Raw genomic sequence first — 55,967 nt, 5'->3', positions numbered from 1 at the left:
TCGGTCGAGGGATCCAGGATCAGGATGACCTCGGCAGCCCTGGAGAGCCCGCAACGGACCGCGCCATTTCATCGGCTGATAGAGGATTGTACCGGCAACCAGCTGCTCTAGATTGGATTGGAGAGTGTGCGGCAAGGGACGATCGCGATGTTCGATGGCTTCGACCCGGTGTTTCTGGCGCGCCTGCAGTTCGCCTTCACGGTCTCCTTCCACTTCATCTTTCCGGCCTTCACGATTGGGCTCGCGAGCTACCTGGCGGTCCTGGAAGGCCTTTGGCTGTGGACCGGACGGTCGGTCTATATCGACCTCTTCCGCTACTGGCTGAAGATCTTCGCGCTCACCTTCGCCATGGGCGTGGTCTCCGGCATCGTGCTTACCTATCAGTTCGGCACTAACTGGTCTGTCTTCTCCGACAGGACGGGCGCCGTAATCGGGCCGCTGCTGGCCTATGAGGTCCTGACGGCCTTCTTTCTCGAGGCCGGCTTCCTCGGCGTGATGCTGTTCGGCATGAAGCGGGTCGGCAAGGGCCTGCATTTCTTCGCTACGTTAGCGGTGGCCGTGGGCACCCTGTTCTCCGCCTTCTGGATTCTGGCCGCCAATTCCTGGATGCAGACGCCGGCAGGCCATCTCACAAATGAGGTCGGCCAGTTCGTTCCCGGCGACTGGTGGGAGGTCATCTTCAATCCCTCCTTCCCCTACCGGCTCGTCCACACCGTGCTCGGAGCCTATTTGACCACGGCGCTGGTGGTCGGGGCGGTCGGCGCTTGGCACCTCTTGCGCGACCGCACGAACCAGGGCTCGCGCGTGATGTTCGCTATGGCGATGGGCATGATCGTGGTGACCGCCCCCATTCAGATCCTCGCCGGAGACTTCCACGGGCTGAACACGCTCGAGCACCAGCCGGTTAAGATCATGGGGATGGAAGGGCACTTCCAGAGCCATCCCGAGGGTGCGCCGCTCTACCTCTTCGGCCTTCCGGACCAGGAGGCGGCAACGGTGCACTACCCAATCGCCGTACCGAGACTGGGCTCCCTGATCCTGCGCCATAGCCTCAATGCGCCAATGGACGGGCTGGAAACCGTCTCCCGCGACGAATGGCCTCCCGTCCCCGTTATCTTCTGGTCCTTCCGAATCATGGTCGGCCTTGGGCTGCTCATGTTCGCGCTCGGCCTTTGGTCGCTCATCGCCTATCTGCGCGGACAATTGTTCGACACGCAGGCACTGCACTGGTTCGCGACGCTGATGGGACCGGCCGGATTTGTGGCGGTGATCGCTGGCTGGGTGACGACGGAGGTCGGCCGGCAACCCTATACCGTTTATGGGCTGCTGCGGACGGCCGAGTCGGCCTCGCCCCTCGCAGCCCCGGCCGTCGGCTCTTCGCTGATCGCCTTCATCGTCGTCTACTTCGCCGTCTTTTCCGTGGGCACCTGGTACATCTTGCGCCTGATGTCGCATGCGCCCGCCCCGGCCGAGCCAGCTCTCGAGCAGGGCGCTGCGCCGATCCGCACCGCAGGCATCACGCCGGCCCCGGCAGTCGATCCTTCGCGCACGCTGGGCGAGCAGACGGAGGGAGCATGACCGCGTTTGACCTTCCAACGACCTGGGCCTTCATTCTCGCCTTCGTCATCTTCGCCTATGTGGTGCTCGACGGCTTCGACCTTGGTATCGGCATTCTCTTCCCGACGCTGCAGTCCGGGCAGGATCGCGACCAGGCCATGAATTCCGTCGCCCCGATCTGGGACGGCAACGAAACCTGGCTCGTTCTCGGCGGCGGCGGCCTGCTGGCTGCCTTTCCGGTCGCCTATGCGGTTGTTATGCCGGCGCTCTACGCACCGATCATTGCGATGCTGCTGGCGCTGGTCTTCCGTGGAGTCGCATTCGAGACGCGCTGGCGTGACCCGGGCCATCAGAGGTTCTGGGATGTATGCTTCGCCGGCGGTTCGATCGTGGCGGCATTTGCGCAGGGCGTGGCTCTGGGGGCCATGCTGCAGGGCATCACGGTCGAGGCGCGTGCCTATGCGGGCGGATGGTGGGACTGGCTGTCGCCCTTCAGCCTGCTCACGGGGGTCAGCCTCGTTATCGGCTATGCGCTGCTCGGCGCGACCTGGCTGATCATGAAGACGGAGGGCGTCGTCCAGGAGCACGCCTACAGCCGCGCGTTCTTGGCGGCCATCGCCACGCTGGTGTGCCTGGGCCTGGTGAGCGCGGCGACGCCCTTCCTCGAGAACGCCTACTACGAACACTGGTTCGCCTGGCCGAGGATACTCTACACCTCGCAGGTGCCGCTGCTCATCGCCATCCTCTTCGCGGCCCTCTTCGTCAGCCTGCGGCGGCGCTACGAGGTGCTGCCCTTCCTGCTCTCGCTCGGCGTGTTCGCCGTCAGCATGATCGGGCTGGGGATCAGCGTCTTCCCGGACATCGTGCCCGGCGCCTTCACCATCCATGAAGCCGCCGCGCCGCATTCCAGCCTGGTCTTCATGCTGGTCGGCGTGGTGATCCTGGTGCCGATCATCCTTGCCTACACCGGCTATGCCTACTGGATCTTCAGGGGCAAGGTCGGCCAAGAGGGCTATCATTGAGCAATGGGCCGGACCTGCCGCTCTGGCGACGTCTCCTCTGGTTCGCCGCACTCTGGGCGGCCGGCGTTGCTACGGTAGCGGCCGTGGGCTTCGCGATCCGCTGGTGGCTTTCGTAAGCCGACATCAACCAGAGCCTGAGGGGGCTCTGGCTTTACCTACAGTTGCGACTGGATCGGCAGTAGACCGATGACAGCAGCCAGAAGCCGGCGCAGGATCCCCGCTTCCGGGTCGCGGTAGAAGCGCCGCGGCTGGCCGTCGACCTCTCCTCCCCAAACGAGGCGGTCCCGATCGAGGCCCAGCCGGTACGCCGATTGCGGAGATGTCTCCTCTTCGAACAGGTCGTACATCTCGGAAATGAGCTCCGACTGCTTGAACAGGATACCCATCTCCGTATTGAGCGCCGCCGAGCGCGGATCGAAGTTGAAGGACCCGACGAAGCCGGCCTGACCGTCCACCATGAAAGCCTTAGTGTGCAGGCTGGCGCCGCTCGAGCCGAAGGGCGAGATGACCGGCCGGCGGTCGAACGGCTGCAACTCGAACAACCGCACGTCCCCCTTGACCAGCGGCTTGCGATACCAGGCGTAGGCGCCATGCACGGCCGCTACGTCGGTGGCGGCAAGCGAGTTGGTCAAGACGGAGACTTCAACTCCTTTTGCAACCTGTTCCGTAAGCCGCGACGTACCTTGGTCGCCTGGGATGAAGTAGGGCGAGATGATCTGCATCGAGGACCTGGCTCCCTCGAGCACCGGCATCAGCATGCCCATCATCCAGTTCTCGCGTTTCTTTCCGAGCGCCTTCTCCGGCGGGTCTGAGATTATCTTGGCCACGTCGGTCCAATGCAACTGGCCAAGTGCGCCCGTCAGCTGCGCGAGCGAGACCCGTTCGCGGATGCGATCGATGTAAGGCTTCGCCACTTCGCTCTCGACCAGGAGCGTCAGCCTCGTCTTCAGGTCGTCGAGATCGGTCACTGGCCGCTTCGCCAAGGCTCTGATCGGCAGGACCTCCTCGCTGTTCCAGAACACGTCGAAGATCGACTCCGTGCTCTGCACGCCCGGGCCGACCAGCAGCAGGTCCCAGTCATGGAAGTTCGAGGTGCGCGCGGCACCGAAATACTCGTCGCCGATGTTACGGCCGCCGACGATTGCGATCCTGCCGTCGGCGATCCAGGCCTTGTTGTGCATGCGCCGTGTCGCCGAGAAGGCGCGCCAGATCAGTTCCAGGGTGCGCCGGATGGCGCTCTCGCGCGCCCGCGCGGGATTGAAGAGCCGCACCTCGATGTTGTGATGGCTGTCGATCGCGAGATAGGTGTCGTCATCCCCCAATATGTTGAGGTCGTCGAGCAGCATTCGCACCCGCACGCCGCGGTCGGCGGCCGCGATCACCTCATGCGCCAGCAGCCGGCCGGTCAGATCGTTTTTCCAGATGTAGTACATGAGATCGAGGCTGCGGCCGGCATTCCGCGCCGAGAGGGCGCGGGCAGCAAAGGCGTCCAGATTGTCGGACAGGAGTTGCAACCCGTGCCGGCCTTCGTTGCCGCGCATGAGCCGCGACACCGATTGGTCGAGCACGGTCTGGTCGCCGGCAGGCATCGCGACCGAAGGCTTGCCCTTGGCCTTGGATTTGAACAAACCGTAGGAGTATGCGGATCGCAGAGCGGGTGGTCCCAACAGGCCGAAATGGTCAGGCCATTTCGCATGAACATTTCATGGCTGGCAATGTTCCCCTGCGGACCGCATGACCGGATCGCCCGTCAGTCGCTTTCGCCGTCCAGCGCCGAAACTGGAACTCCCGCCAGTTCGGCGGCAAGGAGTCTGGCCGCACCCGCCCGGGCCAGGCGCAGCATGAGTGCCTTCCGGGTGGCCGCCGCCAGCCTGTGCTCCGGCGCCTCGCGCAGGATTTCCGCGCCGTATCCATCGGAAAGGATGAACCCGCAGTCCTCCGGGAAGATCGACGCCGGCACGTCAGGATGCGTGGCGAAGAAGAAGCGGTCCGAATGCAGCCGGTATTCCGGCCATTTCCGGTCAACGCGAAAATCCTCGACGGAGGACTTGATCTCGATGATCCAGATGTCGCCTTGCCTGGTCAGCACCACCAGGTCGGCGCGGCGCCCGGTCGCGAGCGCTATCTCGGGAAGGACGTGGGCGCCCATCTGCGAAAGCAGCCGCTGCACCCCACGGCGGACGTACAGCGCACGTTCGGACTGCCGGCCGTCAGCTAGCGGGTTGTTCTGGAGCGGTGAGACGAGGGGCATGCCCCTCATAGTACAAAACCGGAACGGCAGCGCAAGCGTCTCGGAGGCACAGGGATGCAGCGCCGCCAAATATGCAATCGATGCTAGAATCAGCTCTTGCCCGCGTACGCAATCGTTGCCCAATTGCAATAGCAATGTACCCTATGCAACCTGATGGCTGCCAAGCGGGGACTCGATGCTTGGCAGTCAGGCCCAAAGCTTTTTAGTGAACCGCACGGAAACGACGCGATTCGGGCGGGTCGCGATTGGAGAGGTGGGACATCGATGCAGCTCAAGACTCTTACTCTGCTCGCAAGCCTAATGGCTGCGACGACGCTTTCCGGCTGTATGTCGATCGGTCCGTTGTCAATCGGCCCATTCTCGACCTACACGGGGGATTACAACTCTCGGGTCGATGCGGGCTACACCGTTCCGGCCATTCCGATTTCGAAGGTGCCGCGCCAGTTCCATCGCCAGATCGTCCGCTATGAGACGAGCGAGAAGCCAGGCACCATCATCGTCGAGACGGGACCGAAATTCCTCTATTTCGTCCTGCCGGAAGGCCAGGCCGTCCGCTACGGCATCGGCGTCGGCCGCGAAGGCTTCGAATGGAACGGCACGGCCCGTGTGGCCGCCAAGCGCGAGTGGCCGGTGTGGACGCCGCCCGCCGAGATGATCCGGCGCCAGCCGCAGTTGGCCAAGTACGCAGGTGGCATGCCTCCGGGACCGCAGAACGCCCTGGGCGCGCGGGCGCTCTACCTGCACAACAAGGGCGGCGACACGGGATACCGGCTGCATGGCACGCCGGAATGGTGGTCGATCGGCAAGGCGATGTCGTCCGGCTGCGTCCGGCTGCTCAACCAGGATATCATGGATCTCTATGAACGCGCCGGGGTTGGCGCCAAGGTGATCGTCAGATAGCGCGAAGGCGGACCGTCCAGGCAACAACGGGGTCCAAATGAAAGCCGGGCCGGCAGATCGCTCTGCCGGCCCGGTTTTTCATTCGAAGCTACGTCGGAAACCTTCAGGCGACCTGCTCGACCTGTTGGACCTCCGGCACGAAGTGGCGAAGCAGGTTCTGGATACCGTGCTTCAGCGTCGCGGTGGAGGACGGGCAGCCGGCGCAGGCGCCCTTCATGTTCAGGAACACCGTGCCGTTGTCGTAGCCGCGGAAGGTGATGTCGCCGCCATCCTGGGCGACCGCGGGCCGCACCCTGGTCTCGAGGAGCTCCTTGATGGTCAGCACGATTTCCTCGTCAGCCTTGTCGTAGAACTCTTCCGTGCCCTCGACCGCGTCGCGCCCCGCCTGGGCAGCCCGGCTCATAACGGGTGCGCCCGACATGAATTGCTCCATGATAGCGCCGAGGATCGCCGGCTTGAGATGCTGCCAGTCTTGATCGTCGCTCTTGGTGACGGTGACGAAGTCGTAGCCGAAGAAGACGCCTTTGATGCCCGGGACGTCGAAGAGCCGGCCGGCAAGCGGCGAAGCTTGGCGCGCCTCGTCCGGGTCTCGGAAATCGGCCGTGCCATCCGCCAGGACCTCGCGGCCAGGCAGGAATTTCAGCGTGGCAGGATTGGGGGTTGCCTCGGTCTGGATGAACATGGGCGCGCCTCTCTGCGCGTTCTTCGCGCATTTGTTTGGAATAGTTCTAATTAGGGCTTTTCCAGCCTCCGTTCAAGCGCGCGAGGGAGGTTGCGGCAATGTGGGCTGAAGTGGGTTCTAGGTGAGACTTGTAATCTCCTCATCGGAGAGGTTCTGTGGCACCACAGTCACCGGGATGGGGAAAGCGGCGCTCTTGCCTGCGATGGACGCGACGAGCGGGCCTGGACCTTCCTTCGAGGCGCCGGCCGCCAGCACAAGGATGGCGATGTCCTGGTCTTCCTCGATCAGTTGATGGATCTGCTCGGTCGGCTTACCCTCGCGAACGACTAACTCCGGCTCTATCCCGAGCGTGTTGCGCACCTTCGTGGCCTGCGCGTCGAGCATCGCCTGTGCGGTCGCCATCGCCTCCTCGCGCATGATCTTCTCGACCCCCAGCCAGTGCTGGAAATCTCCGGGCTCGATCACATAGAGCAGGACCACGCTGCCGCTGGTGGTTTTCGCGCGCATGGCTGCATAGGCCACCGCGCGCTCGCACTCAGGCGTTTCGTCGACGATCGCCAGGAATTTCCGGCGATGCCCAGCCTCGCGGCTGAGACGTTTTGAGACCATGCGCTACTCCCTCGCGAAGCTCTGGTCGTGGTACACTCTGCCACTTGGGTAAGGCCCCGGCAAGTAATCCGCCGGGGCTCGACCCTAGCCGTGCAGCAATCCGACGATGTCACGCACGCATTTCATCGTGCCCTCGGCAAGCGCGCTCGCTCGCTCGCCGCCATCCCTCAGCACGCTGTCGACATAGGCCTGGTCGGACGAAATGCGGCGCATCTCCGAAGCGATCGGCGCCAGCCTTGCGACCGCGAGATCGGCGAGAGCCGGCTTGAAATCGGAGAACTGACGGCCGCCGAAGTCCGCAAGCACCTTCTCCTTGGTGGTCCCGGAGAGCGCCGCATAGATAACCACGAGATTCTCCGCCTCCGGCCGCCCCTTCAGTCCGTCTGGCTCGGAGGGCAGCGCGTCCGGATCGGTCTTGGCCTTGCGGATCTTCTTGGAGATCGTGTCCGCGTCGTCGGTCAGGTTGATACGCGACAGGTCGGAGGGGTCCGACTTGGACATCTTCTTCAGGCCATCGCGAAGGCTCATCACCCGCGGTGCCGGGCCCTCGATCAGCGGCTCGGTCATGGGGAAGAAGCCGTTCACCTTCTCCTCTCCGACCATCATCTCCACGCCTACCCCAAGCTCGGCGATCCGGCCCGAATAGTCGTTATTGAATTTCTGAGCGACATCGCGGGTCAGTTCGAGATGCTGCTTCTGGTCGTCGCCGACCGGCACGTGCGTCGCGCGATAAAGGAGGATGTCTGCGGCCATGAGGGTCGGGTAGGCGAAGAGGCCCACGGAGGCGTTCTCGCGATCCTTGCCGGCCTTTTCCTTGAACTGCGTCATGCGGTTCAGCCAGCCCATGCGAGCAATGCAGTTGAAGATCCAGGCGAGTTCGGCGTGCTGGATCACCCGGCTCTGGTTGAAGACGATGTGCTTCTTCGGGTCGATGCCGGCGGCGAGAAACGCGGCGGTGACCTCACGGGTCGCCCGGATCAGTTCGCTCGGCTCCTGCCAGACGGTGATCGCGTGCATGTCGACCACGCAATAGATGCAGTTATGGCTCTCCTGCAGCATGACGAAGCGGCGGATGGCGCCGAGATAATTGCCGAGATGCAGGTTGCCGGTGGGCTGGACGCCCGAGAAGACGAGCGGCTGGAAGGAAGACATTTTGGATTCCCCGTGGCTTGTGGAGGGCCGTTTCGCGCGCGGCGAAAGTCGGATGCGCGCTTATGGAGGAACGATCGGGCAGTTTCAAGTGGCGGGAGCGGGCGCCCGCTGGATCGCGCGAACTCCCCGCGCGTGTTTCACGGGAAACAAACTACTTATTCCTCAAGGAAGCTCTGCAGGCGCGACAGCGATTCGTCCCATTGGGTCGAGACCCTGTCCAAGTATGATCGGGCCTCGGAAACCGGCTCAGGTCGGAAGGAGAACAGGCTCTCCCGGCCGACGCGGATGTTGGAGACCAAGCCGACCTTCGCGAGCACGTCGAGATGTTTGGTGACGGCCTGCCGGGTCAAATGCCGGTCGCCCGTCAGCTCGGAAATCGAGCGTGGCCGTCCATCACTAAGCTTCATCAAGAGTGAAAGCCGGGTCGGATCGGCCAGCGCGGCGAAGATCGGTGCTGGGCCAGAATCGATAGGCTCAGCCTTGGACATAGGCTCGGATGTTTCCTAGCTGCTCCTGCCAGCCCTGCTCATTGCCGCGGAGCGCTTCCATGCGGCGATCCTCCCGCAAGGCGGCAAAGCCGGATTCAGTGACGGTCAGCCGCGTGCCTGACGCCGTGGGTTCTAGCCGAAACTCGACCAGGGTCATGGGTTCGCCGGAATGATCCTCCGCGGTCAGATCGCCCGGATGCGGCCAGGTGAACGCGAATAGGTGTGGCGGCTCCAGGCGCGTCACATGGCAGTACCAGCGATAGTGTTCGAAGCCAGGATAGGTCATCTGCCCGGTCGTGACATGCCCGAGCACGAACGGCCCGTCCAGTCTCACCCGAAACCAGGCGCCGAATTCAGTATGTTCGGTGAGGGCGCGCCAAACACGCTCGATGGGCGCCGTGAGCTCGATCGTCCTCTCGATCCGGTCATTCGACATTTGCGCAACCTCCCGGTTGCTTATTTCTGGCACAGCGGAAGGCCAAATGCAACTACTCGGTTGCATGTTGTGCGATTAGGGGATTTCTGATGAGAGTCTACACTCGCGGAGGACTCAGTCCCCGCACGCCGCATTGCGAATTGTGGCTCAGTCGTTCCCGTCCGCCGGCATGGCTTTCCCGCTTCGCCTGATGCTCCGCCGGACCATCCCTATATCCGCTCCCCCGATCGCAAACACGACACCGAAATAGATCATCATTCCGGCGGTGATCATGCCGCCGAGCACGACGGCCTGCTCGTAAAAGGGCACGCCCGGCGCCAAGCTATCGCTGAAGTACCGCGAAGCTGCCCACAAGGCGGCGGCCATGATGGCCGACGCCACGATTAGCTTGGGAATGCGCTTCATCAGCCCGGTGTCGCGGCCCCACTGCCCGCGCCGAATGAGAACCGCGAGAAGCATGCCAGCATTGACCCACCCTGCGATTGCCGACGCCGTCGCGATGCCTGCGCCGCCCATGGTCGGAAACAGCGCCAGCGCCGTCGAAATGTTCACGGCCACTGAGATGGCCGCAAAAATCATCGGGGTGCGGGTGTCTTCGCGCGCGAAATAGCCCGGCGTGAACGCCTTGATCAGCACGAAGGCCGGCAGGCCCAGACCGAAGATCGCCAGGATGGCCGATACGGTCGGCGTGCCATTGGTGGCGGCGAAGGCGCCGCGCTCGTAGAGCAGCCGGACGATCGGCTCCGAGATCACCAGCAGGGCCGCGGCCGCCGGCAACGTCAGGAATAGCGTGAACTCGACCGAGCGGTTCTGCAGGTTGGCCGCTTCCTTGAGATCGCCAGCCCTCAGCGCGCGGGACAACTCGGGTAGAAGTACGATCGCGACCGCGATCCCGACCACGCCCAGCGGAAGCTGATAGACACGATCCGCATAGGCGAGCGACGACACAGCGCTGTCTTTGCCCGACGCGATGGCCGTCCCGATCAGCTGATTGATCTGGGTGATGCCGCCGGTGATTGCGGCCGGGAAGGCGAGGACGAGCAACCGCTTCACGTTCGGCGTGAGCCGCGGCAGCCGGAAGCTGATGCGCACGCCAGCGTGAAGGAGTGCGATCCAAACGATTGCGAGTTGCACCACACCGGCAACGAGCACGCCCCAGGCTAGCGCGTGCCCGATCTCCAACCAATCCAGTCCCTCGTGCCAGGCATAGCCGAGAACCGCGATGAGGATGATGTTGAGGAAGGCGGGCGCGATCGCCGCCGCGAAATAGCGCCGCAGCGAGTTCAGCATCCCCGCCATCATCGCCGCCAGCGACATGCACATCAGATAGGGAAACATGATCGTCGCCAGGCGGACGGTGAGATCGTATTTCTGCGGCTCGTCGGTGAAGCCGGGCGCAACGATGGTCGAGACCAGCAGCGGCATCGACAGCTCCATGGCGATCGTGAGCACCAGGAGAGTGGTGAACAGGACGCCGAACACCTCTTCCGAGAAGCGCCTCGCGCCGTCGACGCCGCCCGCCTCGATCTCCTTGGCGAACAGCGGCACGAAGGCGGCGTTGAAGGCGCCTTCGGCGAAGAGGCGGCGGAAGGTGTTCGGAAACTGGAAGGCGGCGTTGAAGGCGTCTGCGATCGGCCCCGTGCCGAGCGCCGCCGCCATCAGCATCTCGCGAACGAAGCCGAGCACGCGGCTCATCAGCGTGCCGGAAGCGACGGTGGCGAATTTTCTGGCGAGGCTCATACACCCCTCCCCCTTGAGGGGAGGGTGGCCGCGAAGCGGCCGGGAGGGGTCGTCGCGGCCATGCTCCACCCATCGTTGTGCCGAGCACGTCCTCTGCGGACCCCCTCTGTCGCCTTCGGCGACATCTCCCCCTCAAGGGGGGAGAGTTGCAGTTCGCTCGTCATTCCGCCGCGGCCTTCTCTGCCCGAGCCCGCGCTGTGTTCCCTTCAAGAGTAGCCATCAAGCCTTTCCGAATGGCCTCGATTCGCGTCGGGTTCTCGATCTTCGCGCCTGTCAGGTCGCTTACATAGAAGGTATCGATGACCTTCTCGCCGAAGGTCGTGATGTGCGCCGAGGCGATATCAAGCGACAGGTCCGACAGGGCTCCTGTGATCTCCGACAGGAGGCCCGGCCGGTCGAGTCCCGAAACTTCGATGACGGTGAAGCGGTTCGAGAGCGTGTTGCGGATGTCGACGCGCGGCTCGATGCTGAAGGCTTTTGCGCCGCGCCTGGTCTTCGCCCGCTTGGCGATGATCTCGGGCAGCCAACTCCTGCCCGACAGCACGTCCTCGATCAGCTGTCCGACGCGCTCGGCGCGACGCTGCTCGTCCTCGTCGCGATCGAACTCGCGCGAGATCATGATGGTGTCCAGCGCACGGCCGTCCGATGTGGTGCAGATCTGGGCGTCGACGATGTTGCCGCCCGCCGCGGCGCAGGCGCCCGCGATGACGGAAAGCAGGCGCGGATGGTCCGGCGCGAGCACCGTGATCTCGGTGACCGCCTCGAAGGCGTGGGCCTTCACCATGGTCGCGAGCTTGCGGCCGTCCTGGTCGGCAGCGCGGATGAACTCAGCATGCCGCAGCTGATCGTCGAGGCCCACCGTGAGCAGGTAATTGTCGTAGTGCAGTTGGATCAGGCGGTCCCGGTCTTCCGACGGCCAGGCAGCAAGCGCATCGGCGAGCTCCTCGCGCGCCGCCTCCGCCCTCTGCCCGCGCGACAGTTCCGAGAAGCCGCCGGTAAGCAGGAGCTCGGTCTCGTAATAGAGCGTGCGCAGAAGCTGGCCCTTCCAGCCGTTCCACACGCCGGGGCCGACGCCGCGTATGTCGCAGACCGTCAGGATCAGAAGCAGGTTGAGCCGCTCGACCGACTGCACGACCGCGGCGAAGTCGGAGATCGTCTTGCGGTCGTTGAGGTCGCGCGTCTGCGCGGTCATAGACATCAGCAGGTGGTTCTCCACCAGCCAGGCGATCGTCGCGGTGTCCTCGGGCGATAGGCCCATATGCGGGCAGATGCGCCGCGCAATCCTGGCGCCGGCTATCGAATGGTCCTCGGGGCGGCCCTTGGCGATGTCGTGGAGCAGCACGGTGACGTAGAGCACCTCGCGCTGATGCTTCAGCGCTGGCATCAGCGAGTGGGAGAGGGGATGGAGGCTTTCGCCGTCGCCGTGCTCCAGCTCGGACAGGATGCCGATGCAGCGGAGCAGATGCTCGTCCACCGTGTAGTGATGGTACATGCTGAACTGCATCATCGCGACGATCTTGCCGAAATCCGGGATCAGCCGGCCGAGCAGCCCCGCCTCGTTCATGCGCCGAAGGTTGAGCTCCGGATTTCGGTCGGACGTCAGTATCTCGAGGAAGAGCCGGTTGGCCTCGCGGTTGCGGCGCAGTTCCCTATCGACCAGGCCGAGCGAGCGGCGGAGCAGCTTCAGCGCATCGGGGTGGAATTCGAGGCCGTGGCGGTCAGCGAACCAGAACAGCCGGAGAAGATTGACGGGGTCGCGCGCAAACACTTCACCGTCGGCGACGTTGATGCGGTGGTTGTCGACGATGAAGTCGCTGGTGCCGGCGAGTTTTCTCTTACGCCGCGAGAAGGTGAGAAAAATCCGGTTGAAGCCCGGCACGTCCTTGGCCTGCTCCTCTTCGAGCGCGGCGCAGAAGATGCGGGTGAGGTCGCCCACCTCCTTCGCGACCAGGAAATAGTGCTTCATGAAGCGCTCGACCGGCGACAGGCCGGGGTGGGTCGTGTAGCCGAGGCGCTCGGCGATCTCGCGCTGGATGTCGAAGTGGAGGCGCTCATCGGCCTTGCCGGTGAGGAAATGCATGTGGCAGCGAACGGCCCAGAGGAAATCCTCGGCCTTCAGGAACTGGTTGTACTCTGCGCGCGTGAACACGCCGGCCTTCACCAGTTCCTCGCCGGAGCGCACGCGGTAAAAATACTTGGCGATCCAGAACAGCGTCTGCAGGTCGCGCAGGCCGCCCTTGCCGTCCTTGACGTTGGGCTCGACCAGGTAGCGGCTCTCCCCCGCCTTGGCGTGGCGTTCGTCGCGCTCGGCGAGCTTGGCCTGCACATATTCCGGGCCGGTGCCCTTCACGACCTCAAGGTCGAAGCGCTCGAGCAGTTCCTGGAACAGCTTTTCCTCGCCCCACAGGAACCGCGCCTCGAGCAGCGCAGTGCTGATCGTGGAATCGCTGCGCGACAGTTTTAGGCACTCCTCGACGGTGCGGGTGGCGTGGCCGACCTTCAGGCCGAGATCCCACAGCATGTAGAGCATGTATTCGGCGATTTTTTCGCCGCAGGGCGTCTGCTTGGCGGGCAGCAGGAACAAAAGGTCGATGTCGGAGCCGGGCGCGAGCGTGCCGCGGCCGTAGCCGCCGGTCGCCACTACCGCCATGCGTTCGGCGGCGGGATTCTCCATGTGATAGACGTGGGAGGCGGCGAAGTCGTGCAGCGCGCGGATCACCTCGTCCATCAGGTGCGACAGGCGCCGGGCGCAGGCGGTGCCGCTGCCGTCTGCCTTAAGCAGCCGCTCGGCCGCCGCACGACCGGCGGCAATGCGCTCCTTCAATATGGCGAGCGCGGCCTTGCGCACCTCCGGCTGGGAGGCATCGCCCCCTGCCGCGAGCGCCGACAGCTCGGCGTTGAGCGCGGCGGCGTCGATCATCTCGTCGAGCTTGAGCGGTATTTTTCGCATAGAACCCGCGGGCTAAGGAACGCGGGTCTATAGACCTTTTATCGCCTCCTGGGCAGGGGTCCTTTTGGCGCGCTATCGCCCCGCCTGAAGCTCCTCCTCCTGCTCCAGCTTGATCAGCACCATGTAGCGGATCAGCTCGGTGCGCTCGTGATTGTTGCAGCAGGGCGGCATCCACGGACCCGGATACACCGTCCAGTCGTCCTCGGCCCGGCGCGAGACGCATTGTTTCGCGCGCCGGCAGGCTTTTAGCGGGCAGCTGTTGTAGAGGCCGACATAGGTGGCGGCCCACTGCGCGATCCACAGCGAGATCGACAGCCCGAAATAGTAGCACTCGGCATCGTAGCGATCGACGGCATGCTGCGCGTCGGTCTTCCATTCGGCGCGGGCGTGATGCAGGACGCGGAAGCGCGGGCAATCCGCCGGCAGCTCGAAATGCTCGTACTCGTCGGTAATGAGCGGGTTCGACCAGTCGGTCGGCTCATAGGGCTCCGGCGTCCAGAATTCCTCCTCGGTCACGCCCTCCGGCAGGGTGCTCGGGCGCGGCTCGTATTCGGCGAGCCGCTCATGCAGCCTGCGCTGCGACGGCGTCATGCCCGAAAAGTCCTCCTCGGGGATCACCGGTGCCGTGTTGACGATCGCCGTCTTCTTCCTGCTGCGTCTTGGCATGGGGTGTCGTTCTCGCGTCCTCCGGCCGAGTTTTGGAATTCTTTTGGGAAGGCGGGCGGCCGCGAGGTCGCTCATCCTTTATGGTTGCGCGACCTCGCGGCCGCCCGTCCGGCGTTTTTTTGGCCGAGTCCAGTTCCGCTTCACCTTGCTCCGGCTCTGGCGGTTTCCCGCCAAAACTGGCCCGGCTTCAAGCGCCCGTCCGGCGCGCCCCGGCCGTAGTGCCGGGGGAGGAACCTTCGGACCCGGCCTCCCCGGGCGGCTGGCCACGTTAGCCCGCCGACGGAGGCGCCGTCCTCTCCCCACCTTGCGCCGTCGCGACCGGCGTTCCCGCGGGAGAAGCGAGGGGATTATGGGAGAAGGCGGAGAGGGAGGGGATAAGATCGCCGTCTGCGAAGGCCTAGCATGCGATCCCAGAGTGCTGAATGGGTTGCACTTCTTACGCCGGAATGAATCAGTTCCCTCCTTCTCCGGAAAAATTACTCCCTTTTGCATGTCCGGACGGGACAGCCACCTCAACTTCCGAGAGAGTCAGTCCAAAGATCTTAGCGCATAGTTTGCAGGGTAGCGCGTCGAGCGGTTGGTTTGGGAAAGTCTCGCCCAAGTCCGGGTACCTTCTCCATGGCGACAGAGCCCAACCGAAGTTGCAGCCGAACCCATTTGCCATTGGTAACTAGAAGCATAAGATCGGACTTCACACCCTTCAGATCGCTGACCGGCGAAGAAATATGGTCAAGCATTGCAAAATATGTTTTAGCCTCCCGGACTGCGTCCTCGCGCCGTCCATGCTTAACTAGCAGATTAACGTGCCAGTATGCTAATGTGACGATCGGATATTCATCGAATTGCACCGACTTGTCGAACATGTTACTAGAATGCATTGACAGTAGCGCCTCAACACTCTCCGATGTCATTTTTTGCTCGGCCAAGCCGAACTTCTCCGAAAAAGTCGCGACGATTAGTTTCTGCTGCGCGAGTGCGTGGACGGCAAAAGGATTCTGCGGATACGCCTCAAGCGAGCGCTCAAGCATGCGCAACGCTAGTTTCTGCTTCCTTAAACGCCTAAGCAGCAGTGCGTACTGCAGCCAGAAATGGCCATCCTGCTGAAGTGCAACCTCGAACCTTTCGTATAGCTTTGGGGCGCGATCAAGTGCTCCATGGCGATCATACGCATCATAGACGTTCCGATTGTTTAACAAAAACTTGAACAATCTCCCGTCTACCTGGCTTACAGATTTTATGACGGGCATTTTGAACTTAGAGAAGTATGATATCAACGAGACGAGTGCGTCCTCGTACTCATGTAAACCAACGTAGCTTTCTATCGCGTGTCTAGCATATAGCTCGTGCCTAGCCCGTAGCCTTCCATTGTTGTCGACCTCAACGATCCCACTTAACCGGCGTAGACCATCCGTAAGTGAGCTCGTACTCGCGGAATGCTTAAACACGCTTGTGGCTGCCGCAAAGCTGACCCCTGTCCTCGGCAAGGTGCATATAGACGCAACAACCAAAACGTGCCGCGCGGCTGTGTCCTCAATCCGGCCTAACTCATCTTCGATTATCTGATCGAATCCCGCCCCATAAGTAGCCTCCTTGAGGGCGATCAGCAGTTGCTCTTTGCTGCGTTTGAAACGCTCTCTCTTCTCCTCCAGCGGGAGCCGACTGAATCTAGGTGCAGGATAGAAGTTGTCGATTTTAACGATAAGCTTGTCGACATCCCGGTGCGAGAATCGAGGCATATCGAGGCGCCGAACCCGATCCTCCATGTCAAACCCAATTCGCGATGCCCATTCGCCGGATCGCGCTGTCGTTAAGATGTGGATCCTGCGAAACCGGGGATCCATTACGATTTCTCGCACCTCCTTAGCGTACAAGTAGAGGTCGTCCACAACGACCACTGCATCCCTATCGCCAATGTAACGCGCGAGCGCTCCAAATGCGTCAAGGAAGGACACTTGCTTGGGTAAGTATTGGTAGACGGGGATTGAATGTTTCTGCGACAGGCGCAAGGCACTCCACAAAACGAACGTGGATTTCCCGCATCCCGCCTCGCCCGATATGACAATGACGGGCTGGCGTTGAATGTCCTTAGTTATAACCGGCTCCAACACTTGGTAGGAGTCGAGCTCAGCAATTTCGCGCCTCAGAATTACGGACCAGTTTGGCCCGAACCCTTCGTAAAAAAGTGAACGATAGCGGGCCGAATCGATCTCATGGGCTGCTACGAACTTGCTTATAGCTTCAATATTTATCGGGGCGAAACTCGTAAGACGTTCAAGGTCAGCGATCGTGCGTGATCCGTCCGACGGCAAAGAGGTAGCTTTAAGGATATCCTCGGGACCAATACCATTCCCAAAGCGAGCTAAGAGAATGCGGAAGAAATCTGCCGCTGTTAGCCGTATGTGCCGAATTTGCTCTTGAGCCAATGACTCGCGATCAATCTCCGAGAGGGCTGTTGGAGTCACCATGTAGGCTTCACCAGAAAAACCGCTAAGTCTTCACCCAAACGGTCGTACCACGGTTTACCGAACGCAGCGTTCTCCGCGTAATCTCGTTCAGAGAATACTATCCCGTCTTCGAGCCTGTCAGCTTGGCCATGGAGATAGATGACTTGGAGATCGGTGAAGCTCTTCCATTCTTCTCGCCTTGAGCTCAAGCCGTTAAAGAATGAGAGAAACTGCCGGCGCTGCTTTAGCGGGACGTTTTGTACAGTGTCGTCAACGTTGAACGTATAAAGGCGCTTCCAGGTGAATCGCAGGGCGGTTTCTAGGGGAGGAGACGGAAGGCAGTTCGTGAAATTGTCACGAAAGATTTCAGAAAGGCGAATGTCTCCGATCCGAGGTCGCGCAGCATTCATTACGCGCTTAAGCTCTTCGCCTGAATACGTGAAGCCTGCGGTTTCGGCCAACAGCTTAGACAGCTGTACGGTGCTGACTATATCGTTACCGTATCTGTTTCGCGCACCGACAGACATGCCGGTGCCAGTCACCAAGACAACCTTGCCTTTCTCGAGATCCTCGATCAACTTTTCCGGCAAAGTTGCCGCTGCTTCATCATGCATTGGACAGGCCCCCTCCTGTGAAAGCTGCCACAGAGTGTTTGTTGACTGCAAGTCTGGAAAGAAGGGAAAGGAGTATAACAACCGTAGGCTTAGACGCCTGGTTATCTGGGCAGCTTAGCTCAAGCAGTGCGGACCGACTGGGCGATTCGCAGAAGAAGTGGGATCGCGTGGTCCCAATTATCTCCCTGCTGGTGCCAAGCGCCCGTGGTTCGACAGGCTCACCATGAGGGCTACTGAGGGGATCGCGCCACTCCCCAACTATGGTTGCGGCGCGGAGGCGGTTTTTCATTCGAGGGGAATACATACGCAGTTTCATTCGGCCGGCCGTTTTTGGGATCGGCATGCTTGCGGCTCTGGCGAGCGCCCAGGCGGAGGGGTTCGAGGACATCATCCTCTCGGCCACCGAGGACGCCGAGGAAGGCCAGGACGGTTTTGCCACCGACATGCCAAAAATCTACCTGTCGGCGACCATCACCAACGAGGTGGCGTCGGGCTCGAAATTGACGGTCGCCAGGTTCGCGCTCGACACGGGCGGCGTGGCGCCGCCCAACTACAAGATCGACGAGGTCAGCTTCGACGTCGGCGACAACCATGTCGATGCTTCGCTGAGCCGTCCCGACAATGGCCGGCCGGTTGGCAACTGCTAGGTGCAGCTGATCGTTGGCGGCGAGGTGATGGAGACGGTGGATTTTTGGGTGGAATGAGGGGGGCGTTTGAGGCTGCTGGTGCCAAGCGCCCGTGGTTCGACAGGCTCACCATGAGGGCTACTGGGATGCCGCGTGCTTCATGAGGGCTACCGGGGCGCCGCGTGCTTCATGAGCGAGCTGGTGCTGGCCAACGCGAAGGCCCAAGCGCGCAAACGCTGCAGAACTGGCGCAGGCGAAACCCAAATCCCTCATGGTGAGCCTGTCGAACCATGAGGGATTTGGGGTTCGCTATGGGCGAGGGCTCGGCAAGGGAGGGGTGCATGGAAGTCACCGTCTACATCGTCCGCTGCTCCGACGGGTCGTATTACACCGGCCTCACGAAGCAGGAGGTCGAGGCGCGCGTGTGGGAGCACAATGCCGGTGTCCATGACGGCTATACGCGCAAGCGGCGGCCAGTGGTGCTGGTGTTCACCGAAACCTATGACCGCATCACCGAGGCGATCGAGCGCGAGCGGCAGATCAAGGCCTGGAGCCGCGCCAAGAAGGAGGCGCTGATCGCACTGCAGTATGAACGCCTGCCGGAACTGGCGCGCAACCGGCAGAATGTGCCCTACGTCAGGAAGTGGCCGCCGCTGGAGGGGTAGACGGTGCCAAGTGCTCGCTCGACAGGCCCATGGTTCGACAGGCTCACCATGAGGGATGCTGAAGCGCCGCGCGCTTCATAAGCGAACTGGTGCTGGCCAATGTGAACGCCCAAGCGCGTCAACGCTCCAGAACTGGCGCAGGCGAAACCCAAACGCCCTCATGGTGAGCCTGTCGAACCATGAGCCTGTCGAACCATGAGCCTGTCGAAGGAGGGGATTTGGGTTCGCCTTGAGAAGCGCCAAGCGCCCGGGGTCCGACAAGCTCACCATGAGGGCTACTGGAGCGCCGCGCCTGTCGCGAAGCGCCACCCCCCTCAAGAGGAAGGGAGCCAGCATCAACCTGCCGTGATGAACGCGCTCTTTTTCGGGAACTGCGCGAAGACGGAGGCCGGGACGCCGAAGTTCGCGGCCAAAAGTTCGGGCGGGTTGCCGGCGAGCCAGGCGGTGGCGGAAATCTCCTGGTAGGTGCCGCTGTTGAGCACCAGGACGAGTACGACGTCTTCCTCGCCGACGTTCTCGATGTAGTGGCCGTAGCCGAGCGGGACATAGCCGACGTCGCCGGGCCCGTAGTCGAAGGTGCGGTTGCGGCCTTTTGCGCCGAACACCGACATGCGCGCGCGGCCTTTTAGATAATACTGCCACTCGTCGGCATTCGGGTGCCAGTGCATCTCGCGCAGGGCCCCGGGTTTCAGCCGCATGACCGCGCCGGTCATGTTGGCCGAGAGCGGGAACTCGGTCGCCGAGGCGAGATTGATCGCTCCGCCGGCGAAGGTTTGGGGCTGCTGCGCCTCCAGGCGGTAGCGGTGCGTGAGGGGTCCGCTCGCCTGCGAGCCGAAGGGCGGGTCGACGGGCAGCGGGCCCGGCTCCGTCCCCTTGCCGATAAAAACTTCCTGCTTGGGAAAGTTTTCGAAAATCGATGCCGGCACGCCAAAGTTCTTGGCCAGGATTTCCGGCGGCGTGTGGGCGAACCAGTCGGTGCTGCTGAAGGTGGAAAAGCCGGAGAAATGGCCGTTGTCGAACACCTCTATGAACTGGCATTCGCCGTCGCCGTAGGCCTGGATGCAATGCCCATGGCCGCGCGGAAAATACCAGACGTCGCCGGCGGCAAAATCCAGCACCTCGCAGTGGCCGGCCGGATCGGAGGCGGTGACCCGGCAGTGGCCGCCGATGACATAGGCCCATTCGGCCGCGTTGGCGTGCCAGTGCAACTCGCGGATGCCGCCGGGCGCCAGATTGACCAGCACGCCGGCGATGTTCTCCGAGGCGGGGAACTCCAGCACCGAGGCCTCGCGGAAATAGCCGCCGTCATGCGTGACCGGCTTCTGCTCACCGAGCGGGAAGCGGAAGGTCGGTAGTTCGTCGGCCTGGGTGAGTGGGGTTTTGGCAGGGGCGGGCGCCTGTGCCTGCGCGGGTTCTCCCGCCGCGGCCGCGGCAAGCACGCCGCCGGCTCCCGCCGCAGCTGCGCCAAGCGCGCTCCGCCTTGTCATGGTGATCATGCTGGCTCCTCCCTTTGTGAGGAACAGGCGCGGCCGCTGGTCCGGGCGTCAAGGCAGGCAGAGTGCTCGGGCGGTCGCCGAGGGCGATTCGATATGGTTGTCGCCTGAGAGAAGGGGACCAACGATCCCTCTGCCGGAAGTGACGTGCACTTCCGCGAGTTTCTGGGGTTATTTTACTAAATCTTCGGCAGGGACTCAAGGACAGCGCTGGTCGGGAGGGGCCGTTGGTGCCAAGCGCCCGTGGTTCGACAGGCTCACCATGAGGGCTACTGGGACGTCGTGTCCAGCATGAGCGAATTGGTGGCCACCAACATGAACGCCGAAGCGCGTCGACGCTCCTGAACTGGCAGTTGCGAAACCCAAATCCCCTCATCCTGAGCCTGTCGAAGGGTGGGATTTGGGTTTCGCGTTGAGATCAATCCCCCATCTTCAGCGCTTCGATGAACGCCGCCTGCGGGATTTCGACCTTGCCGAACTGGCGCATGCGCTTCTTGCCCTCCTTCTGCTTCTCGAGAAGCTTGCGCTTGCGGGTAACGTCGCCGCCGTAGCATTTTGCGGTGACGTCCTTGCGCAGGGCGGAAATGGTTTCGCGGGCGACGATGCGGCCGCCGATCGCCGCCTGGATCGGGATCTTGAACATGTGCTGCGGGATCAGCTCCTTGAGCTTCTCGCACATGGCGCGGCCGCGCTTTTCCGCCGCCGAGCGGTGGACCAGCATGGAGAGCGCGTCGACCGGCTCGTCGTTGACCAGGATCGACATCTTTACGAGGTCGCCCTCGCGGTAGTCGGTGAGGTGGTAGTCGAAGGAGGCGTAGCCCTTGGAGATCGACTTCAGCCGGTCGTAGAAGTCGAACACCACCTCGTTGAGCGGCAGGTCGTACTGCAGCATGGCGCGCTTGCCGACATAGGAGAGGTCGACCTGGATGCCGCGGCGGTCCTGGCAGAGCTTCAGGATGCCGCCGAGATAGTCGTCGGGCGTGAGGATGGTGGCGCGGATCCACGGCTCCTCGATGTGGTCGATGCGCACGACGTCCGGCATGTCGGCCGGGTTGTGCAACTCCTTCACGGTGCCGTCGGTGAGGTGCATGCGGTAGACGACGCTCGGCGCGGTGGCGATGAGGTCGAGGTCGAACTCGCGCTCCAGCCGCTCCTGGATGATCTCGAGATGCAGCAGCCCGAGGAAGCCGCAGCGGAAGCCGAAGCCGAGCGCGGCGGAGGTCTCCATCTCGAAGGAGAAGGAGGCGTCGTTGAGCCTGAGCTTGCCCATGGCGGCGCGCAGGTCCTCGAAGTCGGCCGCGTCCACCGGGAAGAGCCCGCAGAAGACGACGGGCTGCGCCGGCTTGAAGCCGGGCAGCGGCGTCTCGGTCGGGCGGCGGTCCTCGGTGATGGTATCGCCGACGCGGGTGTCGGCCACTTCCTTGATGGAGGCGGTGATGAAGCCGAACTCGCCCGGGCCGATCTCGTCGGCCTGGATCATTTTCGGCGTGAAGTAGCCGGCGCGCTCGACGGGGTACTTGGCGCCGGTGCCCATCATACGGATGGTCTGGCCCTTCTTCAGGACGCCGTCGATCACGCGCACCAGGACGATGACGCCGAGATAGGCGTCGTACCAACTGTCGACCAGCATGGCCTTGAGCGGCTTGCTCGCATCGCCTTCCTTGGGCGGCGGGAGCTGGTGGACAATGGCCTCGAGCACGCCTTCGATGTTGAGGCCGGTCTTGGCGGAGATCTCGACGGCGTTCGAGGCATCGAGCCCGATCACCTCCTCGACCTGCTCCTTGATGCGCTCGGGCTCGGCGGCGGGCAGGTCGATCTTGTTGAGGACCACGACGATCTCGTGGTTGTTGTCGATCGCCTGGTAGACGTTGGCGAGCGTCTGCGCCTCGACGCCCTGTGAGGCGTCGACTACCAAAAGCGATCCCTCGCAGGCGGCGAGGCTGCGCGACACCTCGTAAGCGAAGTCGACGTGGCCGGGGGTGTCGATAAGGTTCAGCACATAATCCTGACCGTCCTTCGCCTGATAATTGAGGCGCACGGTCTGCGCCTTGATGGTGATGCCACGCTCCTTCTCGATCTCCATATTGTCGAGAACCTGCTCCTTGCCGGCCATTTCGCGCGCGTCGAGGCCGCCGGTCATCTGGATCAGGCGATCGGCGAGCGTCGACTTGCCATGGTCGATATGGGCGACGATGGAGAAGTTGCGGATGTTCTTGAGCGGCGTGGTCATGAGCGCGCGTTTACCAGCCTGACCGACGGGCGACAAGCGCGGGGACAAGGCCTGCTGCGCCTTTCGACGCAAGGTTGCGCGGACTACTGGCAGGCCGAGGAGACAGGCGCTATGTTCTGCCGGTCGCGCCTGGGCAGAGGCGCGCGGCTTACTTTGGGGGATACCGTGTGGGCATAGCGGCACCGATTGCGCCGGAGCAGTCGAGATTTCCGGTCACGGCGACGGCGGCCCTGATCATCGGCTTCTTCGTCCTGTTCGTGGCGGTTCTTTCGACTGCGATCGTGCAGGCAAGACAGGAAGCCCAGCGCGCCGCAGCGACCCGTGCCGAGGCCGCCTCGCAGGTGGTGGCCACAAATACCAAATGGATCGTGGAACTGGCGCGCCAGGCGCTGCAGCGCATCGACGCTTCACTCGGGCCGGACATAAACCATGTCCCCGGCCAGACGGTGCAGAACATCGAGGACGCGGTGCAGGGCCTGCCAGGCACGGTCCAGGCCTATGTCTTCGATGCAAACGGCGAGACGCTTTACTCCACGAATCCGAAGATCCGGCCCATCACCGTAACGGACCGAGATTATTTCCAGGCCGCCCGATCCGGCGCGCGATGGAGTAGCTCATCGCTGCTGATCAGCAAGTTGGACGGCAAGCAGATCTTCGTCTTCGCCAAGCGGCTGGAGCGCGCCGGCAAGTTCGCCGGCATCGCCGCAGTCTCATATGACGTCGAGCTGTTCCGGGAAATCTGGGCCTCGCTTGGTTTGAGCACGAACTCGACGGTCAGCATCATCCGCAAGGACGGGCAGCTGACGGCGCGCTTTCCTCTGGCGGACGGGCCGCTCGACATGAGCGAATACGTGCTGTTCACGGAATATCTGCCGAAGAGCCCTGAGGGTGTATACCCGGCGGTCTCGCCCGCAGACGGCGTCTCCCGTTTCGTCGCCTACCGGATGGTTCCCGAGACCGACTTCATCGCCGTCGCGTCCGTCAGCGCGGGTGCCGCCTACCAGTTGTTCTGGCGCAACACGCTGTGGCTGCTCGGACTATCGGTCCCGACTGCGATCGCGCTGGCGGTCGCCTCGCTATGGATCGTGCGCCTAGTGCGCAGCGGGCTGAAGCGGCAGGCGGAATTGGAGGAGGCTCTGCGGCTCAACCAACTGCTCTTCCGCGACACGCATCATCGCGTGAAGAACAATCTGCAATCCGTGCAGTCGCTGGTCAGGATGCAGAATATCCCGCCGGAGAGCATGGCCGACCTGCAGTCGCGCATCGGGGCCATGACCGCCGTGCACGAACACATGTACAGGCTCGACCAGTACTCGGAGATCGAGGCGCACGAACTGATCCCGTCGATCGTTGAGCCGCTCACCCAGACTTTCGGGATCGAGGCGGACATCCTCACCGAGATCGAGCCGCTGGTGATCGATCGCGATTTCGCGACCCCGCTGGCGCTGCTGGTCAACGAGGTCGTCACCAATGCGCTGAAATATGCGTTTCCCGATGGCCGGCGCGGCTCGATCCGCATCAGCCTAACCCCGGCCGACAACAACATGGCGCGGCTCACCATCGCCGACGATGGCATCGGCTTCGATCCCGCCGCGGTGGTTTCGGGAATGGGCAATCGGCTGATCAAAGGCATGGTGACCCAGCTCGGCGGGACTTATTCCTACACGCACGATGGCGGCACGACGTTCGCCGCCGAGATCCAGGTCACCTCGCCCTCGCCCTCCGTCCTGTCCAAGGAGAAGGCAGCGTGAGATAAGGCGGGACCCTTCCGCTTCGTCATCCTCGGGCGGAGCAGCCACTAAGCGGCGCGCCGGAGACCCGAGGATCCATGCCGGAACCCAAATCCCTCATCCTGAGCCTGTCGAAGGACGGGATTTGAGTTTCGCCTCCGTAGTTCTGAAGCGTTGAAGCGCTTGAGCGTTCACATTGTCCAGCACCAGTTCGTTCATGAAGGGTGCGACGCTTTACCAGCCTCATGGTTCGACAGTCTCACCATGAGGGCTACTGGAGCGCGGCGCTTCGCGGCCGCTCCGCCCTAGAATGACGGAGGAAAGAATACGGCTGGCGGGCAAAGTCGCGACGAACCGTGCGCCATGATGTCTGTTAAGCCTCTACCCCTGGCGATGGCCTCCCGACCTCACCCCGACAGTGCCTGGTCTACCTCCTGGCGGAGCGGGATGGCCGGCTGGGCGCCGTTCTTCAGGCACGCCAGCGAACCGGCGGCGGCGGCGCGGCGCAGCGCCTGCTCGAGCGGCAAGCCTTCCGAGAGCGCTGCGGCGAAGTAGCCGCAAAAAGTGTCGCCCGCGCCGACCGTATCGACCGGGGTGACCGGCAGCGCCGGGACGCGGTGTAACTGGTCTCCGGTGGCCGCGACGACGCCCTGACCGCCGAGGGTGACGACCACGGTGCGGCCGGTGCTGAATGCAAAGCTCCGCATGCGGGCTTCGCGGTCGCCGCCGGAAAGGCCGAGCGCACGCGCATAGAGGTCGAACTCGGTCTCGTTGGCGACGACGTAGTCGGCCTTGGGCAGAAGCGCAGCCGCTTCCGGCCGGTAGGGAGCGGTATTGAGAATGGAGACCGCTCCCGCCGGGCGGGCCTTGTCGAGCGCGGCCTCGACCGTCTCCAGCGGCACCTCGTGCTGGAGCAGCAGCACCTCGCCCTTGCCGAGATCGAGCATGGCCAGATCACCGGGCAGCACCGTGCCGTTGGCGCCGGAGGCGATGACGATCACGTTCTCGGCGGCGGCATCGACGAAGATCAGCGCGATGCCCGTCGCCGCATGCGCCTCACGGACCTTTGAAAGGTCCACCTGGGCCTCCTTCAGAAGCGCCAGCGCCTCGGCGGCGAAGGCGTCCTTGCCGACCGCGCCGACCATGCGGACTTTGCCCCGGGCGCGCGCGGCCGCGAGCGCCTGATTGGCGCCCTTGCCGCCTGGGGAGGTTTGGAAGAGGGAACTCGGCACCGTCTCGCCCGGCGCCGGCAGGCGCTCCACATTGGCGATGAGATCAAGGTTGATCGAGCCGACGACCGTTATCAAGCGAGCCTCCTGGGTTCTTCCAGGCTCGATCTAGCCGCTCTCTGCGTTCAAGGGAACCGGGCGTGCGCCAAGGGACGGCCACTCTGTCGCCGCAGGCGGTAGCGCAATCGCCCATGGAACGTCTGCGGAACTTGAGCGGCCATGTCCCCCCCTCCTAACCCCTCCCCACAAGGGGAGGGGGACCGGTTGGCGCTCTTACCGCCACCGCTCTCTAAGATCGGACCTGGGTGGCCGCGCTGCGAATTCCCTCCCCCTTGGGGTGGGGGTAGTTGCATATGCGATAGCTCCTCCCAGCGGGGGAGAGGAAACGATGAGCTTGGCGCACGCGTACTCAGCACCGCGCCAGTTGCCCAGCCTCCCAGCCAAGGATGGCGCGCTTGCGCGTCAGGCCCCAGTGATAGCCGGTGAGTGCGCCGGATTTCCCGAGCGCACGGTGGCAGGGAACGACGAAGGACAGCGGGTTGGCACCGATCGCCGCGCCGACTGCGCGGCTGGCGCCGGGCCGGCCGATCTCGGCCGCGATCGCGGAATAGCTGCGCGCCCTGCCCATCGGGATCTTCAGCAGCGCCTGCCAGACGCTCATCTGAAAATCGGTGCCGATCATCACCACGCGCAGCGGCTGGTCCGCCCGCCAGCGCGCGGGATCGAAGATGCGCGCGGCATAGGGCGCGGTCGCGGCCATGTCCTCGACATAGGCGGCATTCGGCCAGCGCCCGCTCATGTCGGCGAAGGCGGCGCGCTCCTCGCCCGGATCGTTGAAGGACAGGCCCGCAAGGCCGCGATCGGTCACCATGATCAGGGCAATCCCGAAGGGCGAGATGTGGTAGCCGTAGCGGATGGTGAGCCCAGCGCCGCGGCTCTTGTAGTCTCCGGGTGACATCGCCTCGTGCGTGACGAAGAGGTCGTGCAGCCGGCCCGGGCCGGACATGCCGATCTCAAGCGCTGTCTCCAGCAGGGGCAGGCCGCCGTCGAGCAGCCGGCGCGCATGATTGAGCGTCACCGCCTGCAGGAAGGCTTTCGGCGACAGCCCGGCCCAGCGGGTGAAGAGCTTTTGCAGGCCGGTCGGGGTTTCGCCCACTTCGGCGGCAAGCGCCTCCAGCGAGGGCTGGTCCCGATAGTCGAGGCTGATTTTTTCGATGACGCGGCGAACGACGGAATAGTCGCCGCCGTCCGGTGTGATGTCCTTGAGAAGGACTGCGGTCTGAGCGTTCACGGCAAATCTCCTTTACCGTGACTATGGCGCTCCGAAGCGCAACTCTCCACCCGTTTCCTGCTTAGCCGCGCCGTGCGGTCGTCAAGGCCTGGCCGAAGGCTGCGGCAAAGCTCTCGCGATCGTCCGGATTGAGGAAGGAGCCGATCGCAACCTCCTCGCCGCGCGACTCCACGGCCATCCGAGTGATGCCGATCTCGTCGTGGCGGGCCACCGAAAAGCGGGTCCAGAAGGGATTGAAGCGATGCTCTTCGGCGCGCCCCGAGGGCGCGACCTTGCGGATGTCGAGGGCTGTCCGCGAGATCGACACTTCCTCGCGGGCGCGGGCCGCACGGTAGTTCAGCCGGAACGCGACGTAGACCGCAATCACATCCAGCCCGAAGAAGCCGAAGACCGGCCAGGCGCCGTTGGCAAGGAAGATCGCTCCGGTGACGATCCAGGCGAAGAGAAGCGAGCCCATGAGCAGGGCGAAGCCAGTCCGGCCGAGCGAGCGGTGCGGGGTCAGCAGCGCCCGGAAGAACGGCTCATCGGCGTCGACGCGGTTTGTCTCCGTCATGCCGGATAATTATAGAGGGCGCATGAAAAACCCCAAGCTCAAAAGCGCCGCAGCACCGGCCAAGCGCACCGGTTCGAGCGCGAAACCAAAGCCCCGCCCCCGCCGGCCGCGCTCGCTTTACAGCCCCGAGGAAATCCATGAGATTTTTCGCCGCTTCTCGGTGCAGCGGCCGGAGCCGAAGGGCGAACTGGAGCACGTGAACGTCTTTACGCTGCTGGTCGCCGTGGTGCTCTCGGCCCAGGCCACAGACGTAGGCGTGAACAAGGCGACGCGGCCGCTGTTCGCCGTCGCGGATACGCCCGAGAAGATGGTGGCGCTCGGCGAGGAGCGGCTTGGCGAATATATCCGCACCATCGGCCTCTGGCGGGGGAAAGCGAAGAACGTCATCGCGCTCTCCGAGACGCTGATCGGCGAGCATGGCGGGCAGGTGCCGGATGATCTCGAGGCGCTGACGAAGTTGCCGGGGGTAGGGCGCAAGACGGCGAACGTCGTGCTCAACATGGCCTTCGGACATCACACCCTGGCCGTCGACACGCACATCTTCCGGATCGGCACCCGGCTGCAACTGGCTCCCGGCAAGACGACCGACGAGGTGGAGAAAGCTTTCCTGCGCATTATCCCTCCGGAGTATCTGCGTCACGCCCATCATTGGCTGATCCTGCACGGCCGCTATGTCTGCAAGGCGCGCAAGCCTGACTGCATCCGCTGCGTGATTGCCGACCTGTGCAAGTCGCCGGAGAAGTGGAATTCGGTCCCCGCGCCGCTGGTTCAGCTCGGTCCGGAAGAGAACCCGGAGCTGGTGGCGGCGCAGTAGGGCTATAGGCTCACGGCCTGTTCCGCGCGAACAGATTCCACCGCACGGTGCCGAGCCGGATGCGCTCGCGCGCGAGCGTCAGCAGGCCCGAGCCGCCAATGACGGCGATCCCGGCGATCGCCCAGAGATCGGGCCGCTCGTTGAAAATCATGGCGCCGATCACCACCGCCCAGGCGAGCTGGGAATATTGCGTCGACGCCAGCGCGTTGGCGGGCGCATACTTGGTCGCCCTGAGCAGGCCGATATTGCCGCAGGCGGAAAAAACCCCGGCGATCACCAGGATGCCGGCTTCCTCCCAGGTGGGCAGCCTTGCGGTGGTCAGCGCCATCGCCACCCCATTGAAGACAAGGATGTGGATGATCACGAAGGCCAGCATCGTTGTCTGGCGCTCGTGGTTGGAGAGCGCGCGCATGAGCACGACCACGATCGACCCAAGCAGCGCTATAGCCAAGGCGGCGAAGTGACCGAACTCGATCGCGCGGAAGCCGGGCCTCACCACGAGAAGGACGCCGATGAAGCCGGCGACAACGGCGAACCATCGCCACGGGCCAACTTGCTCCTTGAGGAACAGGATGGAGAAGATCGTGATGAACAGCGGCGACAGGAAGATGATCGCATAGACCTCTGCCAGCGGAATGGTCGTGAACGCCACCACGCCGAGAACGCTGCATGCGAGGCCGAGCAGCGCACGGGTCTGGACGGCCAGTGGCCGCTTCATGCGCCAAAAATCGGCCCAGCGTTCTTCGCGGGGCTTGGCTAGGAAGATGCAGATGCCGGAGATCAGCGCCAGGAAGAAGCCGATCTCGAAGACGCTGAGTTTACCGCCCAGCGCCTTGATGGCCGCGTCGCTCCAGGAATAGGTGGCATAGGCGAATAGCGCGAGCAGGATACCGTTGTTCACGCGGAGGCAGCTTTCGAAACGGAGGCACCGCCTCGAATCGAGCGGCGACGCGACGCTTACCGGTTTCTCAGGCCCAATGCTTGGTCCAGTTCCGCGCGAAAGTGGCGGCTACCTGGACATGCAGACGGCCTCGGCCGCCCGGCCTACCCTGCATGCCTCAGGCTGACACCTGACGCCTGGTCGAACAGCGCGACCTTGCCCGGATTCCAGCCGAAGCGGACGTCCTGCTCCATTGCCAGTTCGATGCGGGCCGGGGCGGTGGCGTGCAGCAGGTGGTCGCCGACCCTGAGCGTCACGATCTTCTCGACGCCGTGGTTCTCCACGTCATGCACCTTAGCCTCGACCGGCGCTCCCGCCTCCAGCACGATGTCCTCGGGGCGGATGCCGAAGACCAGCGGCCTGCCGTCAGCCCCGCTTGGCCGGGCGGCACCGTTATAGGGCAGCTCGAAGCTCGCTGGCGCGATCACCGCCCGGCCCGAGACGAGCCGGCCCTCCAACAGGTTCATCGGCGGCGAGCCCACGGCGCGCGCCACGAAGGTATTGAGCGGGTTGTTGTAGATCTCATAGGGCGTGCCGGTTTGCACCAGGTTCCCGTGGTTGAGCACGCCGATCTTGTCGCCCATCGACATCGCCTCGATCTGGTCGTGGGTGACGAACAGGAAGGTGGCGCCGAGCCCCATCTGCAGGTTCTTGAGCTCCGTCCTGAGCGCCTCGCGCAGCTTTGCGTCTAGCGCCGAAAGCGGCTCGTCCATCAGGAAGACGCGCGGCTTGCGCACGATCGCCCGGCCGATCGAGACGCGCTGCATCTCGCCGCCCGAGAGCCGGTCGGTCTTGCGCTCCAGGAGATGCTCGATGCGCAGCGTCCTCGCCACCCGCGTTACACGCTCCTTGATCTCCGCATCCGGCACGCGCCGGATCTTCGACTTGAGCGGAAATTCCAGGTTCTCGCGCACCGTATAGCGCGGGTAGAGAGAGTACTGCTGCAGCACCAGCGCCACATCGCGCTCGGCGGCGCCCCAGTCACCGACATCCGTGCCGTCGATGAAGATTTGTCCCTCGCTGGGTTTTTCGAGGCCGGCGATGAGCCTGAGCGTCGTGGTCTTCCCCGCCCCGGTCTCTCCGAGCAGGACGAAGAACTCGCCGTCCTCGATCTCGAGGTTGAGTCCCTTCAGAGCAAAGTGATTGCCGAAGCTCTTGGTGATGTTCTGCAATTGGATGTGGGCCATCGGTCAATTCGCTCCGACACATCTCGAAACGGAGCCCGCGCAACGGGACGGTGAGAGGGTCGACCTCTTCCGGGACATCACAGCCTCACCCCCAGCGAATTCCGCTCTGCGCGTCGAAGAAGTGCGCATGTGCCGGGTCGAGCCGCGCAAACACCCGGTCGCCCGCCCTGGCGACGTAGCCGGCCTTGGTGCGGGCGCGCAGCATCTGTTCGCCGATCTTCAGATCGACGATGTCGTGCGAGCCGAGCGGCTCGATGATGTGCGCCTCGACCGGCAGGTAGCCCGCCGCCGCCTCGTGCCGCACCTCGACGCCCTCGGGCCGGATGCCGAGCGTCAGCCCATCTGATGCAGCCTTGCCGTTGAGCTTGGACAGGAGTTCGAGCGGGAAGGCAAAGCCTTCGGGCGCGCCGCTTGGCACGACTTGCGCACTGCCATTGCTCTCGCTCACCCGCACGGGCGCGACGTTCATCACCGGACTGCCGACGAACTGCGCCACGAACAGGTTCGAAGGGTATCTGTAGACTTCCTCCGGACTGCCGACCTGCTGCAGCACGCCCTCGTGCATGATGACGATGCGGTCGGCGAGCGCCATCGCCTCGATCTGGTCATGGGTGACATAGATCGTGGTCGAGCCCTGTTTCACGTGAAGCCGCTTGATCTCGGCCCGCATCTCCTCGCGGAGCTTGGCGTCGAGCGCGCCGATCGGCTCGTCCATCAGCATCGCCTTCGGCCGCCGCACCAACGCCCGACCGATGGCGACGCGCTGCATGTCGCCGCCCGACAGCGCCGAAGGTTTTCGGCCGAGCAGGTCGCTGATCCTGAGGATTTTTGCGATCTCGCGGACCGCTTTGTCGACTTCCCCCTTGCTCATGCGGGTGGCGCGCAGCGGAAAGGCGATGTTCTCGTAGACGGTCATGTGCGGGTAGAGCGAGAACGACTGGAACACCATGGCGATGTCGCGGTCGGCCGCCTTCATGTGCTGGACCGGCTTGCCGTCGATCAGGATGTCGCCTTCGTCGATCGTCTCCAAGCCCGCTATGCCGCGCAAGGTGGTGGTCTTGCCGCAGCCGGACTGGCCGAGCAGCACGATGAATTCGTTGTCCTCGATCCTGAGGTTCAGGTCCTTGATGACCTGCACCTCGCCGAACCATTTCTGGACGCCGCGAAGCTCGATCTGGGTCATGGATGACCCTCCGTGCTCGGCGCTTCGTCGTCCTCGGGCACCACCTTGGCCCCGAACCAGTTGGTGAGCAGGAAGGTGACCAGGCCGACGAGGATGATGGTGAGGCCGTAGCGGTGCAGGAAGAGGTTCCACGGCTGGCAGAGCGCCACGATGCCGAGCACCATGACGATCTCCGCTATGCGCTGCAGTTTCTCGCTGCCGATCATTTGCGGATCGCTCCGAAGGACATGCCGCGCAGCAGGTGGTTGCGGAGCAGGAAGGTGAAGATCGCCACCGGCAGCAGGAACAGGAAGGTACCCGCCGCGATCACCGTCCAGTCCGGCAGGCCGGAACCGACCTGGGAGGGAATGAAGGGCGGTGCGGTCTGGGCACGGCGGTTAGTCATGATCAGCGCGAAGGCGTATTCGTTCCAAGCGGTGATGAAGCAGAACACCGCGGTCGCGGCGATGCCGGTCGCCGCCTCGGGTAGCACCACCTTGAAGAAGGCCTGCATGCGCGTGTAGCCGTCGACGAGGGCCGCCTCCTCATACTCCTTCGGGATCTCGTCGATGAATCCCTTCATCAGCCAGACCGAGAAGGACAGGTTGAAGGCCGTGTAGAGGATGATCAGGCCCCAATGGGTGTCGTTGAGGCCGACCACCCGGTACATCAGGAACATTGGGATCGCCACCACCACCGGCGGCAGCATGCGCGTCGACAGGATGAAGAAGAGCAGGTCGGCCTCGCCCTTGATCTTGAAGCGCGAGAAGCCGTAGGCCGTAAAGGTGCCCATGCCGACGGCGAGCACCGTGGAGGTGACTGCCACGATGAGCGAGTTCATGAAGCGGTCGGGATAGGCCGACATCTGCACCTGGCCCTTGCCGTCGCGCACGACCTTCTCGCCGCCGTTCATGACGATGCGCTCCCACCAGGGTGCCGCTTCGTACTCTTCCGGCGTGGGCTGGGTGCGTAGCTGCGAGCGCTTGGCGAAGAGTTTTACGAAGGACGACACTTCCGGCTGGAACAGCACAGTCGGCGGGATGGTCGTGGCGAGGTTGCGCGGCTTGAACGCCGTCGAGGCGATCCAGTAGATCGGCGCCAGGAAGATCAGCGTGATGACAAGGACCGCGACGATGGCGAGGCGGTTCAGCGCCACTTCAGTGGAGGTCTTGACCTGAGCCATCTCAATGCGCTCCCGCCTGAATGCTTGTCAGGGGGGTATTCGTGGCCGCAGAGCGGGCGTTGTTCGTACCCCCGCCCCTCACCCCTCCCCACAAGGGCGAGGGGGACCGGAGACGCTGCCGCCCCCATAGCTGCCGGTGACGAGTCTGCCCGACGAGCACGACTCCCTCTCCCTTGTGGGGAGGGGTGAGGGTTGGGGGTGTGCCCGCCCAAACCTTGAACGGAAGCAAGAAGCGCCACCGATCCATCTCAGCGCTCCTTCACCTTGTTGAGGTACTTCACGTAGATGTTGGTGATCGCCAGGATCATGATCAGCACGATGTAGGCGAGCGCGCAGGAGCGCCCGGTCTGCCATTCCTGGAACGCCATCTTGTAGAGGCGGATGGAGATCACCTCGGTGGTCGGCTGGCTGGTCAGGATGTAGGCGAGGTCGAAGGTCTTGAACGCCTCCATGGTGCGGAAGATGATCGCGATCATCAGGATCGGCGCGACCAGCGGCAGGGTGATCCGGAAGAAGGTGTAAAGCGGACCGGCGCGGTCGATCGCGGCAGCTTCGTAGAGGTGCTTGGGCACTGCCGACAGGCCGGCCAGCGAAAGCAGCATGACGAATGGCGACCACATCCAGATGTCGGTGATGGCCACGGCGTAGAGCGCCATGTCCGGATTGGACAGCCACTCGAATTTGCCAAGACCCAGGGCATAGTTGATGATACCGAAGGAGGGGTCGTAGAGCAGCTTCCAGAACAGGCCGACCACCGCCATCGACAGCATCATCGGCAACAGCAGCAGCGTGGTGAGCAGGCCCTTCAGGGGGATGTCGCGGTTGAGCAGCATCGCCGTGCCGAAGCCGACGAGCACCTGCCCGGCGACCGAGACGATGACATATTTCGCGGTGATCGCGAAGTTCGACCATATGAACGGGTCGTTGAGCAGTTCCCGATAGTTCTGCAGGCCGATGAAATTGGCGGCCGAATTGGTCGACGCACGGAAATCCGTGAAGGAATAGCCGAGCGAATAGATCAGCGGGAAGATGTTGAAGACGATCAGGAACAGGATCGTCGGGATGATGAAGACATTGCGGATCGTGAGATCGCTCCATCCGCGGGCGGCTGCCTTTGATTGCGGATCGAGCCGGGTCAGGACGGCAGTAGCCAAGGCCGGAGTTCCCTTGATTGAAAAGAAAGGGAGGGGGCGGGGCCTGCCCCCTCCCCAAAGAACCTGGTCGGCTTATTGGACGCGGTTGTATTTCTTGAAGGTCGCGTTCCAGTCCGCAGCCAGCGAATCGAGCACTTCCTTGGCCGTGCCCTGGTCGCCGGTGATGAAGGGATAGACGCGCTGGTTCATCTGGATCAGCAACTCGGCATACTCGGGCGTTGCCCAGAAATCCTTCACCTTGAACATGGTCTCGTAGAAGGCCTTGTTATAGGGCGTCGCGTTCTGGAATTCCGCGCTCTCCAGCACCGCCTTGTTGCAGGTGTAGCCGCCGAGCTCGGCCCACTTCTTCTGGGTCTCGTCCTTCACGAACCACTCGAGGAATTTGAATGCCTCTTCCTGGTTCTGCGAATAGGAGACGATCGAGATGCCCTGGCCGCCGAGCGCGGCGTACTGGTCGCCGCTCGGTCCCGCCGGATTGGCGAAGAAGCCGGTTCCCTTGGCGTTCGGATTGGAGGCTTCGTTCACCAGCGCCGGGAAGAAAGCGAAATAATTCATGCTCATCGCCGCCAGGTTCTCGGTGATCGCCTGGTTGTCCTCGATGAAGAAGGACTTCGCCCAGCCCGGAGGCGTGAACTTGTACAGCTCCTTGTAGGCCTCCAGCGCCGCGACGTTCTTGTCGGAATTGATGATGCCGTCGACCTTGTAGTTGGCGTAGTCGCCGAGCTCGCCGCCCCACGAGAAGATCGCGTTCTCGACGCCCATCACCATCGCGTCGTAGGAGTTGTCGGTGTAGATCGCGATGCCGTAGCGGTTCTGGTCGGGACGATGGAAGAATTCCGCGATGTCGCGCAGTTGCTTCCAGTCCTTCGGCACGTCGAGGTCGTAGCCGTACTTGGCCTTGAAGGACTCCTTCTCCTTGGGATCCTCGAACCAGTCCTTGCGGTAGGACCAGCCGACTGCATCGCCCTCGGCGGGGATGGCCCAGTACTTGCCGGAGGCCGACGGGTACTCCGCGTAGTACTTCACGGTGGCCGGAGCCATCGTCTCGCTGAGCTTGTGCTTGTTGAAGAAATCGGTGAGGTCGACATAGTGGCCGGCTTCCGACGCGGCACCGAGCCACTGCGAGTCGCCGACGACCATGTCGTAGGCGCTGCCCTTGGCGTTGAACTCGGTGAAGGCCTTGGTCTGGAAGTCGGACCAGGGCGTGGTCTCGACCGTGACCTTCACGCCAGTCTCGGCCTCGTAGAGGTTCGCAAGTTCCTGCAGGTAGTTGGCCGGATCCCATTCGGCCCAGAAGATGGTGAGTTCCGCCGCGAACGCCGAAGTTCCGCAGGCAAGCGAGAATCCGATGCCGGCAAGCATGCCGGTCAGTGTCTTTCGCATTCCGTCATTCCTCCCTTGTGCATCTGCATTCCCGGGCCTGCGGACACTCCCGTATGCCCGTCTTGCCTTCCGCCGCTTCGCGGGCCGGCCCTCCCCGGCCGGTTCGGACGCATCACGGCCTTCTGGCCGATTATGTTCCTCCTTTCAAATCTGGTATTACCAATAAGCGCTGCTCGTCAAGGGGCTTTGTTTCCCTTGGGCGAGGCTGGGTACGCGCCTTTGAACGGTCCCGAGCCTCTGCCACTCCTCAAAGTATTTGATTTCCGGCGCCGCAAGCGGTCTTAGCCCGAGGAAACTCGGCTCCTCGGCAGAAGGTTGTTCGCCGGACAATCTGGTCCAACCAGATTGTGCAAGCTTACATATGCAAACTCTCATCCATGCCGGCGGTGACCAGCGCGGAGGCTGCCCAGCGCGCCACTTCCATGGTGTCCTCGCTCCCCAGGCCCCAAATGTCCTTTAAAACGATTAGCACTTCAACACCGAAAATCAGCGACAGGGCTTGGGCGAGCCGGTCGAATTTTTCGGGCGGCAGCTTGTCCCGGAGCGGATCCAGGGCGCTCTTCAACAGATCCACGCGATGCCCACGGGCGAACTGCGGTTCCTCGCCCAGCGTTCCCGCCTGGCGCTTCGCCCATTGCTCTAGCGAGAGCTTCAGGGCCGCCTTGAAGGTCGCCTCATAGGCCTCGATCCGTGGCAGCGAGGTCGCGATCAGGTCGTCGACCCGCGCCGTGGCGTCGGCGGAGTCGGAGCGCCAGTCAAGGATCGGCCCGAGCCCCACGTCGACCACGGCCTGCACCAGCGCCGCCTGGCTTGGAAAATAACGGTAGGCGGTGGCGCGCGACACGCCGGCGGCTTCCGCCGCCTCGCTAACCGATGGCGTGGAGCCCGCTTGCATGAGGCGGCTTGCCGTCTCGAGCATCAGGCGGCGGGTACGAGCCCGCGGCCCGCGTTTCGTCTCTTCGGGTGCATCTGATTGACGTGAGACATCCATATCAATACGATACGCGCGTCTCACAATTTTGCAACTGCCATGAGGGCGCCGTGCCGCTGATCCCCCGCAGGACGATTCTCGAAAAATTCGGCAAGATGATCGAGGACGGGGTGCCGATCATCGGCGGCGGCGCCGGCACCGGGCTATCCGCCAAGTCGGAGGAGGCGGGCGGCATCGACCTCATCGTCATCTACAATTCCGGCCGCTACCGCATGGCCGGACGCGGCTCGGCGGCCGGCCTGCTCGCCTACGGAAACGCCAACGAGATCGTCAAGGAGATGGCGGTCGAGGTGCTTCCGGTGGTCAAGCACACCCCGGTGCTCGCCGGCGTCAACGGCACCGACCCGTTCGTCATCATGCCGCGTTTCCTGGCCGAGCTTAAGGAGATGGGCTTTTCGGGCGTCCAGAATTTTCCGACCATCGGCCTCTTCGATGGAAGGATGCGGCAGAGTTTCGAAGAAACCGGCATGGGTTTCGGCCTCGAGGTCGACATGATCGCCGCGGCGCACGAACTCGACCTCCTGACCACCCCCTATGTCTTCAACCCCGACGAGGCGCGGGCGATGGCCGAGGCCGGCGCCGACATCATCGTCGCGCATATGGGGGTCACCACCGGCGGGACGATCGGCGCCACCTCTGCGAAATGCCTGGACGATTGCGTGTCCGAGATCGAGGCAATCGCTCGCGCCGCGCGTTCGGTGCGCAAGGACGTCATCCTGCTTTGCCACGGCGGTCCAATCTCGATGCCGGAGGACGCCGGCTATGTCCTGGAGCGGGTCAAGGGCCTGCACGGCTTCTACGGCGCATCCTCGATGGAGCGCTTGCCTGCCGAAGCGGCGATCGCCAAGCAGACCGCCGATTTCAAGAGCCTCGCCATCGGGACGAACCAGCCGGGGAGGAACGGGAGGGTCCTGCAATGAGCGAAAGCGAAAAGATGTTCCGCTACCCGAAAGAGGTGAACACTTTTGCCTTCGACTGGGGAAGGCTGGCGCTGACTGTAGCACCCGAGGTGAACGGCGCGGAGCGCTTCTCCGGCGGCGTGGTGGACCTCGCCGCTGGCCAGGGACACTCCCGCCACAACCATCCCGGCTCTGAAGAGATCATCTTCGTGATCTCCGGCACCGGCGAGCAGATGGTCGAGGACGAAGCCGGCAACCCGGTGGTGCGCCAGGTCGGCCCCGGCTGCACCATCTATGTGCCGGAGAGCCGCTATCACTCCACGCTCAACACCGGCAGCGGCCCGATGCAGCTCTTCGTCGTCTATTCGCCCGCCGGCCCGGAGCGGGCGCTGCGCGACCTGCCCGACTTCCGCCTGGTGCCGCCCGGCGCGGAGTGACGGGAGCATTGGACTCCGGCTCTCCTTGCGCTTGCCGCAATGACGGGCCAAGGGACTCGCCGTCCCGTCGACCACTGCGACATTTGCGACCGGCTGATTTAGATCAAAGTTCGCAGCAGCGATCGGCCTCATGGTCCCCCGCGTTCCAAGGGAGACGATTGACATGCCGATCGAGAGCTTTCTTGTGGTAGGCGCGGTGCTGGCCGCGTTCGTAGCCTTCGCGGCCGTGATCAGCTTCGGCGACCTGACCTTGCAGAAGCCCTTTTTGAGGCGATAGGCCCCGCCACGGTCTGATAGACTTACTCGGCCTCTTCCCACTTCTTCGGAAGGTGCGCGGCGCGCTGGAGTTGCGGCGCGACCGGTAGCTGGCGACCCAGCGCCGCGGCGGCACGCCAGGGCCAGCGCGGATCGGCGAGCAGGGCGCGGGCGAGCGCCACCATGTCGGCCTGTCCGCTCTCGACGATCTGGTTCGCCTGTTGCGGCTCATCGATCATGCCGACAGCGCGAACCGGGATGTCGACGCGCTTGCGCACATATTCGGCGAGATGGACCTGATAGCCAGGGCCAGTCGGGATCTTCTGGAGCGGCGAGTTGCCGCCGCTCGAGCAGCAGAGATAGGATAGTCCGAGGTCCTTGAGGGCCTTGGCCAGTTCTACCGTCTCGTCCTCGGTCAGCCCGCCCTCGACCCAATCCTTCACCGAAAGCCGCGCGCCGACCATCATGCCGGAAGCTGCCTTTCTCACCTCCTCGGCGACGGCGAGCGCGAAACGCATGCGGTTCTCCAGCGAGCCGCCCCAGCGATCGGTTCGCTTGTTGGAGAGCGGGGAAAGGAACTGGTGGATGAGATAGCCGTGGGCGCCGTGCAGTTCGATGAAGTCGAAGCCGGCGCGCTCGGCGCGCCTTGCCGCCTCGCCGAAATGGCTTACGACCTCAAGGATCTCATCCTCGGTCAGCGCATGCGGCGTGTGCCAGCCCTCGTTGAAAGGAATCGCGGAGGCGGAGACCGTCTGCCAGGGGTCTTCGCCGGAATGCAGCGGCCCGCCGCCCTCCCACGGCCGCTGGCAGGATGCCTTGCGGCCGGCATGGGCGAGTTGGGTTCCGAACACCGTGCCCGGATTGGCGACCCGGCGCGCCGCGTCGAGGGTGCGCTTGGCCGCCGCTTCATTCGCGTCCGAGTAGAGCCCGAGGCAGCCGTGGCTGATGCGCCCGCGGCGCTCCACGTCGGTCATCTCGATGGTGACCATGCCGGCGCCCGACAGCGCATAGGTCATCCACTGCTGCAGGTGCCAGTCGCTCGCGCAGCCGTCGTTGGCGGAATACTGGCACATCGGCGCCACCGCGATGCGGTTCGGTACTTGCAGCGAGCCGAGGGCGATCGGTGAAAACAGATCGGACATGGAGAACTCCGTGACAGGTCCTCTCCTATTTAGCTCCCGAAACCGGCAGTACAACGCTTGCCTGCCCCAGCATTCCCCGTCCGACAGAGATGCGACGACGCGCGTGCCCTCCCAACAGACGATCCGGCCGAGCCGGTTCTCAGCTCTGGAAGCGGCACCGGTAGGCCGGCACGACCTCAGGATTGCGCAGATTAACCGGCAATTGTCCGGCAAGGACCCGCAGCGCCTCTTCGGCCGCGCCGATGCCCATGCGCATCATGCTCTCCTCGGTGATGCCGGCCATGTGCGGCGTGACGATCACGTTGTCGAAGCCGAAATAGGGATGGTCCAGCGGCAGCGGCTGTGTCGAGAACACGTCGAGCGCCGCCCCCGCGATGCGCCCTTCGCGCAGCGCCTCGATCAGGGCATCGTCGTCGATGACGGGTCCCCGGGAAACGTTGACGAGGATCGCGCCCGGCTTCATCGCCGCGATCCGCTGCCGATTCATGAGGCCGGTTGTCTCCTGTGTCAGCGGGCAGGCGAGCACGACGAGGTCGCTTTGCGCGACAAGCTCGACCATCGAAGCTGGCCGGACGAAATCGGGGAAGCCTTTGCCGCTGCGGCTGTTGCCGACCACCGACATGCCGAAGCCGCCGTGGGCGATGCGGGCCACCTCGCGACCCACTGCGCCCATGCCGATGATGCCGATGGTGCGGCCGGCAAGTTCGTGGGTGAGATTGGCGTGGTCGCGGCCGGCGAGCCAGCCGCATGCCCGCAGGTCGGCGTCCATCGCGCGGAAGCGCCGCAGCAGCGCCAGGGAGGCAAAGATCACGTGCTCGGCCACCGACCGCGCATTGACGCCCGGCACGTTGGCGACCAGCACCCCGGCCCGGGTGGCAGCCTCGACGGGGATCATGTCGAGCCCCGCGCCATGGCGAATGGCGGCGTGGATGCAGTGGTCCCCGGCAAAAATCTCCAGCGGCAGAGGCGCCCGGACGATGATGACGTCGGCATCCCGCGAATCGCGGATCAGGGTGGCGGCATCGAGGGCCGACGCGATCCTGAGGTCGCCGCCCGCCGACAGCATGTCTGCCGCGCGTGGATGCAGCGGATGCGTCGAGTAGATCACCGCCATTGAAATCCCTCCTCCAGCAGCCGCTTTCCTTGTCGCGCGGCGCGCACCCCTATTCGTGCGCCAGCTCCGATGATTTCCGCAAGGGGAGTGACGGGCAAGGCGGGCACGGGGCCATGCGAAGCTTGAAAGGGGACCCCCGCCTTGTGACGGAGGCGCGCCGGGTGCAGGCGTTACATATTGAGGGTCACGATTTCACGTGAAACACCGTGGTCGAAGCGCCGCGCGTGCCGCAGTGGAAAAAGCTTCGCTCAGTCGCTACCTTTGTCGGAAGCGGCCAGTCATGCTGGCTGTGAGACGACACGGCATCCTGAATGTCAGAACGGGCATCACTCACCAAGAACCAGACCAAGGTGCTCGCACGGCTGGAAGCCGCCGCCGGGCCGCTCAGCGCCTACACCTTGCTCGACCAATTGCGCGCCGAGGGTTTTCGCGCGCCGCTGCAGGTCTATCGTGCGCTCGACGGGCTGATCGACGCGGGGCTGGTGCACAGGCTGGAAAGCATGAACGCCTTCGTGGCCTGCTGCGGCTCGCACGATCATGGGCACCGCACCATCGCTTTCGCGATCTGCGACAAATGCGGCCATGTGAGCGAGTTCTCCGACGAGGAGATCGGCCATCGCCTCGAAACCTGGATAGGCTCGACCGGGTTCAGGGCGAGCAAGGCGGTGATCGAGTTCCGCGGCACCTGCGCAAATTGCGCGGCGAGTTGAGCAGCGTCGGCCAGCCGACCCGCCACCTTCAGGAGCATCGACCACGTCACTTTTCGAAACACCCCGGGTGTCGCTTCCCAGCGGCGTCAGACACATTCCAGGCCATCTTGACCGGCCGGAACAGGAGAAGCTCGTCGGGGCTCTGAGGGAGATCGTGCGCGCCGCGCCACTCTACACGCCGGCCATGCCGAGCACCGGCAAGGAGATGAGCGTGCGCATGACCAATTGCGGCACGCTCGGCTGGGTGACCGACAAGGAGCGCGGCTATCGCTATCAGGCGACGCATCCCGTGACCGGCGAGCGCTGGCCGCCCATTCCGGAGATGCTTCTCACGCTCTGGCGCGAGCTATCGGATTATCCGCACCCGCCGGAAGCCTGTCTCGTCAACTTCTATTCCGACACGGCGAAGATGGGGCTGCATCAGGACCGCGACGAGGCGGACTTGGATGCGCCCGTGGTATCCGTCTCGCTTGGTGACGCCTGCCTGTTTCGCGTCGGTGGCACGACCCGATCGGGCTCGACGCAGTCCCTGCGGCTGGAGAGCGGCGACGTGGTGGTGCTCGGCGGAGCGGGACGGCTCTGCTTTCACGGTGTGGACCGGATCTATCCGGGGACGTCGGATCTCCTGCCGAAGGGCGGGCGGATCAATCTCACCCTACGGCGCGTCACTCGGCCGGTGTGATCGGTTGGGAAGGCTAGGCCGCCTCCCGCACCTGATAATCCTTCACCGCGTCGAAGCGGATCGCCGTCCAGCGCTCGGCTTCGTAGTTGAGCCCGAAGGCGTGCGGCGCCAGGAAGACGGGATCGCCGTCGAGGTCACGGGCGATATCGCCGCGGTGCGCGTCGATGAACCGCTGCAACTCGATGCGGTCCTGCGCCGAAATCCAGCGACAGATGGAGAAGCGCGACATCTCGAAGTCTACGGGCAGCGTGTATTCCACGTTGAGCCGCTCCCTCAGCACGTCGAGTTGCAGCGCGCCGACCACGCCGACGATCGCCGGCGAGCCGTCTTCAGGCGAAAAGAGCTGAACGACGCCCTCTTCCGCCATCTGCTGCAGCGCTTCCTTCAGTTTCTTGGCCTTCATCGCGTCGCCGAGACGGACGCGCCGTAGAATCTCGGGTGCGAAGTTGGGCACACCGCGGAACAGCAGGTTCTCGCCTTCGGTCAGCGTGTCGCCGATGCGCAACGTGCCGTGGTTGGGGATGCCGACCACGTCGCCCGCGAATGCCTCGTCGGCGGTGATGCGCGAGCGTGCGAAGAAGAATTGCGGGGCCGAAAGGCTCATCGGCTTGCCGGTGCGCACCAGCTTCGCCTTCATGCCGCGTTCCAGCTTGCCGGAGCAGACGCGGACGAAGGCGATGCGGTCGCGATGATTCGGGTCCATGTTCGCTTGGATCTTGAAGACGAAGGCGCTCATGCCAGGCTCGGTGGCCTGGACCATACGGCTGTCCGCCTCCTGTGCGCGCGGGCTCGGACCGAAGGCACCAAGCGCTTCGATCAGGTCGCGCACGCCGTAATTGCGCAGCGCAGAGCCGAAGAAGACCGGCGTCAGGTGTCCTTCCCTGAACGATTTTAGATCGAACGGCCTGCAGGCCTCGCGGGCGAGGTCGAGCGACTCGATCAGGTGGGGCTGCTCGTTCTGCGGCAGCAGGCCTACGACCTTGTCGGAATCCGGTCCGTTCACCTTGGTGCGCTCGACTTCCGCGTCGGAGCGGCGCACTGCGTTCTCGGCCAGGTGATAGGTACCGGCAAAGGTCTTGCCCTGGCCGATCGGCCAGGTCATCGGCGCGGTGTCGAGTGCCAGCTTCTGCTCGATCTCGTCCAGGATCTCGAAGGTGTCGCGCGCGTCGCGGTCCATCTTGTTGACGAAGGTGACGATCGGGATGTCGCGCATGCGGCAGACTTCGAACAGTTTCAGCGTCCGCGGCTCGATGCCCTTGGCCGCGTCGATCACCATGACGGCGAAATCGACGGCCGACAGCGTGCGGTAGGTGTCGTCGGCAAAATCCTCGTGGCCGGGCGTGTCGAGCAGGTTGAAGACGTTGTCGCCATATTCGAAGGTCATCACCGAGGTCACGACCGAGATGCCGCGCTCGCGCTCGATCTTCATCCAGTCCGAGCGCGTCTGTATCTTGTCCTTCTTGGCCTTGACCTCGCCGGCGAGCTGGATCGCGCCGCCGAACAGCAGCAGCTTTTCGGTGAGCGTGGTCTTGCCGGCGTCCGGGTGCGCGATGATCGCAAAGGTGCGGCGGCGGGCGACCGCCTGTGGGATAGTTTCTGCCATGTCAGGGATCCGTTGGGTGTCCGGCTTATAGCGTTGCCGCCGGCCGGTGTCGAACGTTTAGAGAGTTTCGGAAGTGGCCCGGCGTGCAGGCCAGGGTCTAGTCGTCGTCGGGCGGGCAGGGCCAGTCGGTCGCGGGCTCGAGGCCCTCGGGAAGCTTCGTGTTGGCGTCGCCACAGGTCTCGTCGATCTGCCACTGCACCAGGCCGGTCGAGGCGCTGAGGTCCATCCCTTCGATGCGGGTGAGGAACAGGAACGCACCGGTGAAGTCGAGCGGGCCCTGGTACTTTGCGGCCGCCAGGTTGGCGCGGGAGAGGTTCGCCATGCCGAAGGCGGCGCCGGTGATGACCGCGCCCTGAAAATTCGCGCGCCCGAGTTCGGCCTTGCGGAAGTCGGCGCCGGTCAGATTGGCGTTGCTGAAGTCGGCTCGCTGCAGTTCGGCGCTGGCGAAATTCGCCTGCCGGGCCGAGACGCCCGAAAAGCTCGTCCTGTAGCCCTCGATCCGGCTGAAGTTCGCCTGGTCCGCCCTGGAGCCGGCCAGCGAGGAGCGGATCAGAGCCGCCTTCTCCAGATTGGCTCCGACGAAGCTCGACTGCCGAAGGTCGGTGTAGTTGAAATCCGCTCCGAAAAGATTGGCCTTGTCGAGGCTGCTGCCCGAAAGCACGAGGCTGCTCTTGTTACAGCCCTGCCAGTCGATCCCCGGCTCAGGCGCGGCCCTGCAGTCGGCCGCATGGGCTGCGGAGACGGTGATGGACGACGGCGCCGAGCACATCAGAAGTGCAGCCGCGGCGCTGACGAGGGCCGGCGCGACTCGTCCGCGGAAAACACGCACAGCTTCGCGGCACGCAAGTCTCGGCATCTGATGTCCTCGCTAGAGCTTAGGCGTTTACGGATATTCGCCCGACGGTCACCTCTCAGCAGCTCTAAGTAGTGCAGCCGGGCCTACAGCCCAAGCATCTGACGGAAGACTGATTGATCTTTTCGGAAAGGCAAGTGGCCCGCTCGCCTATGCCAGCCCCTCCTTTTTCAGAGTCGCTTGCACCGCAGGACGGGCGGAAACCCTCGCATGATACGCTTCCAGCGCCGGCGGCGGGGCAATTCCAAAGCCCTGGCCCCAACTCACCATGACATAGAGCAGGGCGTCGGCAGCGCTGAATTCGTCGCCGAACAGGTAGTCGCCGCGAAGCTGGCCGGCGAGATAGCCGAAACGATGGGCGATGGCCGTCTTGCTGATCGCCTTCGCCTCGTCGCCCGGCAGGAACATGGCGCCGAGGAAAGGCTTGTGCACCTCCTCGGTGAGGAAGGCCAGGGCTTCGATCATGCGGATGCGGCCGAGCGGACCCGGAGGGGTGAGCCACGGCGCCTGCTCGGCGATCCAGGTCAGGATGGCGACGTTCTCCGTCAGAACTTCGCCGTCGTCGAGGACGAGGGCGGGCACGTAGCCCTTCGAATTGACGAGCGTGAAGTCCTCACCCGCCTCGGTCCGGCGGGTAGGGATGTCGACCTCGACGATCTCGTAGGAAAATCCGGCTTCGTTCAGCGCGATGTGAGGCGCCTGGCTGCAGGCTCCGGGGGTGAGATAGAGCTTCATTTCGCGAGATACTCCGCCAGATTGTCGAGGGTCTCTTCCCAGCCCTGCCGATGTCCCTCGCGGGAGGCTTCGGTGAGGAAGAAGGCCTGGTGCAGCATCAGCCTGGTTCGGCCGTCCTCGTGTTCGAGAGTGACGGTGACGACCGTTTCGTGTTCGGGCTCGCCTCGGTCGTTCAGCCAGCGATGTGAAAAGACGAGGCGGTCAGGCGGCACGACCTCGCGATAGGTGCCGGCGAGCCAGTACTCGGTCCCGTCAGGAGCGCGCATGCAGGTCTTGAACGAGCCGCCCGGCCGGGCTCCGTCCCCTTCCGAGTGGGGAAGGGTGAAGCCTTTCGGGCAGCACCAGCGATTGAGGTGTTCCGGCTCCGTCCAGCATCGGAACACCAGTTCGCGCGGGGCGTCGAAGGTGCGGACGATGCTGAGTTCTGGCCGGCTCTGTCCCGCGGCCGCCGTACTCATCGGACCGCCCCTTCGTTCAAGCTCTCGATCAGGGCGGAGAGCCGGTCGTATGCCTGCCGTGCACCCCATTCCATGCCCGAAGCCGCCGCCCCGTCACGCTGCTCGATGCTTCCGAACCGCGAGATGGCGGTCAGCTGAGTGCCGCCCGCGACCTCCTCGAAGATTTGGGTGTTGAGGACCTGCTTGCCGCCGTACGGGCCCTCCATCTCGAAGGTGTTGACCAGGCGTTCCGGCGCGGTCACGTCGCGGTAGGTGCCGAAGAAGGCGTTGATGTTGCCCTTGGGGTCCCGCTGCTCGACCCGGTACCTTCCGCCGTTGGTGGGATTCATCTCGGTGATGGTGTTGACGTGGCCGTGCGGACCCCACCACGCGGCAAGGTGCTCGGGCCTGGTGAAGCAGTTCCAGACCAACTCGCGCGGCGCTTCGAAGCGCCGCCGCATCAGGACCACCGGACGGGCCTTCGGCGTGACGATCGCAAGCCCGGCCTGATCGGCAGTCGCCGCATAGGCCGCATGCAGTTCGAGCTTGTCGATCTGCTGGTTCCAGCCTTCCTCCATGCCGGCAAGGCTCGCCGCCGCCTCCGGCTTGGCGAAGGTGACGTCGGCGCGGATGGTGACGCGCGTCTTCTGCCCCTCGGCTTCGAATGTCGCGGTCACCCGCGAAACGACCATCAGCTTGCCGTTCTCCCGGTACTCCGTTGTGAAGACCAGGCGGTGGGGCGGAGAGACCTCCTTCACGTCGCCGTAGTTGGCGAAGACGAAACCGTCGGGCGAGCGGAAGTCGATGCGCAGCCTGCCGCCGGGACGGGCGTCGAACTCGGCGTGCGGAACGGTGAAATCATGCGGCGCCCACCAGCGCAGCATGTGCTCGGGCTCCGTCCAAACGCGGAACATGAGATCGATCGGGGCATCGAAGACCCGGCTCATGACCAGGCTGGGAAGCGTGCTCTCAGCCCTTCTTGTCGTCGCTTCCATGCTTCTCTCCCTGCTGGAGTTCCTTGAGGTAGACATCGAGGCGGTCGAAACTCTCGTCCCAGAAGCGCCGGTAGGTCTCGAGCCAGCCGGCGAGATCCCGCAAAGGTTCGGGCCGCAGCCGACGCGGCCGGAACTGCGCTTCGCGGCCTTGCTCCACCAGGCCGACACGCTCCAGCACCTTCAGATGCTTGGAAACCGCCGGAATGCTTATCTCGAAAGGCTCGGCGAGTTCCGTGACCGTCGCATCCCCCTGGGCCAAGCGGGCCAGGATTGCCCGCCGAGTCGGATCGGAGAGAGCATGCAGCGTCGCGCTCAACGGGTCCTGACGCATATTTTACCACTCGGTTATTTATCTAAATGGTTAGATATGGCTGGAAGACTGTTCCGTCAAGTCACGACAGACCTGCCCGGACGAGTTGGAAAGAGCATGCGCTGTTGCCGTGCCGCATTGATCCGAACCCGCCTTGCCCTGTAGCCTTGCGGGACCAGGAGCTTCCATGCCGATCACCGCGAAAATCCTCGTCTTTGCCGGCTCGATCCGGACCGGCGCCTACAGCGGCAAGACCGCGGACGCGGCGGCCCGCGAACTGGCGGTCCAGGGGGCTTTGGTGACCCGCATCTCTCTGGCCGACTATCCGCTCCCGATCATGGACCAGGATCTCGAGAGGGAGCAGGGCGTTCCCGAGAACGCGTTGAGGCTGGCGCGCCTGTTTGCCGGGCATGATGGCGTGCTGATTGCCACGCCGGAGTACAACGGGTCCATTCCGCCGCTTCTGAAGAACGCGATCGATTGGGTGAGCCGCGTGCGCAAGGATGGCGGCAGGCCCGTCAACCCGTTTGATGGAAAAGCCGCTGCGCTTTGCTCTTCCAGCACGGGTCATTTCGCGGGTATACGCGCCATCAACCACCTGCGCGCGGTGCTGGTGCAACTGCGGATGGAGGTCATCTCGCCCCAGGTCTCGGTGCCTCAAGGCAAAGACGCATTCGATGACAACGGCGATTTCCGCGAGGAGCGGCTGCGCGAGGGCATGCGGCGACTATGCACAACTCTGATCGAGCGGGCGGGCATGCTTTCGGTGCGGAACGAACTGTGATCGGATATTGCGGATCGCCGGTCGAGGCTTGCTCTCGCATCGAGATCGGAATGAACTCATTCCAAGGAGCTTTCAGGTGACGAGCAATTCCGAGGCGGGCCGGCTCATCGTGGGATTGGACGTTCCCGACGTACGGACGGCCGAGGCGGTCGTCCGCGATCTCGACGGTGTCGTCTCCTTTTACAAGATCGGCTATCAACTGGCATTCGCAGGTGGGCTCGACTTCGCCCGCGAGCTTGTCTCGGGGGGCAAGCAGGTCTTCCTCGACATGAAGCTGCTCGACATCGACAACACCGTAGCTAAGGGAGTGGAGGCGGTCGCCCAGATGGGCGTGTCGATGCTAACGCTGCACGCCTATCCGAAGGCTATGAGTGCGGCGGTGGAGGCAGCGAGGGGCACGCCGCTTTGCCTGCTTGCGGTGACGGTGCTGACCTCGATGGATGCCGGCGACTTGAAGGAGGCCGGCTACGACTACGACCCTCACGCGCTGGTTCTGCGCAGGGCCGAGCAGGCCCGGGCCTCCGGCATGGGCGGCATCGTCTGCTCGGCATCGGAAGCGGCGGCCGTGCGTGACATAGTCGGGCAGCAGATGGCGGTCGTTACGCCCGGCATCCGGCTGGCGGGCTCGGATCCAGGCGACCAGAAGAGGGTGGTGACGCCGCGCCGGGCGATCCGCGCCGGCGCCAGCCATCTCGTGGTTGCGCGGCCGATCGTAGCTGCGCAGGATCGTCGCGCCGCAGCGGAGTCGATCCTCTCGGACATGAAGCTGGCCTGAGCCAGACCCTAGGAGGAGGAGAAAAATGCCGAAAGGTTATTGGATTGCCCGCGTCGATGTGCGCGACCCGGAGGGCTACAAGGACTATGTCGCGGCCGCCAAGCCCGCCTTCGACAAATATGGCGCGGTGATGCTGGCGAGGGGCGGCAGACATGAACTCGCCGAGGGTCAGGGGCGGGCCCGCAACGTCGTCATCGAGTTCGAGTCGCTGCAGGCCGCGCATGACTGCTACCACTCACCCGAGTACCAGACTGCAAAGGCGATCAGGCAGCGCTTTGCGGATGGCGAGATCGTCCTGGTCGAAGGGGTCTAACCCGGGGTGGCACGGGGGCGGCGTTAGCTAACGCGGCACGCCCCCGAGACCAGCGCCTGCGACCTTTTGGTGCGCCGGACGGAAGTCTCTGAATAAATTGTTAAATTTGTTTTGGCGGGGAGAGAAGGGCTAAGCGCTGCCTCCAGCCTGCCTTATTGCATTGCAACAAAACATGATTAACTTCGTTGTTGATCATTGGGAGGATTGTCGCTCGGTGCGGCAGCGGGAATCGTTTAATGTTCTACCAGCTATATGAGCTCAATCACGCCGGAATGCAGCCCTTCCGGGCCTTCGCCGACGCGGTGAAGCTGTTCTATTCCAACCCCATGAACCCCCTGTCCCACACTCCGGTGGGCCGCTCGCTGGCGGCGGGCGCGGAGCTCTTCGAGCGCACCACGCGGCGCTACGCCAAGCCCGCTTTCGGCATCGAGAAGACGGTGGTGGACTGGAAGGAGGTCGCGGTCTCCGAGAAGGTCGTCTGGTCGCGTCCGTTCTGCAGGTTGCTCCATTTCGTGCGCGATCTGCCGGCCGGCCGCGCCGCCGATCCGAAGCTCCTGATCGTGGCGCCGATATCGGGGCACTACGCCACCCTGCTGCGTGGCACGGTCGAGGCGATGCTGCCACATGCGGACGTCTATATCACCGATTGGACGGATGCGCGGATGGTGCCGCTCTCGGACGGGCGCTTCGACCTCGACGATTATATCGACTATCTGATCGCCATGCTGCACAGGCTGGGCCCGAACACCCATGTCATGGGGGTATGCCAGCCTTCGGTTCCGGTGCTTGCCGCGGCCGCCCTGATGGAGGCGCGAGGCGACAAGTTTGCACCTGCGACGATGACCTTGATGGGCGGCCCGATCGACACCCGCCGCAATCCCACCGCTGTGAATACGCTCGCCCAGGAAAAGGGCATCGACTGGTTCCGCGAGAACGTGATCATGCAGGTGCCGTGGCCGAACCCCGGCTTCATGCGCGACGTCTATCCCGGCTTCCTGCAGCTTTCGGGCTTCATGGGGATGAACCTCGATCGCCACATAACGGCGCACCGCGAGTTCTTCATGCACCTGGTCAAGAACGACGGTGACAGCGCCGAGAAGCACCGCGATTTTTATGACGAGTACCTCGCGGTGATGGACCTGACCGCCGAGTTCTACCTGCAGACGGTCGACACGGTGTTCGTGCGTCACGCGCTGCCGAAGGGCGAAATGACGCATCGCGGCGTCCCGGTTGACCCCGCGGCCATACGCAATGTGGCGCTGTTCACGATCGAGGGTGAGAAGGACGACATCTCCGGGCTTGGCCAGACCCAGGCCGCGCACGACCTGTGCGTCAACATCCCGAAGGACATGCGCGCCCATTACGTCCAGCCCGCCGTCGGCCACTACGGCGTCTTCAACGGCTCGCGCTTCCGGTCGGAGATCGTTCCGCGAATCACCGATTTCATCCGCAGCTACGACCGGGAAGCGCAGGGGGGCGCCCGGCCTCGACTCGTCCCGGTGGTTTCCTGACAGTTAGTGGTTGACCACCGAGCGTCGGCTTCGACTGGCTCGGCGGTCTACGTCTGTTGCATAATGGCCGCGGCCAGCAAGCGGCGGTAACCATGGGCGCGAAAGTGGCATAGTGCCTCAATTGACTTGACCGTCCCACCCACTTTAACGTTCCATTAACGAGAAGGGCGAGTGGGCTGTGCACCTCTCCGCAGGCGAGCAGGCGGCGAAGCATAGATCATAGCTCCCGACCAGACGAACGGGGACTTCGGGACCAATCATGCTCCAGTGGAGAGGTAAAGCGGCGCGGCTGCCCGGCATTGCGGTGGTTGCTGCTGTCGCTGCAATCCTGAGCCCTCTCGGGTTTCAGACCGCCAGTGCGGGGGTTGACGGCGCAATGCTCACCGGCGGCCTGACCTCGCAGCCGATCGGTCACTACGATTTCTGCAAGACGGCGCCCGGCGAATGCTCGATCCGCCTGCGCGACACCGGCCCTGAGCAGATGACCGGAGTGCTCTGGAACCTCATCGTTAGCGTCAACGCTACGGTGAACGAGGCCATCAAGCCGATGAACGACCAGGAAATCTACGGCAAGGAAGAGGTCTGGGCTTACCCCGACAATGGCGTAGGCGACTGCGAGGACTACGTTCTCGAAAAGCGCCGGCAGCTTCACCAGGGCGGCATAGCCTTCTCGAACCTGCTGGTCACCGTAGTCCGCAAGCCGGACGGCGAAGGGCATGCGGTGCTTACCGTCCGCACCGACAAGGGCGATTTCGTCCTCGACAACCTGAGCGATGCGGTCAAGGACTGGACCAAGACCGGCTATCATTTCCTGAAGCGGCAGTCGTCCACGCATACCGGTCGCTGGGTCTCGATCCGCGAGGAGAGCCCGACCATGGTGGGAGCCGTCGAGTAGCGGATTTCTCCTGAACGTCCGACCTGGCACGTTCCCCACATTGCCCGCTTGGCGGCGATGTCGGCCCGCGGTTAGCCCTATTGCACACCACTCACTACAGCCAATTTGTCAGGCCGCTTTCGCCAGCCGCTCTCCGGCCACCCGGTAAGAAATCGCCTCCGCAAGATGGATGCGGCGGACTTCTTCGCTCTCGTCCAGATCGGCCAGTGTGCGGGCGACCTTCAGCACCCGATGATATGCGCGGGCGGAGAAGCCGAGCTTTTCGCTGGCATCCCGCAGCAACGCTATGGCTGCGGCGTCGAGCGGCGCGATCGTCTCGACGAGGGCGGTCGGGCAATGTGCGTTCGTGGTGACGCCGGTGCCGAGTTCCTCGAATCGCCGGCGCTGGATCGCTCGAGCCGCGGCCACCCGCCTGGCGACGTCGGCGCTTGGTTCGGAACGCCCCGGCCGGATGAGATCGCTTGCAGACACCGCGGGGACCTCGATCCTGAGGTCGATGCGGTCCATAAGCGGCCCCGAGATGCGCGCCTGGTACTCCGTGCGGCAGCGGTCGCCGCGTGCGCAGCGGAACCCGGGCTCGCCGGCCATCCCGCATCGGCACGGATTCATCGCGGCGATCAGCTGCAGCCGCGCGGGATAGGAGACGCGGTGATTGGCGCGCGCGATCACGCATTCGCCGGTCTCGATCGGCTGGCGCAGCGAGTCGAGCACGGCAGGCGAGAATTCGGGAAGCTCATCGAGGAAGAGCACGCCATGGTGCGCCAGCGAGACCTCCCCGGGTCTGACCCGCAGGCCGCCGCCCACCATCGCTGCCATTGAGGCCGAATGGTGCGGAGCGCGGAACGGCCGCCGATCGGTCAGCCGCCCGCCGGCGAGCTCGCCCGCTATGGAGGCCACCATCGAGACCTCGAGCAGTTCCTTGGGCGAGAGCGGCGGCAGGACCGAGGGAAGCCGCTGCGCCAGCATCGATTTTCCGGATCCCGGTGGCCCGACCATCATCAGGTTGTGTCCGCCGGCGGCAGCCACCTCCAGCGCCCGCCGGGCGGTCTCCTGGCCCTTGATGTCGGCGAGGTCGGGGAGATTGTCAGCCGGCGCGTGCACCTTCGCCTCGGGCCGCGAGAGCACCTGCGTTCCGCGGAAATGGTTGGCGATGGCGATGAGGCTGCGCGGCGCAAGAATGTCGATGTCGGCACCCGCCCAGGCCGCCTCCGGGCCGCAGGCCTGCGGACAGATCAGCCCCTTGCCGTCGGCATTGGCGCCGATCGCGGCCGGCAGTGCGCCGGCGACGGCCGCGATGGTGCCGTCAAGCGAGAGTTCGCCGAGAACCACATAGGCCGACAGGGCGTCGCCGGGGATGGCGCCAAGCGCCGCCATAAGTCCCAGTGCAATGGGAAGGTCGTAGTGGCTGCCCTCCTTCGGAAGGTCGGCCGGCGCGAGGTTCACCGTCACCTTCTTGGAGGGCATCGACAGCCCCGACGCATGCAGCGCCGCCTGGACCCGCTCCCGGCTTTCGGCGACGGCCTTATCGGGCAGGCCGACGATCTGCATGCCGACCTTGCCAGGCGCCACCATCACCTGCACGTCTACGGGCACAGCTTCGATGCCCTGGAACGCCACCGTGCGTACGCGCGAAACCATCCTGCCCCGCCTCGGCCTGCCTGGCCGCAACCCGTCCAACAGAATGGATGCTAGTCAAGCACAGTTCTTACGCAGCGGGCGATTATATATTTGACAAACCCATGACGTAAGGGTTAGGGTGGCGGACATAGAAGGAACGCTCCTATGTCCGTCCTCAACCGCCCCTACTTCTACGATGAAGCCGCAGCCTTCGATCATGTCGAGGCAATCCTGTGGCCGCAGGGTCCGGTGTGCCATCACTGCGGAAACATGGAGCGCATCTATTCGCTGAAGGGCGTCCGTTCGAAACCTTCCAAGAAGCACCCGGAAGGCGTTGAGCGCCACGGCCTCTACAAGTGCGGCGCTTGCCGTAAGCAGTTCACCGTCCGCATGGGCACGATCTTTGAGGAAACCCACCTGCCGCTGCACAAGTGGCTTCAGGCAATCCACCTGATGTGTTCGTCAAAGAAGGGCATCAGCGCCCACCAGCTGCACCGCGTTCTGGAGTGCACCTATAAGACGGCCTGGTTCTTGGCTCACCGCATCCGCGAAGCCATGCGCTCGGATGACTTCTCCCCTATGGGCGGCGCCGGTAAGTTCGTTGAGGCCGATGAGACCTATATCGGCCGGCTTACCGGCGTGCCGAAGAACGCAAAGGGCGCAGCCCACAAGAATATGGTTCTCACGCTGGTCGAGCGTGGTGGCCGCGCGCGTTCGTTCCACATCGACACCGCAACCGTGGCCCGCGTCATTCCGATCGTGCGGGAGAACATCCACCGCGAGTCGGTGCTGATGACGGACGAAGCCCGCCACTACAAGCGCGTCGGCAAGGAATTCGCCGCTCACGGCAGCGTCGAGCATGGCGCGGAAGAGTATGTCCGCTACGTTGCCGGAACTGCCGTCACCACGAACACTGTCGAGGGCTACTATTCGATCTTCAAGCGCGGCATGAAGGGCGTGTACCAGCATTGCGCCGAACACCACCTGCACCGCTATCTGGCGGAATTCGACTTCCGCTATTCGAACCGCTCGGCTCTTGGGGTTGAGGATAGCGCCCGCGCAGTGATCGCGCTGTTGGGCTTCAAGGATCGTCGCCTCACATATCGAAGAGCTGATTGAGACGAAGAAGCGCCATTACCGAAAGCCTATCCAACTCACCTTTCCGTTCTGGCGATACGAGCACCGAAAGAAAAAGCCGAGGCGTTGAGCCTCGGCAGTGGTCATTGATCGGTAGGTTCGGCGGCTACGCCGCTGTCACCTATTTAAGGCAGGCCGCGCCAGTGTCCGCAGACGTTTTCGAGCCGGCCGAAGCGGAGGCGAGTGTAAGGGTTAACCCAAACCATCGTCGTTGCTCCTTCTCAGGGCGTGGGCCTTGAAAAGAGACGACGGACATGCGATTCTAGTGTTTGCGAGACTCTAGTGATCGCGAGGCTGCCGCCTCTTTCCGATTGCTGGTCATCTAGGCCGCATCCCCGTGCCACCGGGTTTGCGGCCTTTTGCTTTCCGCCCCTCCGACGCCGACGGCCAGAGCGCGAGGGGCTAAGCAGGTCTTTTCATTGACGCCCTCAACAATCATGTTGGCCAGCATCCGACTGGCGCATACCCGTATAACGGAGATTCGTTGACTTGGCAATCGCGCCTTTTCAGTATGCGCATTCGTTATGAGCATGTCCTTGCGGAAGGAGTAGCGTTCCTGTATTGTGCCGCCTAATAGAAAGGCGCGAGGTGTCTCCATGACAGGCGAAAAGGTTGACTTCGCGGCTGCAGCGAACGCAGCCCGTGAGGATGGTGATGACAAGGGCAAGCGCGAGCGTTCCCTGATCGATTTCCCCTATGTGCCGTTAGAAGCGGCGGTAGAGGTTGCGAGGGCTATTTACAGTCGGTGCGCCTTCGGGTCTTGCGATCAGGACGAACTCGCGGCCGAGATGTCCCAGACTATAAGCGGTGCCTTCCGCACGAAGACAGCGGCCGCCCGTATGTTCGGATTAGTTGAAAAAGACGGGCGTAGCGCTTTCCGTCTGAGCGAGATTGGCAAGCGTCTAATTGCAGGCGAAACCGAGCAAGCCGCCAAGGTGGATGCATTCTTGGCCGTGTCGCTCTATCAGCAGATTTATGAAAAGTTCCGCGGTCATAACCTACCCCCGCCAAAGGCTCTTGAGCGTGAAATGGAGACGCTTGGTGTCCCCCGGAAGCAGACAGATCGCGCGCGCCAAGCGTTCGAGCGGTCAGCTCAGTTCGCTGGGTTTTTCGACAGTGGCAAGGATAGGCTTGTGCGGCCCCGTCTAGACGGAAGCGCTATGCCGAAGTCGGAATCAAACACCCCTCCACCGAGTGTATCCGAGAATGCCGAGTCAAACCGTAGCAGCTCTGGCGGCGGCGGTGGAGACCTCCCGCCTGAACTTGACCCAATCATCCGAGGACTGATCGGACGGCTTCCGCCCGCCGGAAGTGTTTGGCCGAAGGCAAAACGGAAGCTCTGGCTGCAGATCCTCGAAAACAGTTTCGATCTGGTCTATGAGGATGAGCCTCCATCCGATCTCGACGTTTTCAAATGAATGAGCCGAAGAGAATAAAAACTCAGCGCCAGAAGTTTGAGGAAGCCGCCCGCGCCCTCGAAACGGACGACTCCGAAGAGAAGTTCGACCGCGCCTTGAAGAAAATCGCCAAGTCGCCGCCGCCTAAGGAAGGAAAGGTCAACGATACTGATCAATAACGCGGCTAAGGCCACGCCATTGTGACTGTGGTAAAACGGATTCTCGGACTCGCTTTCTCGGGAAAGCTGCTGTCAGTCTTGCGGTCCCCAAGACACTACCGCCCGAATCGGGCAGAAGGACCGCGAATGAAAGAGACTGAGGAGCCGTCCTCAACGGCAATAATGATCCGTGGCGTTCGCATTGAAGAGGACTCTAACGGCCACTGGAACTTGAACGACATTTGGGCTCTAGCAAAGAGCCCGACTTCCAGAGCCCCGAAGCATTGGCGCGGCAACAAGGGCGTGAAGCGGCTCATAGAAGCCCTTCAGAAAAAGGTAACCAGCGGTTACCTTAAAGAAAAGAAGCCAATAATTTCAGTCATTTACTCGTCACGAGGCCGGGGCAGCGAGGGTACGTATGCGCACCCGATCTTGGCTGCATCCTATGCCGGTTATCTGAACGAAAAACTTGAGATCGAAACCCGTGAAGTGTGGCTTCGCTATCGCTCCAGCGATGCGACACTAGCGGACGAAATCCTTCAGCGCGCGACACCTGAAGCGAACGAGTGGGCAGGCGTTCGCGCTCTCGGCAGGTCGGTGCGCAATGAGTTTACCGATACTCTCCAGGTTCATGGCGTAGAGGGTGGCGGCTATGCCCGCATCACGAACGCCGTCTATGAATCGTTGTTCGGGAAGAAGAAGCGCGATCTCGCATACGCGCGAGGGCTGCCAATGAATGCCAACCTTCGCGATTCAATGGAAAAGGACGAGCTTGTATCAGTGATGTTCGCTGAAATGCTATCTAAGCAGAACATCAATGCCGCCAATTCGAATGGCAACATCGAATGCGAAGCGGCTACACGACGTAGTTCAACGCGAGTCCGCGCCACCATCGAGGAAAACCAAAAGGACCGTCAAAGGCGAGCGACTAGGTAGCGCATGGCTACTGAATGAACCGCGCCCTATGAAGGGGCGCGGTTCTGGCCTTGTGTCAATCGGCGCGCAAAACTGACCCCTGATCGGCGTCCAATTTTGACCCCCTTATTGTAGGGCGACGGTGAGCGCC

At 63.5% G+C, this 55,967-nt stretch carries 54 protein-coding genes and 1 pseudogene; 21 read left to right on the top strand and 34 right to left on the bottom strand.

Translation table 11 applies throughout. From position 1 onward, the window contains the following. Positions 1–147: 147 nt before the first annotated feature. The 3 genes from HUI96_RS14065 to HUI96_RS29085 are packed head-to-tail and all read left to right on the top strand — an operon-like array spanning position 148 to position 2,695. Complete coding sequence (locus HUI96_RS14065) at positions 148–1,578, top strand: cytochrome ubiquinol oxidase subunit I (RefSeq protein ID WP_188255301.1); 1,431 nt, start codon at positions 148–150, stop codon at positions 1,576–1,578. After that, on the top strand, positions 1,575–2,579 hold the full coding sequence (cydB, locus tag HUI96_RS14060; protein ID WP_188255300.1) for a cytochrome d ubiquinol oxidase subunit II: 1,005 nt from the start codon (positions 1,575–1,577) through the stop codon (positions 2,577–2,579). Before HUI96_RS14065 ends, cydB begins: the two co-directional genes overlap by 4 nt. After that, positions 2,576–2,695 carry a DUF2474 domain-containing protein gene (locus tag HUI96_RS29085; RefSeq protein ID WP_210320170.1) on the top strand — a complete coding sequence of 40 codons (120 nt, stop codon included), beginning with the start codon at positions 2,576–2,578 and terminating at the stop codon, positions 2,693–2,695. Before cydB ends, HUI96_RS29085 begins: the two co-directional genes overlap by 4 nt. Positions 2,696–2,734: 39 nt before the next feature. Here HUI96_RS29085 and HUI96_RS14055 read toward each other — a convergent pair whose 3' ends face one another. Further along, on the bottom strand, positions 2,735–4,207 hold the full coding sequence (locus tag HUI96_RS14055) for a phospholipase D family protein (protein WP_337918353.1): 1,473 nt from the start codon (positions 4,205–4,207) through the stop codon (positions 2,735–2,737). Between the two features lie 122 nt (positions 4,208–4,329). Then, complete coding sequence (locus HUI96_RS14050; protein ID WP_188255299.1) at positions 4,330–4,830, bottom strand: MmcB family DNA repair protein; 501 nt, start codon at positions 4,828–4,830, stop codon at positions 4,330–4,332. Positions 4,831–5,094: 264 nt separating this feature from the next. Here HUI96_RS14050 and HUI96_RS14045 point away from each other — a divergent pair, with 264 nt between their 5' ends. Then, a complete protein-coding gene (locus HUI96_RS14045; RefSeq protein ID WP_188255298.1) occupies positions 5,095–5,730 on the top strand; it encodes a L,D-transpeptidase in 636 nt (211 codons plus the stop codon). 103 nt (positions 5,731–5,833) lie between these two features. Here HUI96_RS14045 and HUI96_RS14040 read toward each other — a convergent pair whose 3' ends face one another. The 10 genes from HUI96_RS14040 to HUI96_RS13995 all read right to left on the bottom strand — a co-directional run bounded on the left by HUI96_RS14040 (position 5,834) and on the right by HUI96_RS13995 (position 17,511). Then, positions 5,834–6,412 carry a NifU family protein gene (locus HUI96_RS14040; RefSeq protein ID WP_188255297.1) on the bottom strand — a complete coding sequence of 193 codons (579 nt, stop codon included), beginning with the start codon at positions 6,410–6,412 and terminating at the stop codon, positions 5,834–5,836. Positions 6,413–6,529: 117 nt separating this feature from the next. After that, a complete protein-coding gene (locus HUI96_RS14035; protein ID WP_188255296.1) occupies positions 6,530–7,021 on the bottom strand; it encodes a universal stress protein in 492 nt (163 codons plus the stop codon). Positions 7,022–7,105: 84 nt separating this feature from the next. Then, positions 7,106–8,173 carry a tryptophan--tRNA ligase gene (trpS, locus tag HUI96_RS14030; protein WP_188255295.1) on the bottom strand — a complete coding sequence of 356 codons (1,068 nt, stop codon included), beginning with the start codon at positions 8,171–8,173 and terminating at the stop codon, positions 7,106–7,108. A gap of 155 nt (positions 8,174–8,328) precedes the next feature. Further along, positions 8,329–8,661, bottom strand: coding sequence for an ArsR/SmtB family transcription factor (locus HUI96_RS14025; protein ID WP_188255294.1), 333 nt, complete (start codon positions 8,659–8,661; stop codon positions 8,329–8,331). Then, on the bottom strand, positions 8,648–9,097 hold the full coding sequence (locus HUI96_RS14020) for an SRPBCC family protein (RefSeq protein WP_188255293.1): 450 nt from the start codon (positions 9,095–9,097) through the stop codon (positions 8,648–8,650). Before HUI96_RS14020 ends, HUI96_RS14025 begins: the two co-directional genes overlap by 14 nt. A gap of 147 nt (positions 9,098–9,244) precedes the next feature. Continuing rightward, a complete protein-coding gene (gene murJ / locus HUI96_RS14015) occupies positions 9,245–10,837 on the bottom strand; it encodes a murein biosynthesis integral membrane protein MurJ (protein ID WP_188255292.1) in 1,593 nt (530 codons plus the stop codon). Between the two features lie 160 nt (positions 10,838–10,997). Then, positions 10,998–13,787 (bottom strand): [protein-PII] uridylyltransferase, encoded by a 2,790-nt coding sequence (locus HUI96_RS14010; RefSeq protein WP_188255291.1) that lies wholly within the window; start codon positions 13,785–13,787, stop codon positions 10,998–11,000. A gap of 72 nt (positions 13,788–13,859) precedes the next feature. Beyond that, positions 13,860–14,453: a hypothetical protein gene (locus HUI96_RS14005; RefSeq protein ID WP_188255290.1), complete on the bottom strand. Its 594-nt coding sequence runs from the start codon at positions 14,451–14,453 to the stop codon at positions 13,860–13,862. 542 nt (positions 14,454–14,995) lie between these two features. Beyond that, a complete protein-coding gene (locus HUI96_RS14000; protein ID WP_188255289.1) occupies positions 14,996–16,918 on the bottom strand; it encodes a tetratricopeptide repeat protein in 1,923 nt (640 codons plus the stop codon). Further along, positions 16,912–17,511: a hypothetical protein gene (locus HUI96_RS13995; protein ID WP_188255288.1), complete on the bottom strand. Its 600-nt coding sequence runs from the start codon at positions 17,509–17,511 to the stop codon at positions 16,912–16,914. Before HUI96_RS13995 ends, HUI96_RS14000 begins: the two co-directional genes overlap by 7 nt. A 341-nt stretch (positions 17,512–17,852) precedes the next feature. Here HUI96_RS13995 and HUI96_RS13990 point away from each other — a divergent pair, with 341 nt between their 5' ends. Together HUI96_RS13990 and HUI96_RS13985 are read left to right on the top strand one after the other, a co-directional pair. Further along, positions 17,853–18,158, top strand: a complete 306-nt coding sequence (locus tag HUI96_RS13990) for a hypothetical protein (protein ID WP_188255287.1) — start codon at positions 17,853–17,855, stop codon at positions 18,156–18,158. A 320-nt stretch (positions 18,159–18,478) separates the two neighbouring features. Further along, the gene (locus HUI96_RS13985) at positions 18,479–18,802 is read left to right on the top strand and encodes a GIY-YIG nuclease family protein (protein ID WP_188255286.1); all 324 of its coding nucleotides are present in this window, start codon (positions 18,479–18,481) and stop codon (positions 18,800–18,802) included. Between the two features lie 335 nt (positions 18,803–19,137). Here the strand turns inward: HUI96_RS13985 and HUI96_RS13980 are convergent, their stop codons facing one another. Next, positions 19,138–20,298: a cupin domain-containing protein gene (locus HUI96_RS13980; protein ID WP_188255285.1), complete on the bottom strand. Its 1,161-nt coding sequence runs from the start codon at positions 20,296–20,298 to the stop codon at positions 19,138–19,140. A gap of 415 nt (positions 20,299–20,713) precedes the next feature. Next, complete coding sequence (gene lepA / locus HUI96_RS13975; protein WP_188255284.1) at positions 20,714–22,525, bottom strand: translation elongation factor 4; 1,812 nt, start codon at positions 22,523–22,525, stop codon at positions 20,714–20,716. Between the two features lie 167 nt (positions 22,526–22,692). Here lepA and HUI96_RS13970 point away from each other — a divergent pair, with 167 nt between their 5' ends. Beyond that, a complete protein-coding gene (locus tag HUI96_RS13970) occupies positions 22,693–24,276 on the top strand; it encodes a cache domain-containing protein (protein ID WP_188255283.1) in 1,584 nt (527 codons plus the stop codon). A gap of 386 nt (positions 24,277–24,662) precedes the next feature. Here HUI96_RS13970 and HUI96_RS13965 read toward each other — a convergent pair whose 3' ends face one another. From HUI96_RS13965 to HUI96_RS13955, 3 genes are all read right to left on the bottom strand, one after another. Beyond that, entirely contained in the window at positions 24,663–25,562 is a 900-nt protein-coding gene (locus tag HUI96_RS13965; protein WP_188255282.1) for a ribokinase, read from the bottom strand. A 331-nt stretch (positions 25,563–25,893) separates the two neighbouring features. Further along, positions 25,894–26,775, bottom strand: a complete 882-nt coding sequence (locus tag HUI96_RS13960; RefSeq protein ID WP_188255281.1) for a methylated-DNA--[protein]-cysteine S-methyltransferase — start codon at positions 26,773–26,775, stop codon at positions 25,894–25,896. Positions 26,776–26,836: 61 nt separating this feature from the next. After that, entirely contained in the window at positions 26,837–27,328 is a 492-nt protein-coding gene (locus HUI96_RS13955; protein ID WP_188255280.1) for a DUF2244 domain-containing protein, read from the bottom strand. A gap of 22 nt (positions 27,329–27,350) precedes the next feature. Between HUI96_RS13955 and nth the strand changes: the two genes are divergently transcribed. Next, on the top strand, positions 27,351–28,142 hold the full coding sequence (gene nth, locus HUI96_RS13950) for an endonuclease III (RefSeq protein ID WP_188255279.1): 792 nt from the start codon (positions 27,351–27,353) through the stop codon (positions 28,140–28,142). A gap of 10 nt (positions 28,143–28,152) precedes the next feature. Here nth and HUI96_RS13945 read toward each other — a convergent pair whose 3' ends face one another. The 8 genes and pseudogenes from HUI96_RS13945 to HUI96_RS13910 all read right to left on the bottom strand — a co-directional run bounded on the left by HUI96_RS13945 (position 28,153) and on the right by HUI96_RS13910 (position 36,142). Next, positions 28,153–29,043 carry an EamA family transporter gene (locus HUI96_RS13945; RefSeq protein ID WP_188255278.1) on the bottom strand — a complete coding sequence of 297 codons (891 nt, stop codon included), beginning with the start codon at positions 29,041–29,043 and terminating at the stop codon, positions 28,153–28,155. Between the two features lie 143 nt (positions 29,044–29,186). Then, positions 29,187–30,269 (bottom strand): ABC transporter ATP-binding protein, encoded by a 1,083-nt coding sequence (locus HUI96_RS13940; RefSeq protein ID WP_188255277.1) that lies wholly within the window; start codon positions 30,267–30,269, stop codon positions 29,187–29,189. A gap of 77 nt (positions 30,270–30,346) precedes the next feature. Then, positions 30,347–31,452, bottom strand: a pseudogene (locus HUI96_RS13935) (ABC transporter ATP-binding protein). Next, positions 31,449–31,658 (bottom strand): hypothetical protein, encoded by a 210-nt coding sequence (locus tag HUI96_RS13930; RefSeq protein ID WP_188255275.1) that lies wholly within the window; start codon positions 31,656–31,658, stop codon positions 31,449–31,451. The pseudogene HUI96_RS13935 and the gene HUI96_RS13930 overlap by 4 nt, the downstream one beginning before the upstream one ends. Beyond that, on the bottom strand, positions 31,655–32,614 hold the full coding sequence (locus HUI96_RS13925; RefSeq protein WP_188255274.1) for a carbohydrate ABC transporter permease: 960 nt from the start codon (positions 32,612–32,614) through the stop codon (positions 31,655–31,657). Before HUI96_RS13925 ends, HUI96_RS13930 begins: the two co-directional genes overlap by 4 nt. A 248-nt stretch (positions 32,615–32,862) precedes the next feature. Beyond that, positions 32,863–33,768 carry a carbohydrate ABC transporter permease gene (locus HUI96_RS13920; protein ID WP_188255273.1) on the bottom strand — a complete coding sequence of 302 codons (906 nt, stop codon included), beginning with the start codon at positions 33,766–33,768 and terminating at the stop codon, positions 32,863–32,865. A 72-nt stretch (positions 33,769–33,840) separates the two neighbouring features. Continuing rightward, complete coding sequence (locus HUI96_RS13915) at positions 33,841–35,151, bottom strand: ABC transporter substrate-binding protein (RefSeq protein ID WP_188255272.1); 1,311 nt, start codon at positions 35,149–35,151, stop codon at positions 33,841–33,843. A 355-nt stretch (positions 35,152–35,506) separates the two neighbouring features. Continuing rightward, a complete protein-coding gene (locus tag HUI96_RS13910; RefSeq protein WP_188255553.1) occupies positions 35,507–36,142 on the bottom strand; it encodes a TetR/AcrR family transcriptional regulator in 636 nt (211 codons plus the stop codon). A 50-nt stretch (positions 36,143–36,192) separates the two neighbouring features. On the opposite strand from HUI96_RS13910, the gene HUI96_RS13905 reads away from it, so the two are divergent. Beyond that, the gene (locus HUI96_RS13905; RefSeq protein ID WP_188255271.1) at positions 36,193–37,062 is read left to right on the top strand and encodes a phosphoenolpyruvate hydrolase family protein; all 870 of its coding nucleotides are present in this window, start codon (positions 36,193–36,195) and stop codon (positions 37,060–37,062) included. Beyond that, entirely contained in the window at positions 37,059–37,478 is a 420-nt protein-coding gene (locus tag HUI96_RS13900) for a cupin domain-containing protein (RefSeq protein ID WP_188255270.1), read from the top strand. The genes HUI96_RS13905 and HUI96_RS13900 overlap by 4 nt, the downstream gene beginning before the upstream one ends. A gap of 299 nt (positions 37,479–37,777) precedes the next feature. On the opposite strand, the gene HUI96_RS13895 is transcribed toward HUI96_RS13900, so the two are convergent. Together HUI96_RS13895 and HUI96_RS13890 are read right to left on the bottom strand one after the other, a co-directional pair. After that, on the bottom strand, positions 37,778–38,875 hold the full coding sequence (locus HUI96_RS13895) for an NADH:flavin oxidoreductase/NADH oxidase (protein WP_188255269.1): 1,098 nt from the start codon (positions 38,873–38,875) through the stop codon (positions 37,778–37,780). A gap of 139 nt (positions 38,876–39,014) precedes the next feature. Continuing rightward, positions 39,015–39,989 (bottom strand): hydroxyacid dehydrogenase, encoded by a 975-nt coding sequence (locus HUI96_RS13890; RefSeq protein WP_188255268.1) that lies wholly within the window; start codon positions 39,987–39,989, stop codon positions 39,015–39,017. Positions 39,990–40,300: 311 nt separating this feature from the next. On the opposite strand from HUI96_RS13890, the gene HUI96_RS13885 reads away from it, so the two are divergent. Beyond that, positions 40,301–40,699 carry a Fur family transcriptional regulator gene (locus tag HUI96_RS13885; protein ID WP_188255267.1) on the top strand — a complete coding sequence of 133 codons (399 nt, stop codon included), beginning with the start codon at positions 40,301–40,303 and terminating at the stop codon, positions 40,697–40,699. A gap of 67 nt (positions 40,700–40,766) precedes the next feature. After that, entirely contained in the window at positions 40,767–41,381 is a 615-nt protein-coding gene (locus HUI96_RS13880; protein WP_188255266.1) for an alpha-ketoglutarate-dependent dioxygenase AlkB, read from the top strand. A 13-nt stretch (positions 41,382–41,394) separates the two neighbouring features. Here HUI96_RS13880 and HUI96_RS13875 read toward each other — a convergent pair whose 3' ends face one another. The 6 genes from HUI96_RS13875 to HUI96_RS13850 form a co-directional block, all read right to left on the bottom strand. Continuing rightward, positions 41,395–42,984, bottom strand: coding sequence for a peptide chain release factor 3 (locus HUI96_RS13875; RefSeq protein WP_188255265.1), 1,590 nt, complete (start codon positions 42,982–42,984; stop codon positions 41,395–41,397). A gap of 97 nt (positions 42,985–43,081) precedes the next feature. Beyond that, complete coding sequence (locus HUI96_RS13870) at positions 43,082–43,753, bottom strand: pentapeptide repeat-containing protein (RefSeq protein ID WP_188255552.1); 672 nt, start codon at positions 43,751–43,753, stop codon at positions 43,082–43,084. 234 nt (positions 43,754–43,987) lie between these two features. Further along, positions 43,988–44,572, bottom strand: coding sequence for a glutathione S-transferase N-terminal domain-containing protein (locus HUI96_RS13865; protein WP_188255264.1), 585 nt, complete (start codon positions 44,570–44,572; stop codon positions 43,988–43,990). Beyond that, complete coding sequence (locus tag HUI96_RS13860) at positions 44,569–45,030, bottom strand: SRPBCC family protein (protein ID WP_188255263.1); 462 nt, start codon at positions 45,028–45,030, stop codon at positions 44,569–44,571. The genes HUI96_RS13865 and HUI96_RS13860 overlap by 4 nt, the downstream gene beginning before the upstream one ends. Further along, a complete protein-coding gene (locus HUI96_RS13855; protein ID WP_188255262.1) occupies positions 45,027–46,004 on the bottom strand; it encodes an SRPBCC family protein in 978 nt (325 codons plus the stop codon). Before HUI96_RS13855 ends, HUI96_RS13860 begins: the two co-directional genes overlap by 4 nt. Then, positions 45,979–46,335: an ArsR/SmtB family transcription factor gene (locus HUI96_RS13850; RefSeq protein WP_188255261.1), complete on the bottom strand. Its 357-nt coding sequence runs from the start codon at positions 46,333–46,335 to the stop codon at positions 45,979–45,981. The genes HUI96_RS13855 and HUI96_RS13850 overlap by 26 nt, the downstream gene beginning before the upstream one ends. Positions 46,336–46,501: 166 nt before the next feature. Here HUI96_RS13850 and HUI96_RS13845 point away from each other — a divergent pair, with 166 nt between their 5' ends. The 5 genes from HUI96_RS13845 (at position 46,502) to HUI96_RS13825 (ending at position 50,592) form a co-directional block, all read left to right on the top strand. Further along, positions 46,502–47,098, top strand: coding sequence for an NADPH-dependent FMN reductase (locus HUI96_RS13845; RefSeq protein ID WP_188255260.1), 597 nt, complete (start codon positions 46,502–46,504; stop codon positions 47,096–47,098). Positions 47,099–47,174: 76 nt separating this feature from the next. Further along, entirely contained in the window at positions 47,175–47,873 is a 699-nt protein-coding gene (gene pyrF, locus HUI96_RS13840; RefSeq protein ID WP_188255259.1) for an orotidine-5'-phosphate decarboxylase, read from the top strand. Between the two features lie 25 nt (positions 47,874–47,898). Next, complete coding sequence (locus tag HUI96_RS13835; RefSeq protein ID WP_188255258.1) at positions 47,899–48,186, top strand: DUF1330 domain-containing protein; 288 nt, start codon at positions 47,899–47,901, stop codon at positions 48,184–48,186. 236 nt (positions 48,187–48,422) lie between these two features. Further along, the gene (locus HUI96_RS13830; RefSeq protein WP_188255257.1) at positions 48,423–49,697 is read left to right on the top strand and encodes a polyhydroxyalkanoate depolymerase; all 1,275 of its coding nucleotides are present in this window, start codon (positions 48,423–48,425) and stop codon (positions 49,695–49,697) included. A 259-nt stretch (positions 49,698–49,956) separates the two neighbouring features. Continuing rightward, a complete protein-coding gene (locus tag HUI96_RS13825; protein ID WP_188255256.1) occupies positions 49,957–50,592 on the top strand; it encodes a transglutaminase-like cysteine peptidase in 636 nt (211 codons plus the stop codon). A 108-nt stretch (positions 50,593–50,700) separates the two neighbouring features. Here the strand turns inward: HUI96_RS13825 and HUI96_RS13820 are convergent, their stop codons facing one another. Then, positions 50,701–52,230: a YifB family Mg chelatase-like AAA ATPase gene (locus tag HUI96_RS13820; RefSeq protein ID WP_188255255.1), complete on the bottom strand. Its 1,530-nt coding sequence runs from the start codon at positions 52,228–52,230 to the stop codon at positions 50,701–50,703. Between the two features lie 144 nt (positions 52,231–52,374). Here HUI96_RS13820 and HUI96_RS13815 point away from each other — a divergent pair, with 144 nt between their 5' ends. The 4 genes from HUI96_RS13815 (at position 52,375) to HUI96_RS13800 (ending at position 55,837) form a co-directional block, all read left to right on the top strand. Beyond that, a complete protein-coding gene (locus HUI96_RS13815) occupies positions 52,375–53,328 on the top strand; it encodes an IS1595 family transposase (RefSeq protein ID WP_188255254.1) in 954 nt (317 codons plus the stop codon). A gap of 614 nt (positions 53,329–53,942) precedes the next feature. Next, on the top strand, positions 53,943–54,764 hold the full coding sequence (locus tag HUI96_RS13810) for a hypothetical protein (RefSeq protein WP_188255253.1): 822 nt from the start codon (positions 53,943–53,945) through the stop codon (positions 54,762–54,764). Further along, positions 54,761–54,922 (top strand): hypothetical protein, encoded by a 162-nt coding sequence (locus tag HUI96_RS13805; protein ID WP_188255252.1) that lies wholly within the window; start codon positions 54,761–54,763, stop codon positions 54,920–54,922. The genes HUI96_RS13810 and HUI96_RS13805 overlap by 4 nt, the downstream gene beginning before the upstream one ends. 126 nt (positions 54,923–55,048) lie before the next feature. Then, positions 55,049–55,837: a KilA-N domain-containing protein gene (locus tag HUI96_RS13800; RefSeq protein WP_188255251.1), complete on the top strand. Its 789-nt coding sequence runs from the start codon at positions 55,049–55,051 to the stop codon at positions 55,835–55,837. Positions 55,838–55,967 lie beyond the last annotated feature (130 nt).

Origin of the sequence: Pseudaminobacter soli (ex Zhang et al. 2022), from assembly GCF_014595955.1 — a bacterium.
Taxonomy (GTDB): Bacteria; Pseudomonadota; Alphaproteobacteria; order Rhizobiales; family Rhizobiaceae; genus Kumtagia; species Kumtagia pseudosoli.
The sequence above is the reverse complement of the archived record's forward strand: the minus strand, read 5'-3'. Positions and strand labels throughout refer to the sequence as shown.

Coding starts and splice junctions, on each gene's coding strand:
- HUI96_RS13885 (WP_188255267.1), top strand. CDS start 40,301: ATGTCAGAACGGGCATCACTCACCAAGAACCAGACCAAGGTGCTCGCA.
- HUI96_RS13980 (WP_188255285.1), bottom strand. CDS start 20,298: ATGATCACCATGACAAGGCGGAGCGCGCTTGGCGCAGCTGCGGCGGGA.
- HUI96_RS13875 (WP_188255265.1), bottom strand. CDS start 42,984: ATGGCAGAAACTATCCCACAGGCGGTCGCCCGCCGCCGCACCTTTGCG.
- nth (WP_188255279.1), top strand. CDS start 27,351: ATGAAAAACCCCAAGCTCAAAAGCGCCGCAGCACCGGCCAAGCGCACC.
- HUI96_RS13910 (WP_188255553.1), bottom strand. CDS start 36,142: ATGGATGTCTCACGTCAATCAGATGCACCCGAAGAGACGAAACGCGGG.
- HUI96_RS14005 (WP_188255290.1), bottom strand. CDS start 14,453: ATGCCAAGACGCAGCAGGAAGAAGACGGCGATCGTCAACACGGCACCG.
- HUI96_RS13805 (WP_188255252.1), top strand. CDS start 54,761: ATGAATGAGCCGAAGAGAATAAAAACTCAGCGCCAGAAGTTTGAGGAA.
- HUI96_RS13850 (WP_188255261.1), bottom strand. CDS start 46,335: ATGCGTCAGGACCCGTTGAGCGCGACGCTGCATGCTCTCTCCGATCCG.
- HUI96_RS14025 (WP_188255294.1), bottom strand. CDS start 8,661: ATGTCCAAGGCTGAGCCTATCGATTCTGGCCCAGCACCGATCTTCGCC.
- HUI96_RS13830 (WP_188255257.1), top strand. CDS start 48,423: ATGTTCTACCAGCTATATGAGCTCAATCACGCCGGAATGCAGCCCTTC.
- murJ (WP_188255292.1), bottom strand. CDS start 10,837: ATGAGCCTCGCCAGAAAATTCGCCACCGTCGCTTCCGGCACGCTGATG.
- HUI96_RS13810 (WP_188255253.1), top strand. CDS start 53,943: ATGACAGGCGAAAAGGTTGACTTCGCGGCTGCAGCGAACGCAGCCCGT.
- HUI96_RS13900 (WP_188255270.1), top strand. CDS start 37,059: ATGAGCGAAAGCGAAAAGATGTTCCGCTACCCGAAAGAGGTGAACACT.
- HUI96_RS13860 (WP_188255263.1), bottom strand. CDS start 45,030: ATGAGTACGGCGGCCGCGGGACAGAGCCGGCCAGAACTCAGCATCGTC.
- HUI96_RS13995 (WP_188255288.1), bottom strand. CDS start 17,511: ATGCATGATGAAGCAGCGGCAACTTTGCCGGAAAAGTTGATCGAGGAT.
- HUI96_RS14000 (WP_188255289.1), bottom strand. CDS start 16,918: ATGGTGACTCCAACAGCCCTCTCGGAGATTGATCGCGAGTCATTGGCT.
- HUI96_RS13825 (WP_188255256.1), top strand. CDS start 49,957: ATGCTCCAGTGGAGAGGTAAAGCGGCGCGGCTGCCCGGCATTGCGGTG.
- HUI96_RS14040 (WP_188255297.1), bottom strand. CDS start 6,412: ATGTTCATCCAGACCGAGGCAACCCCCAATCCTGCCACGCTGAAATTC.
- trpS (WP_188255295.1), bottom strand. CDS start 8,173: ATGTCTTCCTTCCAGCCGCTCGTCTTCTCGGGCGTCCAGCCCACCGGC.
- HUI96_RS14050 (WP_188255299.1), bottom strand. CDS start 4,830: ATGCCCCTCGTCTCACCGCTCCAGAACAACCCGCTAGCTGACGGCCGG.
- HUI96_RS13890 (WP_188255268.1), bottom strand. CDS start 39,989: ATGGCGGTGATCTACTCGACGCATCCGCTGCATCCACGCGCGGCAGAC.
- HUI96_RS13855 (WP_188255262.1), bottom strand. CDS start 46,004: ATGGAAGCGACGACAAGAAGGGCTGAGAGCACGCTTCCCAGCCTGGTC.
- HUI96_RS13955 (WP_188255280.1), bottom strand. CDS start 27,328: ATGACGGAGACAAACCGCGTCGACGCCGATGAGCCGTTCTTCCGGGCG.
- HUI96_RS14035 (WP_188255296.1), bottom strand. CDS start 7,021: ATGGTCTCAAAACGTCTCAGCCGCGAGGCTGGGCATCGCCGGAAATTC.
- HUI96_RS13845 (WP_188255260.1), top strand. CDS start 46,502: ATGCCGATCACCGCGAAAATCCTCGTCTTTGCCGGCTCGATCCGGACC.
- HUI96_RS14010 (WP_188255291.1), bottom strand. CDS start 13,787: ATGCGAAAAATACCGCTCAAGCTCGACGAGATGATCGACGCCGCCGCG.
- HUI96_RS14065 (WP_188255301.1), top strand. CDS start 148: ATGTTCGATGGCTTCGACCCGGTGTTTCTGGCGCGCCTGCAGTTCGCC.
- cydB (WP_188255300.1), top strand. CDS start 1,575: ATGACCGCGTTTGACCTTCCAACGACCTGGGCCTTCATTCTCGCCTTC.
- HUI96_RS13865 (WP_188255264.1), bottom strand. CDS start 44,572: ATGAAGCTCTATCTCACCCCCGGAGCCTGCAGCCAGGCGCCTCACATC.
- HUI96_RS13870 (WP_188255552.1), bottom strand. CDS start 43,753: ATGTGCTCGGCGCCGTCGTCCATCACCGTCTCCGCAGCCCATGCGGCC.
- HUI96_RS13930 (WP_188255275.1), bottom strand. CDS start 31,658: ATGATCGGCAGCGAGAAACTGCAGCGCATAGCGGAGATCGTCATGGTG.
- HUI96_RS13895 (WP_188255269.1), bottom strand. CDS start 38,875: ATGTCCGATCTGTTTTCACCGATCGCCCTCGGCTCGCTGCAAGTACCG.
- HUI96_RS13985 (WP_188255286.1), top strand. CDS start 18,479: ATGGAAGTCACCGTCTACATCGTCCGCTGCTCCGACGGGTCGTATTAC.
- HUI96_RS13925 (WP_188255274.1), bottom strand. CDS start 32,614: ATGGCTCAGGTCAAGACCTCCACTGAAGTGGCGCTGAACCGCCTCGCC.
- HUI96_RS14045 (WP_188255298.1), top strand. CDS start 5,095: ATGCAGCTCAAGACTCTTACTCTGCTCGCAAGCCTAATGGCTGCGACG.
- HUI96_RS14020 (WP_188255293.1), bottom strand. CDS start 9,097: ATGTCGAATGACCGGATCGAGAGGACGATCGAGCTCACGGCGCCCATC.
- HUI96_RS13940 (WP_188255277.1), bottom strand. CDS start 30,269: ATGGCCCACATCCAATTGCAGAACATCACCAAGAGCTTCGGCAATCAC.
- HUI96_RS13815 (WP_188255254.1), top strand. CDS start 52,375: ATGTCCGTCCTCAACCGCCCCTACTTCTACGATGAAGCCGCAGCCTTC.
- HUI96_RS13990 (WP_188255287.1), top strand. CDS start 17,853: ATGCTTGCGGCTCTGGCGAGCGCCCAGGCGGAGGGGTTCGAGGACATC.
- lepA (WP_188255284.1), bottom strand. CDS start 22,525: ATGACCACGCCGCTCAAGAACATCCGCAACTTCTCCATCGTCGCCCAT.
- HUI96_RS13800 (WP_188255251.1), top strand. CDS start 55,049: ATGAAAGAGACTGAGGAGCCGTCCTCAACGGCAATAATGATCCGTGGC.
- HUI96_RS13835 (WP_188255258.1), top strand. CDS start 47,899: ATGCCGAAAGGTTATTGGATTGCCCGCGTCGATGTGCGCGACCCGGAG.
- HUI96_RS13915 (WP_188255272.1), bottom strand. CDS start 35,151: ATGCGAAAGACACTGACCGGCATGCTTGCCGGCATCGGATTCTCGCTT.
- HUI96_RS13820 (WP_188255255.1), bottom strand. CDS start 52,230: ATGGTTTCGCGCGTACGCACGGTGGCGTTCCAGGGCATCGAAGCTGTG.